We start from the raw sequence: 57,671 nt of genomic DNA, 5'->3' as shown, positions 1-57,671 counted from the left end.
TTTTTATAAACATGAACGATCTTATTCTAATTTAAATTTAATTAAATTAAATTAGAATAGTCGTATTTAATTCCTCTAAATTAAAGTTTTACAACATTCGCAGCTTGTGCTCCACGTGTGCCTTCAACGATGTCGAATTCGACCGCTTGGCCTTCTTCTAATGACTTGAAGCCTTCGTCTTGGATTGCACTGAAATGTACAAAGATATCGTCTTGACCTTCTGCTGAGATAAAGCCGAAACCTTTTTCATTGTTAAACCATTTTACTGTTCCTTTTTCCATGATGTTACTCCTTTTAAATACACAATTATTATCTAGCCACCAGAATCGGTCATCTAAACAAGTCAATTATACGCGATTTTGTAACCGCATGCAAGCGTAAAATAAATTAATTGAGTTTATATCGGGTCCGCCGTTGATATTGTTCGCCAGGATGCAAAACAATATTACCAAACTCGGTATGATGGATGGCATCTGGCATCATTTGGGCTTCAATCGCCACTGCTTGGTGGGGTTGAATTGCCTGATTTGTTAAGTTTGGTTCGTCCCCGAAGCCATTGGCGGTATAAATAACGATTGCATTCCCTTCTGTATCAATTGTGATCGAGCGGCCACTTTCGGGATCGCGTAAAATCGCATCCGATTTACCCGGCGTTTGATTCAACAGGAATGGATGATCAAAACCACCGACCAATTTAGTTTGCGTATTTTCACTATCAAAAGCGGCTTGCAAAGCTCGCGGTTGACGTAAATCAAAGACAGAGCCCGCAACTGGGACTAATTCCCCGGTTGGTAAGCCGTCTGGTTGAATGGCACCAAAACGGTCACTATCGATTTGCAATGTGTGTTGGCCAACAAATTGATCAAAGTCCCCCGTCAAATTCAGATAGACATGGCATGTTGGGTTAAACAACGTGGTTTTATCAGTCGTTGCTTGATAGTCAATTAGCCATTCATTGGCCTCATTTAGCGTATACGTCGTGGTCACCGCTAAATTACCGGGGAATCCATTTTCACCATCTGGACTCGTTAACATGAAAACGACACTAATCGCATCATCTTTTTCAACCACTGATGATTGCCAGATTTGCGATTCAAAACTATTGGGGCCACCATGATTCGTGTTGGCGCCATTATTAATCGGTGCTTGATAATCATGACCATCGAGTGTAAAAGCACCTTGACCGATGCGGCCAGCTACGCGTCCCACTGTCGCACCAAAATAAGCTTGTTGCTTTACAAAATCCGCTAGGGTGTCATAGCCAATCACAACATTGGCCATCTGACCACTTTGATCCGGCATCACCAAGTGAGTAATCGTTGCGCCGTATTCTGTCACGGCTAATTGATACCCCTGACGATTCTCTAGCCAATACTGCCAAACCGTTTGACCATTTATTTCTCCAAATGCTTCTCGCCAATACTTCATGAATGTCCCTCCTTATAGGTTAAACATGTTGCGTAAATTTAATAAATGCTGCCTGACCTTGTTCGTTGCATTTGAAAACACCAGCGTCTTCTAGAACGCGCATGAACACTTTGCCGACTTCAGTCCGCACTAATTCCGTTACGTTATCTGATGTAATCGATGTGTTAGCGGCTTTAATCGTATCTGCCCATTCTTGATGGTAAGCGGCCATCTGGTTTGGTTGATCGCAGAGATAGTGTTCAACCTCAGCCATTTCATCTTTGAGTCGTGGTGGCAAAATTGCTAAGCCCATCACTTCGATTAAACCAATATTTTCTTTTTTAATATGTTGCACATCTGCATGTGGATGATAAATTCCATCTGGATGTTCTGCAGACGTTTGATTGTCGCGTAGTACCAAATCAATTTCGAATTGACCGTCTCGCATCCGCGCAATCGGCGTAATCGTATGATGTGGTGTGCCGTCTTCTGAGTGGGCTAAGATTTGGACACTTGGATCGCTGTAATTTTGCCAACTAGTTAAAATTTGTGCAGCGAGTGTTTCCAAATGCGTTGCATTCGCACTCGTCAAACGAATGACTGACATTGGCCACTTCACAATTCCCGCCTGAATATCATTATACCCGTTAAAATGTAGTGGTGTCTCGATTGGCGCCTTAGCCATTGGAAAATCGTGACGCCCCCCTTGATAATGTTCATGGGTTAAGATCGAACCACCGACAATCGGTAAATCAGCGTTACTCCCAGCGAAATAGCCGGGGAACTGCTTCACAATCTGTAATAAATTTTTGAAGGTCGTTTCATTAATCACCATTGGTTCGTGTTGACCATCAAGGAAAATCGAATGCTCATTAAAATAAGCATATGGTGAATATTGGAAGCCCCAAGTCTGACCTGCCAATTCAAAACGAATGATGCGATGATTACGCCGTGCTGGGAAATCTAAACGCCCCGTATACCCCTCATTTTCCAGACATAATTGACATTTGGGGTAGCCGGTTTGTTTCATCGTTTTGGCTAACGCAATTTGTTTCGGATCCTTTTCCGGCTTCGATAAATTAATCGTGATTTCTAAGTCGCCATAGTGCGTCGGCACTTGATAAGCGATATTTTTCGCGATTGCGGCCACTTTAACGTAGTCGTTGGCCCGACTTAATTCATAAAAGTCGGCAAGTGCTTGTTGGGGATCACTCTCGTATTGATGCCAAAAATGGCGGTTCACCGCACTTGGTAATGGCGTCACCAAATCCATCAACTTCGCCCCTAAAATATCTTGTTCTGCCGCTAAATTCTCAATCCGGCTATTCGCAACTGCAAGACGCAACAATGCGTCCTTTAATCCGATGAGACTTTGATCAGTCACCGCAACGTTACTGTCCTCTTCACCAACAAGGTCTAAGACGAGATTAAATAAGTACTGTTGGTCTTCTGCTTTATAAAGTGTGTCTTGAAAGATAATCACTTTTTCAATAAATGTTTGAATCAATTCTCTTGCTTGCATATGCTTTCCTCTACCGATCTGCGTATCCTGCTGGATGATTTAAATGCCAATTCCAGGCAGTTTCAATAATTGCTTCCATATTGTCATACTGTGGCGTCCAACCTAAGACTTCGCGTGCTTTGTCACTTGCGGCAATCAAAGTACTTGGATCACCAGCACGACGCGGTGCCATTGTCACAGGAATTGCCTTGCCAGTCACTTTGCGAGCGGCTTCGACAATTTCCATATTTGAAAAACCAGTTGATGAGCCTAAGTTAAAGGCGTTACTATCATGGCCTTCTTCGAGGTAACCGAGGGCCAAAATATGGGCGTCGGCTAAGTCTAACGCGTGGACATAGTCGCGGACGTTAGTGCCATCTGGTGTATCATAATCATCACCAAAGATGGAGAGTTGTTCACGTTTGCCAGCAGCCACTTGTAACACGATTGGTAACAAGTGGGTTTCTGGGTGATGATCTTCACCGATTGAACCATCTGGTTTGGCACCAGCGACATTGAAGTACCGTAATGCAACGAATTTAATACCGTAAGCTCTGTCAGCCCATTTCATCATCGTTTCCATCATTAATTTACTTTCACCATACGGGTTAGTTGGGACTTGTGGGTCGGATTCCTTAATTGGAATTGATTTCGGTTCCCCATAAGTGGCCGCTGTTGATGAAAAGACGATGTGTTTGACGTCGAATTCATTCATCACTTCGAGTAAGGCAGTCATGCCGTATGTGTTATTGTCGAAATATTTAAGTGGTGCTTGCATCGATTCGGGCACGATTGAGAAAGCGGCGAAATGAATCACACCGCTGACTTTTTCTTGTTGGAAGACGCTGCGCATGAAATCTTTGTCGCGAATATCGCCTTGGTAAAAGCGCGCTTGTGAATTAATGGCGGCTTGATGGCCGGTGACGAGACTGTCGACAACGGCCACATCCGTGCCGCGTTGAATTAATTGATCAACGGTGTGTGAGCCGATGTAGCCGGCGCCACCTAATACTAAAACTGTCATCTTATCATTCTCCTCTTCAGTTGACTGATTAACCTAATTTTTTAGCGCCATCGGCAATTTCTGCCACGTAGAAACTTGGCGCATACCCAATCTTGTCTGTATAAACTTTAGCAACATTCGTTTCAAAGTTGTCGACTTGGTCTTTAGCAACAATTGCAATCGCACAACCCCCAAAGCCCGCACCAGTCATCCGAGCGCCTAAGACCCCTGGTTGTTGCCAAGCGGTTTGAACGAGTGTGTCTAATTCGATCCCAGTCACTTCATAATCAAATTGCAATGACACGTGTGACGCATTAACTAATTTGCCGAAACGTTCAAGGTCGTTGTTCTTCAGGGCTTCGCGGGCCTTCATTGTCCGTTGGTTTTCAGAAACCGCATGGCGTGCACGTTTCAACAAGTTTTCATCTTGTAGCATGTATGTTTGTAAATCAAAGGTTTCGTTATCTAAATCGCCCAATGATTGAATATCATTCTTCGTTTGTAAAATGGCTAAGGCCTTTTCACATTCACTGCGACGTTCATTATATTTTGAATCGGCCAATTCACGGCGTTTATTAGTGTTCATGATAATAATCACGTTGTCTTGCAAATCAATTGGGACTAAATCGTAATCCAATGTGTTCGTGTCTAGTAAGATGGCATGGTTGGCTTTGCCCATTCCAACGGCAAATTGATCCATGATGCCTGAGTTAACGCCGATAAATTTATTTTCAACCATGACACCGGTTTTAACAAGGTCGACACGGTCAATTTCTAAATTGAATTGGTCTTCTAGAATCACACCCATTAATAATTCAATTGATGCGGATGATGATAAGCCAGCGCCGTTTGGAATATTGCCTTTTAAATAAATGTCCAAACCACTGTCGATTGTGTAACCTTGTTCTTGAAGGTAAACAATCATCCCTTTTGGATAGTTCGCCCAGTTGTGGGCCTTTTGATAAGATAAGTCGCTGAGGTCAAATGAAATGACACCCGCATCTTCAAAGTTCCCAGATAATAAATTGATTGTTTGGTCATCACGTTTAGCAACGACTGCATATGTGCCCAATGTAATCGCGGTTGGGAAAACATGCCCGCCGTTGTAATCAGTATGTTCACCAATCAAGTTAATCCGACCTGGTGCGAAGTAGCTCGCTTCCGGTGCTTTGTGGAATGCGTTTTCGAATGCGGTATTTAATTCTGTCATGTTCATAGTAAATTCCTCCTTTATTAATCGCTTTCATTTTACTAAACATTTACTAAAAAATCAATCTTTTTTGTTAACTATCGCTTTCTTTTCATTGGTTATGCTAAACTAAGTAATAGTAAACATTGAATTGAGAGGTGCACCTTGGCAACGATCAAAGATATTGCTCAACTCGCTAACGTTTCGAATGCAACCGTTTCGCGGGTCCTAAATTATGATCAAACACTTTCGGTTGGCGATGAGACCCGGCAACGGATTTTCGAAGCCGCCGAAAGTTTAAACTATCGTAAAAACACGCGCAAAATGAACCAGCAACGCGGACGCATTGCGATTGTTGAATGGTATACCGCTAAAGAAGAATTGGAAGATCTATACTACCTCTCCATCCGACTTGGCGTTGAAAAGAAACTCAAAGAACTTGGTTATGACGTAACACGCTTCTTTCAAAACGATCCATTTGATACGCTCCATGATGCTACGGGTGCTGTGGTAATTGGTAAGTACAGCCCTGCGCAGATTAAGCGCCTAAAAAAACTCAACCACAACCTCGTCTTCGTCGACATGAACACGCTCGATTGTGAAGTCAGCTGTGTGATGACCGACTTCAAAACACCAATTAAATCCGTAATCAATCATTTTACAACCGCCGGCTTAACTAAAATTGGTATGTTAACTGGTCAAGAGAGCACTGCTGATAATACTAAATTGGGACCGGATCCCCGTTTTATTCATTTTAAGACGTTACTCAAAGCTCAAAAAAACTATCACCCCGATTGGATTTTAACCGGTGACTTTACACCCGAATCAGGTTACCAACTCATGATACAATTATTACAAGACCAAAGTTCCGATTTACCAGAAGCCCTCTTCATCGCCAATGATGCAATGGCAGTCGGCGCTTTACGCGCCTTACATGAATCAGGCATCAAAGTCCCTGAACAACTCAGCCTGATTAGTTTCAACGATACCTCAATTTGCCAATACACGTTCCCTACTTTAAGTTCCGTTAAAGTTTACACTGAACAAATGGGCCAATCAGCTGCCGAGTTATTGGTTAAACAACTCGCCGCTAGCGAAATTATCCCCCAAGTCATTACGATTGGCACGACGCTGACACTACGCAATAGTTCAAAATAATACCTTCAGCCCACCGATGATCAATTCATCTCGTGGGTTTTTATCTTGTCTCAAATCAATTTTCATTAATAGGAGTATCTCTTTTGAAAACGAAAAAAATTAGACGAACCATCTTAACCATTGCTATCTTGGCAGTCGGTTATCTCGGTGGTCGCAACAATGTCTTACAAAATGTGTTCCCTGCTACAGTTGCTACTGAGCAACCAGCTAAACAAACACCCCCAGTCAGTCCTGATTATCAAGCCATTGCTGATCAAGATTTTAAAAGCGGATCTGCGGCCTATCTACCAATTAATAACGATCAAAGCCAATTAACAGCAACGGATTGGCAAGGTGAAAAAATCGTCTATGGGCAACTCGACCAGCTTAACCGAACAACTAGCGTCACAGCTTACTTATCAAAGCGGAATCTGGGCAAATCAGAAGGCCGGACGCGCCAAATTTGGAATCCAACGGGTTGGCATAATCAACCTCTGATTGTCAATGACCGCCGAATCACACCGCAAAATCGTGGCCACTTGATTGCTTATACACTCACTTTTAATTTTGATCAGAATGGTAACTTTCAAGCTGGTCAACCGGGCAGCTTAGATAATCCACTTAACCTCGCCACCCAAAGCGCGTACAGTAATCAAAAAACGATGCAGATTTTTGAAGAAAAAGTCCGCACTGCGCTCGAAGCAAACAAAAAAGTGATTTACAAAGTCACGACCGTTTTTCGGGGTAATGAACTGATGCCGCGCGGTTACTGGGTTCAGGCCATTTCCACAGATGGCACGCTGAATTTCAACGATTACGTCTGGAATGTTGAACCTGGCGTCGCATTCGATTACATGACTGGTCGTTCTCACTTAGATGCTAGCATGCAAGTCAAAGACGGTCAGAATATTGTTGACCGCACCAAACAACAAGTCAAACAACTTTTCTAAACAACAAAAAGAGAGGTAGCAACCAGAATAATTCTAGTTGCTACCTTTTTTGTTAGCTTATTTTTCCATTGCCTTACGCAATGCAGCGGCTAATGGACTTTCCGCCGGTTCATCTTCTTGGTTCACTTTTTGAATCAAGCTGCGTTCTTCATGTTTAGAAATTTTCTTCTTACGATCTTTCTTGTCGAGCATCTTTTCAGTTGTCCCATCATTAAGACACCGGAAGTATGCGCCGCCTTGGCCTTCAATAATCACCATTTTTTTGTGACATCGTGGGCAGCGATGGTTGGAAACCTTCGGATCTTTCCGACGCCGATAGTGACAGTTTGTGCAGACATAAATTTTACCGTCACGCGTATTGCGTTCTTTTAACGGATGATCACATTCCGGACATTTTTTATTCGTCACTGCAAAATCGCGGTATTCCGTCTCACTCTTTTTAATCTCACCGACCAAGGTCTTAGTGGCACCCTCGATTTCAGTGATGAACGCCTTCGGATTTTCTTCGCCTTTGGCAATCGCTTCAAGCGACTGTTCCCATTTTCCTGTCAGTTCTGGTGAAACCAAGGTCTGATTAACCAATTTTAAAAGTTGCTGACCTTTTGGCGTCACTGCTAAAGCATGACCTTGTCGTTCTAGGAGTTCACTACGGACTAATTTTTCGATGATTTCAGCACGAGTGGCTGGCGTCCCCAAACCGTAGTGTTCCATCTTCCCGAGCAACATCCCTTCAGTCAATGGCTTAGGGGGCGTCGTCAATTGTTCTTTAACCGCAAAATTAGCGCGAACTACCATCCCTTCTCGCCAGTCGACCGTCGCGGTTGGTTGCCCCTCTTTATCGGCAGCATGCCAACCTTGTTGCACGACTTTTGTTTGCTTAAACGTAAAGGTTTGATCACCAAATTTAACGGTGGCTTTCGTAACAGCTGTCACGTATGGATCAGCAAACAACCCTAAGAAGCGTTCCACAATCAAGCGATACATGCGCAGTTCATCCGTCGATAATTTTTCGGCACGAACGGGTTCTTCAGTTGGAATTAAAGCGTAGTGATCCGTTACTTTGCCATCATTAAAGACGGCTTTTTGTTTGACCTGACTGCCTTGCCCCAAGTATTGCTTAGCACGTGGATCAAATTTGACTAATGCCGACAACCGTTCCTTCAAAGTCCCTTCGATATCTGTTGAGAGATATTTCGAATCCGTCCGTGGATAACTGACAACTTTATGGATTTCATACAATGATTGAATCAAGGATAACGTCTTTTTCGCGGATAAGCCATACTTTGCATTGGCCACTTGTTGGAGTTCCGTTAAATCATATGGTAAAGGTGCTGATTGCGATTTCTGCGTTGTTTTGACGCTGACCACTTGGCCTTTGGCTTGTTGCAATTGTGCAACTAAGTCGTCTGCTGCTTGGCGCGTCTTAATACTTTGCGGGTTTGCTAATTGTAAGGCGGCTTGCTGTTGATCGACCGTCAAGTGAATTGTGTAATAGGTTTGCGGTTTGAAACGATTGATTTGTTGTGCCGTTTCGTTCACAAAGGCTAACGTTGGTGTCTGCACCCGACCAGCGGATAAATTATCTTCATACTTGGTCGTCAATGCCCGTGTCACGTTCAAGCCAATCAACCAATCCGCTTTGCCGCGTGCTAACGCTGATGCGTACAAATTATCGAATTGCTTGGCTGGTTTTAAGTTTGCAAACCCTGCTTTAATGGCCTTAGTCGTTTGCGATGAAATCCAGAGCCGTTCAACCGGCTTATCGAATTTAATCCATTCCAAAATATAGCGCGCAACGGCTTCCCCTTCACGCCCCGAATCAGTTGCAATCACCGCACCTGAAATATCTTTGCGGTTGGCGAGGTGACTGATAGCTTTTAATTGTCCACCCGTTTTAGGCAATGGCTTTAAACCGATATGCTTGGGAATAATCGGTAAGTCTTCCAAACGCCATTGTTGCCATTCTTTTTTGATATCCTCTGGTAATTGCAGCGATAACAAATGCCCAAACGCCCAAGTGATGACGTATTGATCGCCCTCAAAGTAGGTTTTAGTTTTCTGAGTTGTTCCTAGAACTTTAGCAAGCTCTTTGGCAACACTTGGTTTTTCCGTGATAACTAGTTTTTTTTGCATTTAAAATTCCTCTTACTTCAATTGATCAAAATAGTAACTGACTAATAGTATAACGCATGTTGAGAAGGAACAACCCAGAAATCGCGAAAGTATCATAAATAATAATATTTCAACAGCCAAAATAAAAGATTCTAAGAAACTGAATTCTTAGGTAGATTGCAAATTTAATCCGAATTTTTGGACAAATTTGTCAGCATAACCTGATACGGTGTTTGCCAGTCGAGTATTTTAAGCGGTCGCTGGTTAATTTGGAGTAACGTCGTCGTTAAATCTTGAGCACTAATGTGTTCAAAACGAGTCCCTTTAGGATAAAAATAACGTAAATTCCGATTAAAGCGTTCATTACTACCACGTTCAGCTGGCGTATAAGCATGGCAGTAATAGGTCTTAATACCATATTGTGATTCAAGTGATACTAGCCCACTAAACTCAGTGCCACGGTCCACAGTAAAGCTGTGCACCGGACCATTAAAAGTGGTTAGGAACTTAGTTAGTGCTTCATTAACAGTCGCTGTCGTCCGATCTTTTAACCGGTATGCCCAAAGGGACCGTGATTTGCGATCGATTAAAGTTAATAAAACTGCCTTACTATGCCCACGAGGACCAACGACTGTATCTAGTTCAAAATCGCCGATGCGCTTACGTTGATTAATCATCATGGGATGCTGTTCAATTGATCGCCCCAAAGATTGATTATATTTGGATCGTTGGTCAACGTTACGCCGTTGGCGTACGCCATGTTCAGGTAGATCATTCAAGGAGAAACCAATTCTCCCTTGATTTAGCCAATTATAAATAGATTTAGTAGCTAGTTTAAATTCGTGAGCAATCATTCCTGGTGACCAGCTTAGACGTAAATGGTTGAGAATTTTTTGCTTTAACTCATCGCTCAGCTTAGTTTTCCGACCACATCGTGATCGCTTGTATTCGGCATCTGTTTGTGCTAATTCAGCCTGATAAGGTTGACATCGAGATAATTCATAAGAAATTGTTGACGGTGATCGGTTCAGCCGAACGCCCATTTGGATATTGGACAGCCCTAGTTCACAAAAGGTTTCGATTTTAATTCGTTCGGAATAGGTTATACTAGACAAAAGATCAGCTCCTAAAAGATGGGTTTGTGGTAAACACCATTTTAAAGGAAGCTGATCTTTTTTGTCCGAACAGCGTTCGGATTAATTTTACAATCTACCATATAATTACATTTCGTCTCTCAACTGGCGAGAATGCGACATAATCTTTTTCGTGAGTTTGCTTCATTATTTGTAAATAATTCTGGTAATTTAACAAATAGCCTCTTCCATGCTCCGATTCTACTAAAGTCATTTTATAAGTCTCATTTATCGATTTAACCGACCTGTAAATCGTTTTTTGAGATACGGCAACTACATCGGCCAATTCATTTGCTGTCATGTAATCTCCATTCTTTAACAAAGCATTCAATATCTGATTCATATAACCAGTCATATTTTCCTCCTTATGTTTATGATAGCGCTATTTTTATTAAAAAAAGATAAACCTTTGCCCGTTGCTACGGTCATTCTTCTTGTTTTTCTTTATTCTAGTACATCTTGTGTAATGTATACAAAAAGCCCTACCGTATTCCGGTAGGGCTTTTCGTTGTGTGGAGTTGCTATTAATATTATTTTTTGGTACATCCTTAGTGTAGCAAAACCTGGGCAGCATTCCAGTTACAAGTTCAGCGAATTGTCCGGAAAGTGAACAATATCACTAAATTGTTTAGTCACTTTTAACGATTTTCTCAAGCTGCTTCAAATTAAAACATAACCGCTCATCAATCACCTCCGGTTCGGTCTGCAGATTATTTTCAAACCAACAATCTAATTGGCGAATGATTGCACCGCCGTAAAAGTCTTCCAAGTGATTTAACTGTTGTGGCGTGTATTGTGCTTTGTAATGGCGCAATGCCTTATGAATAATCTGTTTCATAACCTGTTCAAAAAAGCGGCGGCGTTCCGGATAATCCGCTAGATGATATAAATTCAAGCAAAACATGCGATACCGTGTAATAAATTGAATGGCTTCATGACAGCCGGATTCCCAATCGCCACTCACTATACTCTCATCAACTTTTTGAATAATTTGTTGTTCAAGTGTCCACCAAAATAAGCCGCACATGCCCGTTGGAAAATGATTATAAAAGGTCGTTCGTGACAAATTAGCCGTCTTCAAAAAAGTCGCGACCGTCAATTTCGTCGCTTTTTGATCCATTAATAATTCGATTAAAATCATTGCCATATAGCGCTTAGTCGCTTGTCGTCGTGTCATTTACCCACCCGTTCTAATTACTATTGTTATTTTACCAATAAACAATCATTAACGGTAATATTATTAACAAAGATTAATTTTATAGCAATGAAAACGTTATCTAATTATTATCGATTGCACAAAAAAAGCGGTGCGAATTTGATATTCGCACCGCCTTAACACATTAATTATTTTTCTAAACCTTCCGCAACTGCTTCTGGGTAGTTGGCTGTGACAGTTGCAGCACAACGCGCACAAAGCATTGGGAACTTATCATCTGAACCGATATCAGTCTTAATCATCCGACAACGATCACAAACATCCCCCTCAGCATGCGCAACACTAACCGAAATGCCATCAAATTGAGTAGCTTCTGTTGGAACATCGGCTGATTGATCCGCAATTGTTAATTGTGAGACAATCAATAATTGTTTAACATCAGCATCCAATGAAGCTAATAAAGCAGCATTGGCTTCGTTTGGATAAAGTGTTACGGCCGCTTCTAATGACTTACCGATGACCTTGTCCATCCGGGCTGTTTCAAGAGCTTTTAAGACATCGTCACGGATCCCCATGAAGGCATTCCAAGTTTCAACTAAGTCTTCTTCACCGGCAAAATGTTCAACTTCTGGCATTTCAGCTAATTGAACGAATTCTTCTGGTTCGTGTAAGTAGCTCCAGATTTCTTCAGCTGTGTGTGGCAAGATTGGTGTCAATAACTTCGTCAAGGCTACTGCTACTGCATAGAAAACAGTTTGTATGTTACGACGAGGTGCATCATTTTGACCATCGATATAAACAACGTCTTTGGCGAAGTCTAAGTAGAAGGCTGATAATTCGTTCGTCAAGAACATGTTAATTGTCTTATAAACTGTGGCAAAGTCGTAAGCATCATACGCCGCTTTACAGCTGGCGATGATTGCGTTTAAGCGCACCAACATGAACTTATCAACTGAACCTAATTCTGCGTAATCAACTGTATCTTTAGCAGGATCGAAATCAGTTGTGTTCGCAATCATGAACCGCATTGTGTTCCGGATCTTCCGGTAAGCTTCACTGACTTGTTGGAAGTTTTCCATTGTGACTTTCACGTCTGAGCTAGCATCAACTGAAGCGACCCAGAGGCGCACAATATCCGCCCCCATTTGTTTGATGATCTTTTCAGGCAAGATTGTGTTCCCAAGTGATTTACTCATCTTACGACCGTTACCATCTAAGACAAAGCCTTGTGAAATAACAGCTTTATAAGGGCTGACTTCGCCAACTGCAACACTGGTAATTAAACTTGAGTTAAACCAGCCACGATATTGATCTGAACCTTCTAAGATTAAGTCCGCTGGATAAGTTAAGTCATCGCGAGCCGCTAACACAGCTTGATGTGATGAACCTGAATCAAACCAGACATCCATGATATCTTTTTCTTTTGTAAATTCACCATTTGGACTCCCAGGATGTGTAAAGCCTGCTGGTAATAAGTCTTTAGCATCCCATTCAAACCAAACGTTTGAACCATGCTCTGCAAAGAGTTGCGCCACACGTTCGATTGTTTCTGGCATGACGATTTCTGTGCCGTCTTCAGCATAGAAGATTGGTAATGGCACACCCCATGCCCGTTGACGAGAGATAACCCAATCGCCACGATCACGAATCATGTTGTAAAGACGGGTCTTTCCCCATTCTGGCATGAATTCAACTTTTTCGATTTGTGCTAAGATTTGATCGCGGAACGCATCGATTGAAGCAAACCATTGGGCTGTTGCCCGGAAGATAACGGGTTTCTTTGTCCGCCAGTCATGTGGGTAACTATGCGTGAAGAAGTCGAGTTTCAATAATGAACCGTTCTTTTCAAGCGCTTCTGTCACCATTGGGTTGGCTTTATCGTAATAAACGCCTTCAAAACCAGGGGCATCTTCAGTCATAATCCCTTTGCTGTCAACGACTGAAAGGACTGGTAACTTATATTTAGTGCCAGCGTTATAATCATCTTCACCGTGACCTGGTGCCGTATGCACTAAACCAGTCCCAGTTTCTAATGTCACGTGGTTGCCTAAGATCACCAATGATTCACGGTCATATAATGGGTGGCGGGCTGTCATTAATTCCATGTCAGCACCCTTGAAAGTCTTCAAGATTTCAACTGATTCCCAACCAAGAAGATCAGTCATCTTGTTCAAACGTTCTGCTGCCACAACGTATTTTTGGCCGTCAGCTAACACTTGAACGTAATCGAAAGCTGGGTTAACCGCAATCCCTAAGTTAGCAGGAATTGTCCATGGGGTTGTTGTCCAGATGATGAATTTTGTATCCGCATCTAATAAGTCTTTCCCATCCACCACGTTAAACGCCACGTACATTGATGGTGACTTGATGTCTTTGTATTCAATTTCAGCTTCCGCTAAAGTTGATTCTGATGAAGGTGACCAGTAAACGGGCTTCTTACCTTTATAGATATAACCTTTTTTAGCCATTTCACCGAAGACCCGAATTTCTTCAGCTTCAAAATCAGCTGTTAAAGTGATGTATGGGTTATCCCAATCAGCAGAAATCCCAAGACGCTTGAAATCTTCGCGTTGCTTGTTGACTTGTTCCATGGCATAGTCGTAACAAAGTTTACGATAATCAACGAGGCTCATTTCTTTCCGCTTGATACCCTTTTTAGCCAAGGCTTGTTCGATTGGCAAACCATGTGTATCCCATCCAGGAACAAAAGGTGCGCGGAACCCGTTCATTGATTTGTAACGAACGATAATATCTTTACTTGTTTTATTTAAGGCGTGACCCATGTGGATGTTGCCGTTCGCAAATGGCGGGCCATCATGAAGAACGAATGAAGGTTTACCTTCATTTAATTTTTGCCGTTGTTGATAGAGGTTGTTATCGGCCCAACCTTTTTGCCAATCGATTTCACGATTCGGTAAACCTGCTCGCATTGGGAAAGCTGTCTTGCCCAGGTTTAATGTTTCTTTGATACGCATCAAATCACTCCTTTATTTTTAAAAACAAAAAAAGATCCCGCCCTGAATAGGACGAAATCTTCGTGGTACCACCTAAATTTGAAGGTCAATGACCTTCCTCAACATGCAATAACGCGCATTAAGCGTCCCAAATTACTCAATTCATCTGGAATGAAATAAGGTGATACACCGCTAAACAGAGCATTACCAACCTTCCACCGTCGTTGGCTCGCTTAAATGATGTTTTGCTTGCTAGTCCTTATTTAAATCTGTTGCTTGGTTTTCAATTGGGTTGTAAGAATCCGTAACAGCTTCAACCACTTCATCTGAATCGGTGTCTTCGACTACATCGGAGAGCACTTCATCATTGTCATCTTCTTCGACTGGTGTTTCTTCACCAGGGAAAATAATGGTTTGCGTTGTTGTCACATCATCTTCAGCAATTTGACCCCAAGGTTTAACTTCTGCATCCGAGTTTACTTGATTTGACCCATGGTTGTCAAGGTCTGTCATATCAATTTCAGCTGAAAGAGCTTGATGGTCCGCTAAATCATCTTTAGCTAATAAATCTGTCCATTCAGGACTCTTAACCACTTCTAATTGTGATTCAAGCATAACTTGTAATCTTTGACGGAAAATCCGTGTTTGTTTCTTCAAGTCATCGGTTTCGATTGCAATTTGTTTTGCACGTTCAGTTGCATCGTCAATGATGTGGTTTGATTTTTCAGTTGCATCATCCAACATTGATTTTGCATTCTTTTCTGATTCAGTTTGAATCATTTCAGCTTCTTTTTTAGCGTTATCTTTAACACGGTCAGCCGCTTCTTGTGCAACAATGATTGATTGGTTCAACGCATCTTTCAATTCATTAAAATACGTTACTTTTTCATCGCTTGATTTTAATTCCGCTTTTAAACTTTCATTTTCTGTTAAAACTGATTCGTAGTCTTTAATCACTTGATCTAAGAAATCATTGACTTGATCCGGATTGTAACCCCGCATTTTTGTGTTAAATTCTTTGTTATGAATATCTAAAGGTGTTAAAACCATTTTGAAATTCCTCCATCTTTTTCAGCAATTATTTTCTTAAAATCCCCAGTGTCACTCGATATTTTTCTTTACGAGTCTGACCATCAATCGATTGGAGTTGAATCCGGCCAAAACCACGAACAGAGACGATATCTAATAGTGCTAATTCAAAATCTGGTTTATCAAATGCTTGCCAATTCAGTTTAACTTTGTTGGCTTGAATTAATTCTTTAGCGCGTTGTCGCGACAGATTGTAAACAGTTGAAATGATCGTATCCAAGCGAAACGAGCTGACAGTCGTTTGTTCGAATTGCCAAGCGTCCTTAGGCGTCAACAACTGTGTATAGTCTTGTTCTTGCAAATGAACTGATACGCGACCAATCTTAGTGATTTGCTCTTCGACATAGCCTGCCATCTTCTTCGTCACAAAGAATTGCCAGCGTTCTTCATCGGTCATAATATCCCCAAAAACATCACGGTCAATGCCAGCATTCACAAGCGTACCAAGCACCTTCCCATGTGATAGGTTTGCAAATTTAATCGGGTACCGAATCTCAAATAATTGAATCTCAAAATCCGCATCCGTTGGTTCAAAGTAATCTGGAGCAATCATTGCCCGTTTCCGTTCAGCAGCGTTATATCCGCCATTAAAGTGATAACGGACGTCCCCTTTTTCACCGACCAAGGTTTGTAAAATAAACGCTTGACGCGGATCTAAAAACGCCGTTAAGATTGGTCGATATTCAACTTGTGCTTGCTCAATCCAATCCAAAACCTGCGCAACAAATGGCGCCTCGCTTTTTCTAAAATGTTGATAGACATCTGCTTGATTGACCATTGATTACATCCCCACTAATAATTGTGCGAGTAAGCCGATCCCACGTTCTACTAAATATAAAACGAAAAACGCAGCAATGGCTGAAATCCCAATACCACCGATTGCAGGAATGAAGCGGTCAAAGATTTCTAAGAAAGGTTCAACTAACTTAGCAACAAAGCGCCCTAATTTACTGCCCATCGCCTCTGGAATCCACGTTAATAAACAATAGATTACGACGATGCCACTATAAATCCGTACCACATACATGAGCATCAAGAGCACATAAAATAAAAATAGTTGCACCTAGTTCACCTCAATATCAAAATCATTTTGATCGACAATATCTGAAAGATTACCATCGATTTCATAGTTCGGTGGCGTACATAAGAAAATCTGATCACCAACCCGTTGAATTTCACCGTTGATGGCAAAAACTGCCCCTGTTAGGAAATCAACAATTCGAGTGGCTTGTGTCGCTTCAATTCGTGTGAAGTTAACAATCACTGCTTTATTTTCAAGTAAACTTTTGCCGACTTTTTTTGCGTCGGAATAAATCCGTGGTTCACATAAGACAATTTTATTCATTTTAGTAGCTCCCGCAGCTTGCATCGAGACGACGTTATTCGGGCGAACACTTGGTTCACCTTCATTAGTGACAGCCGCAGTTTCTTGCGTATTAGCATATTCATCTTCATCTGACATGCCGAAAAAATTGCTAAGACTAAACTTACCAGCCATGAGTCATCCTCCTTAGTTATTGCGACGGCGCTTGAAAAATGGCGGCACATCGTCCCCATTTTGGTTATCTTGCTTATTATCATCCGCTTGGGCTGTCCGTTTGAAGATATCGAAATCTTTCTTTTCAATTTCATCAAATTTTTCAGTTGCTTGCGCTTGCTCGCGGGCACTTGGTTCGCGACGCATATCCCAATCTACAAATGGATCATTATTTTGTTCTGATGGTGTTGAAGGCGCTGTTGTCTTTGGTGCTGAATTGTTTGTTGCTGGACGACGTTTGTTGTTATCTTCATCAATCCCAGTTGCAATAACCGTTACAACAACTTCATCACCAAGATTTTCGTTGATTGAAGTCCCGAAAATCAAGTTAACATCGTTAGTTGCAGCTTGTTGCACGATACCAGCAGCATCTTGCGCTTCAAACAATGACAAGTCTGGTCCACCCGTGATGTTTAAGAGGACTTGTTCTGCACCATCGATTGAAACTTCCAATAATGGTGATGAAATAGCCTTCTTCGTTGCTTCAGCTGTCCGGTTTTCACCCGTTGCTGAACCAATTCCCATCAAGGCAGAGCCTTGGTTAGCCATAACTGTTTTAACATCAGCAAAATCCAAGTTGACAAACCCTGGTGATGTAATTAAGTCAGAAATCCCTTGAACCCCTTGACGTAAAACATTATCGGCTTCTTTGAAGGCTTCCATCATTGGTGTCTTCTTGTCAACAATTTCGAGTAACCGGTTATTAGCAATGATGACCATTGTATCAACATGTTGCTTTAATTCAGCAATCCCTGAAGCGGCGTTTTTACCACGTTTAGGGCCTTCAAATGTAAATGGACGAGTAACAACCCCCACCGTTAGTGCGCCAAGATCTTTAGCAATTTTGGCAACAACAGGGGCAGCGCCAGTTCCGGTACCGCCACCCATGCCGGCTGTGACAAAGATCATGTCAGCGCCTTTTAAGGCTTCGTTGAGGACTTCTTCACTCTCTTCAGCAGCTTTTTGGCCGATTTCAGCAGTTGCGCCGGCACCGAGGCCGCGAGTCAACTTAGGTCCTAATTGGATCTTTGTTTCAGCTTTTGAATCTTCAAGTGCTTGAACGTCAGTGTTAGCCGCAATAAAATGAACACCTTTAACGCCTTCGTTGATCATTCTGTTGACAGCGTTACCACCAGCACCACCGACGCCGATTACTTTGATGATTGCGCCGCTATTTTCTTGTGCTGCATCTAATGAATATTCCATCTGTTTTTCCTCCTGTTACGACTAGCCCTTATTCAAAAAAGTTACTAAAGAAATTTTTCAGGCCTTCGAATGCATTTTTTGATTGATTTTTAGGTTTGGTTTTCTTACTTGGTACTTCTTTGGTTGTTGCTTGAGGTTTCATTGTTGATTTCGTCACTGTTTGGTCTAATTCAGTCTGTGCTACATTCCCAAGTGCGCCTTGGACCAACCAATCAACTTCCGACAAGTTAGCTATGTAGTTAATTAAACTCAACCCTTGGGCAAATGATGGGTGCCGCAAGCCCATTTGATCTGGAATGTATAACTTCACTGGGCAATTAAAGATTTCCTTAGCCAAGTCGACAATCCCAGGTAAAGCTGTCACGCCACCGGTCATAATCACCCCACCAGGCATATCAAAAGCGTGTACTTTATCCAATTCAGCTTTCAAACGATCAAAAATCTGCATCGTCCGTGCTTCAATAATCTCAGCTATTTTTTTCTCTGTCACTTGCACTGGTAAGGCTTGACCAACAACTTCAATTGGAATTTGTTCTTCTTCTGAAGCAGCCAATGAATCAGCATTACCATAATCTCGTTTAGCTTTTTCAGCATTTTCAATTGACGTGTTCAAGACCACGGAAATATCCTTGGTCATATGGTCGCCACCTTCTTGATCAATCGCCGTAAATTTTAATTGATGATCATGAATCACAGCAGCTGTACTTTGACCACCGCCAAGGTCGACAACGATTGCCCCAAAATCTTGTTCCCCGTCTGATAAGGCTAGCTTACCAAGTGCTAATGGGTTCACTACGAGTTGTGATAGTGTTAAACCCGCTTTTTCAATACATTTCTTTAAATTATGAATCATTGTCTTGGGTGCGGTGAACAAAATTCCGTTCATCTCAAGCCGAACCCCCATCATTCCGCGTGGATCTTTAATCCCATCAAACCCATCAACCGTAAACGATTGCGGTAAGATATTGAGGATTTCACGTTCAGGTGGTAAATTCCGAACCAATGCGGCACTAGCAACGTCTTGCACATCTTGACCAGTAATTTCCTTAGATTGATCAGAGACCGCAATCATCCCTTGGCATTCTTCGATTTGTAGTTGGTTGGCTGGAATTCCAGCAACAACCCGATTAATTTCAATATTTGCTTTTTGTTCTGCTTGTTGTACGGCTTGTTGGATAGCGGTAACCGCTTGATCAATGTCCACAATCGTCCCGCGACTTAATCCGTTTGATCTAGCTGATCCGACGCCAATCACGTTAAGTTGTTTATTAATTGATTCTGCAACAATTACCTTAATTGAAGTAGTTCCGACATCAAGACCGACATATATTTTTGAATTCTCCATTAAGTGTGTGGAACCTCCTTGCATTCAATTAGAATAAAATGATTCCTATGCTAAATAGTACCACATTTCGACTAGATTTAGAAAGCCAATCCAATCTTTTTAAACAGTGTTAACTAATTTTTTGTTGAATCGGCCTCAGAATTATCAAATAATTTGGCGTAAGCGCCAACTTCTAAGTCAATTCGTCCCTTACCGTCCATTTGTTTCGCCAGTGTGGGATAATATTTAATTTTCTTGGCAAGTGTCCGCAAATCCCCAACAACCTCATTACCATCATTCATATATAAGTGAACTTGATAAGGATTATTGTTCTTAGCTGTTAAACGAATTTCCGACACAGCACTTTGAATGCTGTTTGGAAAGGCTTGATATAGTTTTAACCCTTGCTTTAAGAAGGCGTCATTTTTAAATTGACTATAGACAGGGCTATTGCCCAGAGACTGCGTCATTTTCGTCTTTAAAATCGTGCCATTTTCTAAGATTGGATAATATTGTTTATGCCGCACTAGATAGCCCACCGTAGGATATTCCTTAATCGCCAATGTCAGTTGATTAAACTGATCAACTTTGACATTTACACTTTTCACCTTAGGTAGTTTCTGGTGAATCCGCTTCTCAATCGCTTTTTCCTGCCAGATTTGTGTCAGGACATTATCGCCAATCCGTACGCCACTCGCATTAATCACCTGTTGATCAGGCACTGATTTAGTCCCGTTGACCGTCATTTGTTGAACGTCGCTAATGGGCAACATAAAATAGATTGCCACACAAGCGCCCAATGTGAAGGTGCTCAATAACGCTGTCAACCGCCACTTTGTCTTTGCCGTTCGTTGCGCTTTTAAATGTGGTAGTTGACCACTAATCGTTGGTCTCCCCGGCGTTAACCGTTGCCGACGTTGTTTCTTCCAACGCTTTAGTTGATAAGCGCGCCAAACGTTTAGTAATTGGAGCGGATCGAGCGACCCATTTTTAGTTGTTTTTTTCTTCAAGTCATCCGCCCCCTTCTTAACTTAGATGATAGTATTAATCACTTCAATAATGCGATCTGAAGCGTCTGGAATCCCCATTTTCTTAGCTGCTTTAGCCATTGCTTGTTGACTATCAGGGGTTGCCAAAAGCGTATCTAATGATTGGACTAATTTGTCACCCGTTAATTGTGCTTCTGGAATTAAAATCGCTGCGTCTTCTTTAACCAAACTCTCGGCATTTTTTGTTTGATGATCATTTGTTACATAGGGGCTTGGAATCAAAATTGACGGAATCCCAAGTGCTGTGATTTCCGCCAAACTCGTCGCACCAGCACGACCAACAATGGCCTTTAAATCTGGTAAAATTTCGGGCATGTCGTTGATATATGGTACAACAGCCAAATTATCATTGAGCGTCATCGCCTTTAATTGCGCTTGAACGTCATCAAAATGAACCCGTCCAGAAACGAATAGCACCTGATACTCTTTTGTATTAAGTGCTGGTACTGCATCGATAAAAGCTTGGTTAATACTTGGTGCACCACGGCTCCCACCAAACACAAGCACTGTCGGACTGTCAGTCTTAAGCCCGAATTCACTTAAACGTTCGTTTGGTAACATTCCAGCAACTTGTTGGGCCCGCGGATTGCCTGTTAATACAATTTTGTGCATTGGGAATTGGTCGCTGACTGATTCAAAGGAAATGGCAACTTTATCGACAAAGCGCGCCAAAAAGCGGTTGGTAACCCCGGCTGCTGAGTTTTGTTCATGAATCAACGTTGGCACTTTTAAGCGACTTGCTGCATATAGCAATGCCCCAGAAACATAGCCACCCGTTCCAATCACAATATCAGGTTTGAATGTTTTAATCATTTCTTTTGCCTCTTTAACACTGCGCAAGAAAAGTTGAATTGTTTTAATATTTGTTTTAATGCCCTTCATATTCATCGAACGTTTAAATCCTTGGATTTCTAACGTCTTAAAATCGATGCCTTGATCTGGCACAATTTTACTTTCCAAACCGCGTTTAGTCCCAACATATAAAACGGCATCCAACAAGTCGCGTTGTTGCATTCTTTCAATTAGGGCTAACGCTGGATAGATGTGGCCACCAGTTCCGCCACCAGATATCATTACTCTCATTTTAGAATCTCCAATTTAATCTGTAATTTGTTCGACTGCCTTAATAAAGACGTCTCCACGTTCTTCAAACGTCTTGAACTGATCCCAGCTCGCACATGCAGGCGACAATAAAACCACGTCGCCGGCTTCACTAGCAGCATAAGCTTCAGGCACTGCTTTTGTTAAATTATCAACTATTTTGATGACGGGAATACCTGCTTCACGTGCTGTCTGTGCCAACAATTGTTTGGTTTCACCATATAAGATGATTGCTTTTACGTGTTCTTTTAGTAGTGGTAATAATGGTTCGAAAGTAAAGCCCCGGTCAAGACCACCCGCTAATAAAACAATTGGTTGTTTAAAACTCTTCAACGCGACTTCGGTAGCTTCCATATTGGTTGCTTTAGAGTCGTTATAGAAGCGGCGACCTTCATAGCTCGTCACAAACTGCATCCGGTGTTTAACACCGGTAAAGGTCGTTAAAACATCAATGATCGCATCGTTTGATTGGTCCATCAACTTAGCCGCCGCAATTGCGGCCAAAGCATTTTCAATATTATGGTTACCAGGGACGTTAATATCAGTCACTGGCATTATCACTTCACCCTTAAAACAAAGTTGGCCATCTTTGACATAGGCGCCAGCTTCAGAGTTGCCTAGCCGTGAAAATGGCACAACTTGCGCCTTAGTTTGGCGACTCAATTCACGTAGTTCAGGTAAGTCCCAGTTGACAACAAAAAAGTCGTCAGCCGTTTGGTTTTGAATAAGTCGCATTTTCGCAGCCACGTAATTCGCACGCGAGCCATGATAGTCCAAATGTGCTTCATAAATATTCGTTAAAACTGCAATCTTAGGTTTAACGGTTGTTGTACCGAGTAGTTGGAAACTTGATAATTCTGTGACCATCACATCGGCAGCCGTCACTTTTTGGGCGACCGCACTTAGTGGAATGCCGATATTGCCCGCAGCGTATGCGTGCCCCTGGGTGCGATTTTCATCTAACATCAACGTAATTAACGTTGTGGTAGTCGTCTTCCCGTTTGAACCAGTCACACTGACCCATTGGGCTTCAGACACTTCGTACGCAAGTTCTGGTTCCGTTAAAACTGGAATCTTACGCGCAATCGCTTCTGCCACCATTGGGTTATCGTAACGAATGCCCGGATTTTTGAAGAGGTATGCAAAGTTGCGCTCAAATAACGCCAATGGATGCGATCCAGTAATGACGGTTGCCCCTAATTCACGCAATTGTGCAACTTGAGGATTGTCTTCTTGTTCCTTTCCGTCATTGACGGTCACAATCGCCCCTAATTTTAATAACAATTTAGCAGCATTAAAGCCGCTCTTCCCTAATCCCAAAACTAAAACTGCCTGATCTTGATACGTCGTGCTGGCCTTCATTAAATTCGCCCTCTTCTAAAAAATTAACAGATAAATTGCTGAACAGATGATACTAAATAACCAAAAGCTGATATCAATCCGCCATTCACTCCACCCTGACATTTCGAAGTGATGATGAATGGGACTCATTTTAAAAATCCGCTTATGGAATAACTTAAATGAACCGACTTGTAACATCACACTTGCTGTTTCAATGACGTATACTAACCCGACCAATAGCAGTGAGAACTCTCGATGTAATAAAATTGACATGGCTGCTAGTGCGCCACCAAGTGCTAGTGAACCAACATCACCCATGAAAATTTGCGCTGGTTTTTTATTGTAGATTAAAAAGCCAAGCAATCCGCCAATAATGCTGAGGCCGAAAATGGCGACATCAATTTGGTTTTGATGAAAGGCGATAATTGTATAAGTTGCAAATGAGATGGTTGCCAAGCCAGCAACTAACCCATCAATGCCATCCGTTAAGTTCACCGCATTTGAGAAACCGACTAACCACACTAAGACGAATACACAAAAGAACCAGTTACTTGAAATAGTGCCAATTACTGGGATTTCAAGTGCAGTACTGAAGCCTTCATGGAAATAAACAGCGATGAAGACAATCCCACCAATAATTTGCCCTAACAATTTTTGCCAAGCGCGTAAGCCTAAGTTCTGTTTACGGAAAACTTTAATAAAATCATCTGAAAAACCGAGAATACCGTATAACACCAGAATAAACATGGCAATTAATAGACTATTCGTTAACTGTTTTAAGAATAATCCTACCCAAATACTTGAAACAACAGCGGCAATAATGAATAAGAGCCCGCCCATTGTTGGTGTCCCATTTTTCTTAGCGTGCCATTTGGGGCCTTCTTCACGGATTGTCTGCCCCTCTTTTTTAAAGCGTAAATACCCGATAAAAAGCGGCATAAAAATCACCGTAATTACAAACCCACTCATTAAGGGCACTAAAAATTGTCCTGCTGCCATTTCATAAACTCCTTTAATCCAACTATCTTATTTTAATTGTACTTTTATTTTTTTAACCCCATCTAGCAACCCATTAACCGCTAGGCTTTGATGATAAGCATATCCGCTACCTTTGATGTCAATCTCAACACCTGTTAATTGTGCGAGCTTCAAGAGGTCATTTTTCGACCAACCCGTGACATCTGGCATCGTCATTGCCCCATTGGTCATTAAAATGACTCGCTGTTTAGGTAAAATCACACTATTGGCCTTTGGTAATTGCTGGACGACTAAGTTCCCACTACCGACAGAAGCGGTTTGTAGGCCTAAATCCGTTAATTTCTTTTGTGCTTCATCCGTTGATTGACCAATCACAGATGGAACTGTTACTTGTTGTTGTGTGTCTTTTTCAGCCTTTTTGGTATACTCCAGTGCCCGTTTCATCATTGGATTGAAGACCTGTGCCAAAATACTTTCAGCACTATCTGTCATATTCTGCGGCTGTTTCATTGTGACATATAAAATATACTTAGGATCATCAGCTGGTGCAATCCCTGATACAGAGAAAATATAATTGCTTGCGCCGGTTAAATAGCCACCGTCTGGATCAGTAATTTGTGCGGTCCCGGTTTTAACGGCTACTTTATAATCTGGAATTTGGTAAACCTGACCTGTCCCATAATCTTGATAAACAACATCTTCCATATTTTGTAAGACAGATTTGGCCGTGCTAACCTTAATTGGCTTACCAGCTTTGATTGGTTTTACTTGATGATCCTGATTAATCCCAGATAAAATCTGTGGTTTAATCATTGTGCCATCGTTCGCAATCGCACTTGTCATCTGCAGCATCTGCATTACATTAACGTTAATCCCTTGACCAAACGAAGTTGTGGCCTGATCTAGTGGCCGAACATATTGCAATGTCCCCTCTGTTTCGCCGGGTAATTGAATACCAGTTGGTTTTAAGAAGCCAAACTTCTGAATGTAGTCTTTCCAAACCTTAGGACCCATGGCTTGTTCAAGCTTGACCATCCCAACGTTACTTGATCGTGCAAAGGCTTGACTCAGCGGAATCATCCCCCAGCCACTCGTTTGCCAATCACTAATCTTCTTGTCACCGACTTCAATTGAACCCGATTGATAATACTGATTAGGATTGTAATTACCAGAGTCGATGGCAGCTGCCAAGGTTGCAATTTTCAAAACAGAGCCTGGTTCATAGCCATCTTCAACTAATGTATCTCGCCAAATCTTGCCAATTCCCTTTTTAGTGCTAGCATTAAAGGTTGGTCGTTGTGAAGCCGCCAAAATTTCACCCGTCTTAGCATTCATCAAGACGGCATTCATACTCTTAGGCTTATATTTTTTATTGACGCTCGTTAATAAAGTTTCCATGTATGATTGTAACCGAGAATCTAAGGTCAAGTAAATATCTTGGCCGTTTTTAGCGGCTTTTACTTTGTTTTTCTTTTGATTGATCGTGTATCCATAGGAATCACGGGCAAAATTCTTGTAACCATCTTGGCCTGCTAATTGTTTGTTGAAGTATTTTTCAATCCCCATTACACCAACGAGGCTTTGATCAGCGCCGTCTTCGTCCTTTGGTGATTGAGCGATACCAATGACGTGAGATGCGAATGTTCCATTAGGGTACAGCCGCGTAGGGGACTCATTGAAGTAAATACCGGTTAGATGTTCTTTTTCAATCTTCCGTTTGATGCTCAGTGAAAGGTTTTGCCCGGCACTTCCGAATTCAACTTGATAAACTGAACGGTTAGCTGGCGTTAACTGTTTATAGATTTTTTCTTCACTCAATGGTAGATAGCGACTCAAAACTTTCGCTGTTTTTTTCTTATCAGTTACATATAACGGCTTCTTATTAGGACCAACGTAATCGTGACTTAATACCGCATACACTGAATAGGCGTTAATGTCTTGTGCCAAAACGTTCCCTAAAGAATCATAAATTGTACCGCGTTGTGCGCGAATCACGGAATCAGCTTTGTATTTTTTCTGTGATCGTTTCGTTAAATCCACCCCTGCAATATGCCCAGTAGCAGCAATGTAAGCAAAACGACCGGCGAAAACTAGAAAAATCGCCGCGATAATTAGCAATAAAAGCCTGCCAAAAACGCGTCGATTCCGCCGTGGACTCTTACGTGTCTTAACTGATTTCATTTAGACACGTTCCGAATATTATTTTCATTTAGTTTAAGATCATGTTTCTGGGCAAAAGCATTCAGACGGTCAGAGCTTGTTAATTCACCGATCTCCTGTTTTAAATCATTATTGTTAGCGCTGACTTGGGCCATCTTTTGAGTCGTACTTTCTAATCCTCGTTGTGCATTAACAACTGCAATTTTGGTGGTTAACAAACTAACCAACATCGCGAAAAAGATAATTCCAATAACTGACGTCGCTAATTTTTCAACAGCTGAAAAAGCCACTTTTTTAGACTGGCTTGCAACTGCTTGTTTATGTACAGTAGGCTGCGTTTTTAGCGGTGCTACTGGCGTTTCTAATTGGCGTGCCGTGTTAGTTGCCATCATCATCAATCCTTCTAGTCAATTTCTTTTTGTTTTTCTGCGACACGTAGCTTAGCGCTATGTGCACGATGGTTTTCTTCTAATTCATCATCTGTTGGTAGAATCGGCTTGCGGTTCACTAATTTTAGAACCGTTTTTTGTTCTTCTGGTAAAATTGGTAACCCTTTCGGTAAATCTGGGAGCGTTGCTTGTTCCTTAAACATCGTCTTCACCAAACGATCTTCTAATGATTGGAACGTAATGACACTGATCCGCCCGCCGACATTGACCAATGGAATAGCTTGTTCGAGTGAATCTTCAATTGCCCCTAATTCATCATTGACCGCAATCCGAATCGCTTGGAAAATCCGCTTCGCTGGATGTCCACCCTTTCGTCTTGCTGGTGCAGGAATTGCTTCTTTAATCAAATCAGCTAATTCGATTGTCGTTTCAATCGGCGCAACTGCTCTTTGTTGTTCAATCTTCCGCGCAACTTGTTTTGAGAACTTTTCTTCGCCGTAGCGGAAAAAGATCTTAATTAGTTGTTGATAGGTCCACTCATTAACGACATTGTAGGCACTGAGTTCCGCCCCTTGGTCCATTCGCATATCAAGTGGGGCTTCTTTCTTATAACTAAACCCGCGTTGGGCATCATCAAATTGTGGTGATGATACGCCTAAATCGTATAAAATACCATCAATCTTAGTCACACCGTGTTCTGCTAACGCTGCTTTTAAATAGCGGAAGTTACTCTTAATAAAAGTCACTTGGCCCGCTTCAGCATATTTGGCTAATCGTTGTTTACTACTTGCTAAGGCATGATCGTCTTGGTCAAACGAATAAAGATGACCGGTCGTCAGCTGAGATAACAAATATTCACTATGGCCGCCGCCCCCTAATGTTGCGTCTACATACACGCCATCGGGTTGCACATTCAAGGCATCAACCGTTTCTTTCAATAAAACACTTTGATGTTTAAATGTTTCTGTCATCTATTTACCATCCTTCTAAAAATCAAAATCTAACATATTTTCTGCAATATCATCAAAATTCTCTTCAGCTTCTTCGCTAAAGCTCGCCCATTTTTCCTGGCTCCAAATTTCAATGCGGTTTGAGACCCCGATTAACACACATTCTTTTTCAAGACCAGCATGTTTAGCAAGTGTGTCTGGGATATTCACCCGACCTTGCTTATCAGGGGAACATTCGACCGCCGCTGAGTAGAAAAAGCGGACGAACGCGCGGGCATCTTTTTTAGCGAGGGGCAGTTTTTTTAACTTCTCTTCCAACTGTTCCCATTCACTAAGGGGGTAACCAAAAATACAATTGTCCATGCCACGGGTGAGTACAAATTCCGCACCTAATGATTCACGAAATTTAGCCGGCATGATTAACCGACCTTTCGTATCAATCGTGTGATGAAATTCGCCCATGAACATAACCATTCACCCCTTTGCCCACCTTAACTGATTTTAGTCTACCACAATCCCCCACTTTCTACCACATTTTGCCAAAAAAAACCAAAATCTTATCATTTTGGAACCAATTGTGCACGATATTTATATTACTAGCCTTTTTGACCAAAAAAACAGCCATTTCGTTAACCGAAATGGCCGTTTCACTTGTTAATTAAGTAAGCTTATTTTGGGCTGTCGCACCACTTCTAAGCAACGCCGCAAAAAATTGCTCACTTTAATCTAATTTTTAGAAGTTTAAAATGCCAGTTGCAGCGAGTGAACCAAAAACGACTGAGCCCACTGTGGCGATTAACATTACCCAAACGAAAATTTTAGTAATGCGACTAAACGTGCTTGTTTGTTTCTTCAATTATTCCACCACCTAGACTTTTTTCTTATCAGCAGTTTACACCGAATCACTTGAAAGTGCAACTCAGTCCTTTTTATCTTTTCCAAAAGACGGTACAATGGGACTATTAACTTTCGAGGTGATTTAAATGCCATTTAGCACAACACTTTTCTTTGCAGGCTTACCGCCCGTCTGTGTCGCACTCGGCTACTGTATCGACCGGTTGACTCAGCGTCTATTTAAACATCGTTTTCATTATATTAATTGGCTACCAATTCCATTGCTAGTAAGTGCTATCTTTCTGAGTATGCCAATTTTCAGTAAAGCTGGCTGGTTCTTTTGCTTAGCTATCTGTCTGTGGGGAATCATCTGGAGCTTAACGCGCTTTTACTACGACCGTGCGCTGTACCTACGTAAGTTTCTACGGAGTTGGTGGCGCTTTGTCCTCGTGATGGCCACAGCATGGTACCTATCCTTTCTAATCATCACACTCCTTTAAACCAAAAAAGCGGTGTCGACTCTTTCAATTTGTCGACACCGCTTTTCTTAGTTTAAAAAATATTTTCCTAACGCGCTTAATTGCGTAATTGTGATTGTCGGTTGCACCATGATTGGTAATCGATCAACATCAAAATAGGCCGTCGCCACATGGGCGTTAATCCCTGCTTCAATATCTAATGCACGATCACCAATCATCACGGTTTTAGTTTTATCCAGCTGATAACGATCACATAAATTGTTCAAACTATCTGGCGCCGGTTTCCTGGCAAATCCGCTCTGACTCGTAACAATTTCAGTAAAATAATCCGCTAGTCCATGCGCTGCCAAAAATTTTTCTGCAGCATCATCACGATGGGTCAATAAGAAATTCTGACCATGTGCACTAATCTGTTTCAAAATCGCCGCTGCCCCCGGATAAGGTTGTGGCGTCTGTTGTAATTGGTGTTCTAATTCATGATATTCTCGATCCAATTGTTCAAATGAAACATTAGTTTGCTGAGCAAGCATCTGCAGTTCCCGTTTAATTGAAGTCTGCTTAATCGCTTGGTATAAGTGCGATTGATCGACTGCGACTTGATGATCACGGTAAACCTGACTGAGCGCCGTCATCATAACAGGATAAGTATCATACAATGTACCATCGAAATCCCAAATCGCATTTTGATAACTCATTAATTATCCATTCTCCTTTGTATCAAATAGGATAGTGACTGGACCGTCATTGACCAAAGCCACTTGCATATCGGCTCCAAATTCTCCAGTTGCGACGCGAATCCCAGTCGCTGCTAATTTTTGATTAAACTGTTCGTATAAGCGTTTAGCATAGTCCGGTTTCCCAGCCGCAGTAAAGCTTGGGCGATTGCCCTTCTTAGTGCTAGCAAAAAGGGTGAATTGTGACACCGATAAAATGGCACCGTCAACCTGGGCCAACGCCAAATTCATCTTGCCATCTGGGTCTTCAAAAACGCGCAATTGACTAATTTTCTTAACCAAGTAATCTAAATCAGCTTCAGTATCATCATCACAAATACCGACCAATAACAAAAAGCCTTGGTTAATCTTGCCAACAATCGTCTGATCAATCGTGACACTTGCTTGGCTCACTCGCTGTAATACTACTCGCATATTAAGTCGCTCCTATCCTTGAACCCGTTTGACTTCGTAAACATCTGGGATGTTCTTCACGGCTTCCATAATCGTTTCTAAATGATCTGTATTGCGAATGCCGACTGTCACATGAATATCCGCCATCTTATCGTGATCAATCCGCCCCATCACGTTATTTAGCTGTTTCGTATGTGCATTTAAGGACTGTAAGACATCGTTCAATAGTCCACCACGGTTATAGCCGTAGATTTCCAAATTCGCATCATAGAGTTGATCATTCTTAGCGTTGGTATTTTCCCAACTGACTTCAGTCAATCGACTGTTCATATCTGCCCGATCAACGATATTCGGACAATCGCGCCGATGAACAGAAACCCCACGTCCCTTTGTTACATAGCCAACGATATCATCACCAGGGACTGGATTACAGCATTTACTCAAGTGCACTAAGACATTGTCGACACCTTCAATAACAACACCGTCTTCATGTTTGATTGTGATATGGCTACCATTTGCTTTAGGCCCTGGTTGTTGTGAATCCTTCGCTGATAGAATCTCAGCTTCTAATGCTTTTTGTTCACTTTCTTCTTTTGCCCGTCGTTCTTTAATCGTTAAGCGATTGACGACTGACTGTGGTGAGATTTCACCGAACCCAATTGCTGCAAACAGTTCTTCTTCGGCATTAAAATTAAAATGCGGTAGGATGACAGCTATCTCGGCTTTAGTGAGGTGTTCTTTTGGTGTATAACCATCTTCTACCAACAGATGTTCAACAGCCGTCCGTCCTTTTTCGACGTTTTCATCCCGATCTTCTTTTTTAAAGTAGCGCTTAACCTTATTCCGAGCACGCGCGGTGAAAGCGAGCTTAATCCAATCACGACTTGGTGTCGCACTTGTTGACGTCAACATCTCGACAATATCACCATTACGTAATTGATAGTTCAACGGTACAATTTTGCCGTTAATCTTAGCTCCAACAGCGTGGTTCCCGACTTCAGTATGCACTAAATAAGCAAAATCCAGTGGCACTGAACCCTTTGGTAGTTCATAAACATCGCCTTTGGGTGTGAAAACATAAACGCGATCGCTAAAGATATCGCCTTTGACGCTTTCCATAAATTCTGCAGCATCATCGGAAGCATCTTGAATTTCAAGAATTTCACGGAATAAATCGAGTTTACGCCCTGATTCATCCAGCTTAATCTGTTCCTTAACGCCTTCTTTATACGCCCAATGTGCAGCGACCCCATATTCAGCAACATCGTGCATTTCTTGCGTCCGAATTTGCACTTCAAGCGGTTTGCCTTTGGGACCAATCACAGTTGTATGGATCGATTGATACATGTTGGCCTTTGGCATTGCAATGTAGTCTTTAAACCGACCGGGCATCGGTTTCCACTTAGTATGGATTGCTCCTAAAACAGCATAGCAGTCCTTGATTGAGTCAACAACAACCCGAATTGCGAGTAAATCATACAATTCTTCAAATTGTTTATGCTGGTCGCGCATCTTGCGATAAATCGAGTAAAGATGCTTTGGTCGTCCATAAATGTCGTAATTCATATCTAAATCAGCAATTGAGTCTTTAATGTCTTCAATTGCTTCTTGAATATAAGATTCGCGTTGTGTCCGCTTAGAATTCATCAGGTGCACAATCCGATAGTACTGTTGTGGGTTCAAATAACGGAGCGAGATATCTTCCAATTCCCACTTAATCTTACTAATCCCTAACCGGTCAGCCAATGGTGCATAGATTTCTAATGTTTCGTTAGCAATTCGGCGTTGTTTTTCGGGTTTCAAATGTTTCAACGTCCGCATATTATGCAAGCGATCGGCGAGTTTGACCATAATCACCCGCAAGTCTTTAGCCATTGCTAATAACATCTTCCGGTGATTTTCAGCCAGTTGTTCTTGGTGTGATTTATATTTAATTTTTCCTAATTTCGTGACACCATCAACGATTACCGCAACATCTTTGCCAAACATCTCTTCAACATCACCTAACGTGATATTCGTATCTTCGACAACATCGTGTAAGTAACCAGAAGCAACCGTAGCGGGATCCATCTTCAATTCAGCAAGAATCCCTGCAACTTGAATTGGATGAATAATATACGGTTCACCTGATTGGCGAACTTGTTCTTTATGCACATAAGCTGCAAAATCATACGCTTTTTGGACAAAAGCAAGATGCTCAGTATTCATGTACTTCTGACATAACTGTAGCACTTCCTGCTGTGAAATTACTTTTTCTTCTGGCATCCTGCCTCACTCCAATTCCTCTTACTCGATTAAAAATGTACTGAATACAACAAAACTGACTCAACTAATTAACTGTCGAGTCAGTTTGCTTAACGGCGTTCATACGCAGTATTAATTCCTAAGTAACTTAATAAACAATAAATAGGAACGAACCAATAGTTATAATCTGCGTAGCGCACAACCACCATCAATCCAAATAAAATCGGCAGGTACAAAATGTGATACCAAGCTGCATGGGTCTTTTGAACACGATACCCAATCATAAAGGCTGCGCAACCATTGACAGCCATGAATAGCAGTCCAATCCGCCACGTTTTATCGATGTGCAAGACACCAAACACTAGCGGTAAAACGACCGCCAAGAGAATGGCCACTAATAAATAGCGTACCCAATCCATTTTTAAATAACGATTATTCATAAATTTAGTCATGTTGTGCCCCTCTGTAAAAAGATTACATCTATCATACTATAAAGTAGCCAATTCTGTCACATACGAAATCGCACTTAACAGATATAACGGCGCGGTCTCGGCCCGTAAAATCCGTGGTCCTAAACCAGCCATCTTAAAGCCAGCCGCCGCAAGCATCTCAATTTCCTTGGGCGCAACGCCGCCTTCTGGACCAAAAACACAAAGTAATCGATCCCCAGGTTGGGCTGTTTGTAAGCTCTGAACTAATTGGGCATGCTCACCGTCTTTAGCTGACTCTTCGTAAGCCACTAATTTAATCGTCGCTGATTCTTGTGCGACCGCCGTTAAACTGTTGCGCCATTCAATAGTTGGTACATGCGTCCGGTGAGCTTGTTCGGCTGCTTCTTGCGCAATTTTTTGAAGCCGCGCAACTTTCTTAGCTTGTTTTTTATCATCCCAGCGTGCGACTGAGAATTGGCTATTACAGAAAATAAACCGGTGTGCACCCAACTGCGTGCCTTTTTGAACAATCCAGTCTGTTTTGTCACCCTTTGACAAGCCGCATACAATCGTCGTCTCAATCGGTAATTCAACTGATTTTGTAATTGGCGATTGCACCGTAACGGTGACTGTTTTGTCAGTTGCATCCAGTTCAGTTAATTCACCGATGAATGCTTGTTCATCCGGCGTTACCAATTCAACACGATGACCAGGCTGCATCCGCATCACTTTTAGCATATGATGTGCAGTTTCACCCGTTAAGGTCACTTGTTGTTCTACTTGAATTGCTTCATCAATAAAATAACGTTGCATGCCATACTCCTCTTAATCGTCGTCCGTCTTTTGGCGTGTAATCAATGCCACCCAGTCACCCATATGAAGGGCTTCTTGAACAACAAAATCATTCGCCGCTAACGTTTCACGGACAAGTGCTTCTTTATCTGCAATAATGCCGGCCAGTAATAGGTGTCCATTGTCATTCAATAAAGCCTTGGCTTGGGGAATCAAGGGCACGATAATCTCTGCTAAAATATTGGCCACAATCACATCCGCTTTCGTTGTAATCCCGTTCAACAAATCGTTGGGATGGGCATCAATGCCAGCGGTCACTGGGTTGAGGGCAAAATTTTCCTTAGCGGCATCAACCGCAACTTGATCCACATCATAGGCGCGAATATCATTGACTCCTAAATGCGCAGCCGCAATACTCAAAACCCCAGAACCAGTCCCGACGTCAATTAAAGATTCACCGCCGCGTAAAACCATTTCTAACATTTGTACGGATAGATGGGTTGTTGGATGCGTTCCTGTTCCAAAAGCCATCCCCGGATCCATCCGAATCAGTGCTTCGCGTTCATCAGTCGGTTGATAGTCGGTCCAACTTGGCACAACCGTTAAAAAGCGAGTTAGCCGCGTTGGTTGATAATATTTCTTCCAAGCTGTCGCCCAATCATCATCGGCGACTTGTGCCAATGTCACCTTACCAGAACCAATCGCTAACCCAAAGTCAGTCAATTGGGCAACGCGTTGTTCAATCAACGGTAATTTTTCCGGCACAAAAACTGTTTCTGGGAAAAAGGCACTCACTGCAGCACCCGTTTCAAGGTGGGGAATACTGTCTAGATCAATAATTTGATCTGGCTTTGCCTTTAAATGTTCATAATCGGCTGCGTCTTCGATTTGGATTCCTTCCGCACCATTTTCCGTTAAAATATTGGCGATTGCTTCCACTGCTTCGTTAACAGTAGCGACCGTTACTTTTGTCCATTCCATGTAGCATGTCTCCTTCTTAATGCGGGTTGCTTAGTATTTAGGGTAAGCGTAGTATTTTTTCGCTAATTGATCATCTGCTTGAGCGACAGTTGCTTGGAAAACAGTGTCATCCCAGTTTAAGATAAAGGTTTCTTCGTCTGATTCATCATTCACAAAAGCGGCTAATTGATCTTCGCCTTCATCTAATAAGTCTTGTAAATAGTTGAAAAAGCCCCGACCGACTTGTGCGTTTAACCCCTTGCGACCAGCAAATGGAATCACTGCTAAATAATTGTCTGCATATTCAAAGCTGTCCATCTTACTTTCATCGAAGAATAAAATCGCATCTTCATAACTGATTTCATCCGATTCGTTCAATTCACCATTTTGATCTTCAACGGCAATTGCTTGTTCCTTAGTCACGTTTAATGTGAATTCCAATTCAATCGCCCGAGCTTGTTTGTCCCAGTTGATATTCATATCCCCACTAAATTGTAAATCATCTAATTCTGCATCGAAAAATGCTAACATATCCATTTCAGCCATTATATTCACCATATCCTTTTAATTAGTCGTTATTTAAGTCAATTTTAAAGTTGAACGTATTAACATCATACCTGATTATGACTTGAATCTAAAGCAATCATTCAAAAAAGCCCAGAACAAAATGTCCCAGACTTTCAATCGTAATTCTACTTAATGTGCTGCTTGGTTCTGACCCCAATAAATAACGTCCATACTCTGATCGTCATAACGTTGGAACTCAATTCCGAGTGCTGCATCAGATTCTGCCATCACACGACCATATAGCCGCATATCAGCTTCTGGCGTGTTGCCATCTGGGCGAATGGCATGCATCAACATAAACTTAGCCATTTCTGATTGTAGATGGGCTTCAATCGGGGCCAACGGATCAAAAACCATCGTGACAAACCGAATATCACTACTATCGCCATCACCAATTAATTCAACAATCGGAAACCCACCAAAATTTTGTTGTTGTTTTAAATAAGCCAATAACTGGTCAATCTGTTCTTTTGTGAAGGCTGATTTATAAAAGAGGAAATGCCAAGTTTGTCGTTTCATCGTGTCACCCACCCGTTATTTATTACATATAGTATGCCATACTGTCACCAACAACGCGAACTTAGTCTTTTTTTGGTAATTGATTCGATTTTGGTTGGTGATATGCCTTTTTCAAGCCAGCAAATGTCGCTTGAATCTTTTGGTAATGCATTTCATCGTTACGCGCATGCTTCACCAACTGGGTAAAATCGTGGGACTGTAAGTCCTTTTCTGTTTGTTTTTTAAACCACAACATATCATCACTCCTTATGTAATTTTATTATACAACGAAACGTTATCATTGCAGTCTTAAATTTACTTTTAAACCAAATTGCCGTAAACTAACACTATTCATTAAAGGAGTCTATTATGGGAAAGAAGAAAAAGCAAAACGCATTATCCAAAACATTAGTTGAAAAAATTCTAGATAAACAAAAAGTGGCCTACACCCAACTTGAATTCCCAACAGAGGAAGTCCACAACGTTGCCCAAATGAAGGTCGATCATCTCGATATCGATGAACATCTTATTTATAAAACATTGGTGCTCTCTGGTAAGAGTACCGGCCCAATCGTCGGTGTCGTCCCGATTGATTGTCATTTAGACGAAAAAAAATTAAGCCAAATTTCTGGCAACAAAAAAATTGCGATGGTCCCATTAAGGGAGCTCGTGGCCACTACTGGCTACGAACATGGCGCTAACACGCCCGTTGGAATCTGGGAACAATCCCACTATCCGATTTACATTGACCAACAGGCTGAAAAGGAACCATTCATCTATGTCTCATCCGGTAAAATTGGCCGCTCAATTCAGATTAATCCGCAAGACTTACAGCGGGTCACTGAAGCCACCTTTGCTGACATCAGTGAAGCCTAAAAATATGATAAGAGGGGCTAGAACAATTCACTTGTTCTAGCCCCTCTTATTTTTGAGTTTAATCTAAGTATTGGGCCAAATTAGCACCAGAAATGATGACTTGTTCCTTCAGCAAATTTGGTTCTTTAATAATATTATGAACCACCGTTTCGGGTAAAACATCATTTTGTGCGAGCATTTGCAGAGCATCATCTTGCATCACGACTTTTTTAACCATATTATGTATTTTAATCGTTGCAACATATTTTTGCGATTCCCGTTCTTCAACCACTTCGTAGTTGCCGTAATAATGTTTATCTGTCATTAACTCATCCCCTTAAGGTTAATAATATCATATTTCAACAAATAAAACTAAGTAACTTATCCTATAATAAGGGGAAACTGTTAAAAAATACCAAAAAAAAAGCAAAACAATAACTGTTTTGCTTTTTCCATTATAGTAAGGAGAGTACAGGATTTGAACCTGCGCGCCGGTATAAGCCGGTTCGACGGATTTCGAGTCCGTTGCATTACCACTCTGCCAACTCTCCAGAACGTTATTCATTATAACAGACTTCTAAAGAACTGAACAGCGTAAAACGCAAAAAAACCTACGTGCGCCCACATTCTATTCGATCACCACCATCCCATCTTGATCAAATTGCCAGTCCTTTGAGTAAGCGACTTCCCAATAGTAACCATCGGGATCACTGAAATAACCACTATAGCCACCCCACTCGCCCCATTCTGGCGCTTTGATGAGCGTGGCCCCGTTAGCGAGAGCTGTTTTAAATGTTGCATCGACTTCCGCTTGACTATGCGTATTAAAGGCATGGGTCACGCCGTTGAACGTCTTTGGAAATGGATGATTATCTGCGGATAAGCCAATATCGGCTAATAGTGCAGTGTACGGAAACAATTCTAACTTGGTCCCAGTATTATTGAAAAAGACGATTGTCTCAGCATTTTCTAAATTCGGCGCTTGAAAGCCGAGTGCTTGGTAAAACTGCCGTGACACGGTTAAATCCTGAACACCTAAACAAATTAAATGGATACTATTCATCAAATCACCTACTCGTTTTAAATTAACCTGATTGTATCAATCCGAAGCTAATAACGCAATTCTCCCTGTTAATTGGCCAATTATTAAATTTATTGAATCATATTTCTTTTTATAAAAAAATTCGTTATACTTAAAGAATCTTAAATGATAGAGGTTTATTAATATGAAGATTTCTTATCGCAAACTACCGTTTTTATTCAACTTAATTTTCTTAGTTGTAACGGTTTTACAATCTTTGATCATTCTAGTGGTTAACCCCCACGTTACGAAATTCATCCCCACTTATATGGATGCCATGGCGAAAGTATGGTGGTTGTGCATTATTGCTATTATTTTGCATATTGTTGCTTATTTATTATCACTCGATCAGAATTTGATTTTACTGGCATACTTATGTGCAATCGTCGCTTACATCATCTTAATTTTAGTCCCTAATCTATTACTAGTTGCCCTTTTCTTGTTGGTGGTTAGCTTGATCATTTCATTTAAAGTCTATCATTTCCATTATCGAACACCTGCTTAGTCCTCGTCGGAGGGCTATTTTTATGCGCCAACCCACTTAATTTATGGTATAATTAGTTTGAAATTAAAACAAAAGAGGTTCTAGTAATGAAACGATTAACTGCGATTCTATCTTTATTGGTACTTTGTTTACTGCCTTTTGTAAGCCCTTACTTTTTCGATAAAGGCATGCGTTTTTCTAGCAATCATCAAAGAAATCCAATCCGCTTTGAAGTTTGTCGGCATCCAAAGGTCCATCACGCAGTCGATCGTGATGGCAGTGAACAGAAATTAAACGCCTTCAACCACCGCTGCGAACGGTTCTTTAATCAACTCACACTTGCGCCTGAAGCATTCTACGCCGTAGCTGGATTTCTTGGATTTACCGTCTTTATTCTATTATTAGAACCACTACTTGCACTCCTAATGACCCTCAAGAAAGTGCCGCAACCCCAAAAGGCACAATCCCATACTCCGCAGAAGCATCAGATTGCGCCTTATAAGTGGCATTTATTAGATTAGTTTAAGTTCAACTTTTGATAAGTATAATGGCCCTCTTTTAGTGATTGATTCGCATATGGCGTTTCATTGAGCAACGCCACATATTCTTGGGCCCGTTGTTCCGAACTAAATGCCCGGATCATTTTACTTTTATCATAATAAAGTGGGTTTGCTTGATATAAAACAACGTAGATCCATTGATTCATCTGTCATCACCTAACTTTGTAATCCACATAAAGAAAGACCAACTCGTAATGAGTCGGCCTTTTTTAATGTCATCTTAACGACGAGCTTCTTTGATACGAGCTGCCTTACCACGTAATGCGCGTAAGTAGTATAACTTAGCACGACGTACACGGCCATGACGAGTAACTTCGATTTGAGCAACACGTGGTGAGTGTAATGGGAAAGTTCTTTCCACACCCACACCGCTACTAATTTTACGAACTGTGTAAGTTTCACTCACGCCAACACCATGACGTTTGATAACAACACCTTCGAATAATTGGATACGTTCGCGAGTACCTTCGACAACACGCACGTGAACACGTACGTTGTCCCCAGGACGGAAGTCAGGAATATCTGAACGTAATTGAGACTTAGTAATTTCTTGAATTAATGGATTCATTTTGAATCTCTCCTTTTTCCACAGATATTCATTAACGTCTTGCGCCAGCGGAATACCGTTGTTTTATGACTAATCATCACAATTTTTAATTTTAGCATAATTCAACTGAGAATAAAAGCCTTATTTTTCAGCCGCTTCTTGCTTAATTTCTTGTAACCAGTGCAACTGATCCTTGGTCAACGTCATCTTCTCTAGTAAATCTGGACGCCGTTCATATGTCCGTTTCAAGGACATCTTCTCGCGCCACTCGTTAATGAGCTTATGATTTCCGTTCATCAAGACTTCAGGTACCTTTAAACCGCGGTATTCTGGTGGTCGCGTATATTGTGGATGTTCCAATAAGCCGGTCGAAAAAGAATCCGTAACCGCTGATTGTTCATTCCCCAAGACGCCAGGTACAAGCCGCGAAATGGCATCAATCATCACCATTGCGCCCAATTCGCCTCCAGTGACGACGAAATCGCCCAATGAGACTTCATCAGTGACTAGCGTGCGAATCCGTTCATCATAGCCCTCGTAATGCCCACAGATAAAAACCAAGTGGTCTTCTTGAGCAAATTCTTCGGCAACTTTTTGGTTAAACGTTACCCCAGCTGGATCGAGCAAAATAACCCGTTTGTGCCCCGGATTCTTGGCATTCACTTGATCCATCGCCTCAAAAATCGGTTGTGGTCGGAGCAACATCCCCGCACCTCCACCATACGGCGCATCATCAACCGAATTGTGTTTATTGACTGAAAAATCACGGAAATCCGTCACTTCTAAATCAATTAAGTCACGATCAATTGCCTTACCGATAATTGATTGGGATAACCCATTTTGAACCATATCTGGAAATAAACTTAAGACATCAATCTTCATTATCAATCAATCCTTCTGGTACTTCAACGTAGGCTTTACCCGCTTCAATATCAATTTTCTTAACGACTGACTTCAAAAATGGTAAGAGTAAGTCTGAACGGCCGCGGCGCTTGATCACCCAGACATCGTTGGGACCTGGATCGATGATTTCTGAGACTTTCCCATAGCTGGTCCCATCGGCTTCTTCAACCACTTCTAAGCCGATAATATCACCGTAGTAAAACTCATCATCTTCCAGATCATCTTCGCGTTGACTTGCAGCAATCTTTAAATTATGGCCCTTGAACTGTTCAACATCGTTGATATTGCCCATTCCTTCGAACTGTAATAGATAGAATTGCTTGTGTTGGCGCATTGCCGCCACTTTAACATCAACAAGGCCATTGGGCATTTCGACGGCCAGTTGCACGCCTTTTTTAAATCGTGAATCCGTAAAGTCAGTCGTCGCAATGACCCGCACTTCACCACGGATGCCGTGGGTATTGACAATTTTACCAACTTGATAGTATTTTTCTGGCATTTAATTTCTCCTTAATCGACAAAAAACGCCTAAATAAAACATCTCTGCTTCATTTAAACGTTTTTGTTAGGCATCTACAATATTTAAACGGACCCGTTTTTGGTATGGTGCTTTCACACTATAGACAATGGTACGGATGGACTGTGCAACCCGTCCCTGCTTGCCAATGACGCGACCGATATCACTTGGATTAACCTGTAAGTCAAATTCCATAAAACGTTCTGTCTCATGTTCAGTCAATTTGACGTCTTCCGGATGTTCGACAAGTGGCTGAACAATTGCAATAATTAGTTCCTTCACGTCTGTCATAACGAATCCCTACTTTTTAGCGAAGCGTGCTTCGTGATATTTTTGCATAATCCCTTGTTTTGATAAAAGATTACGAACAGTATCAGAAGGTTGTGCGCCTTTTTGTAACCAATCCATGATAACTTCTTCTTCTAACTTCAAGTCAACTGGTTCTGTTAATGGATTGTAGTAACCTACTTGTTGGATAAAGCGACCATCACGTGGTGAACGTGAATCTGCAACAACGATACGGTAGAATGGGCGTTTCTTTGAACCCATACGTTTCATACGAATTTTAACTGACATTAATGCCACCTCCTATTAATTCTTTAACATGTCATAATATACCAAATTTCAAACGCCGTGTAAAGTGTTTTTTCTTTACAGGACAAATTTTTTTAAGATTTAAAACGACGCGCGTTCTTGAGACGTTTCTTCTTGTTTTTCTTTTGTTTTTTCATCATTGAATTCATGGCCATCTTACCCATTTTACCCTTGATACCGTTGCCCATTAAACCTTCCATGCCGTTAAAGTTGCCCTTTGACATTTGGTTCATCATCTTTTTCGATTGATTGAATTGTTTGATCATCCGGTTAACTTCAACGATTGGGCGACCAGCACCAGCCGCTAAACGACGACGGCGACTAGGATTCAATAAGTCAGGATTTTCCCGTTCTTGTGGCGTCATTGATTGAACGATGGCCTTCATATGCGCCATGTCTTTCGGATCCATCTTGATGTTCTTGAGTTGTGGGTTATTGGCCATCCCTGGAATCATCTTCATGATATCTTCCAAAGGTCCCATGCTCTGCAATTGATCCATCTGATCCAAGAAATCGTTAAAATCAAAGCTATTTTCTTTGATCTTTTCAGCCATATCAGCTGCTTTTTGCTCGTCATAATCTTGTTGCGCTTTTTCAATCAAGCTCAACATGTCACCCATCCCAAGGATTCGGCTACTCATCCGATCTGGATAGAAAATGTCGAGTTGATCAAGTTTTTCACCTTGACCAGTGAACTTAATTGGTTTGCCGGTGACTGCACGAATTGAGAGGGCTGCCCCACCACGTGTGTCGCCATCTAACTTGGTTAGAACGACCCCGGTGACATCTAAACGACTGTTAAAGCCTTCAGCAACATCGACAGCGGCTTGCCCAGTCATGGCATCGATCGTTAAGAGGATTTCATTTGGATGGGCTAGCTCATTAATATCAGCCAATTCTTGCATCAAGGCTTCGTCAATTTGTAAACGACCAGCCGTATCAATTAAGACGTAATCGTTCTTTTGTAAGGCCGCTTGTGCTAACCCTTGACGGACGATTTCAACTGGGTTGACATCCGTCCCCATTTCAAAGACTTGTGCGTCAACTTGCTTGCCGACGGTCTTCAATTGTTCAATCGCAGCTGGCCGATAAACATCGGCGGCAATCATCAATGGCCGTGCTTTTTCGTTTTGGATTAAATATTTTGCTAATTTCCCGGCCGTGGTTGTTTTCCCGGCCCCTTGTAACCCAACCATCATAATGATTGTTGGAATATGTGGTGATTTATTCAACGGCACAGCCGTTTCACCCATCATCTTCGTTAATTCTTCATCAACGATTTTTACAATTTGTTGTGCAGGTGATAAGCTATCAAGGACTTCTGCCCCGATGGCGCGTTCCTTGACGACTTTAATAAAGTCTTTAACCACTTTAAAGTTAACGTCGGCTTCTAATAATGCCAGCCGAATTTCGCGCATCGCTTGATTGACGTCTGTTTCGGTAATCTTCCCTTTACGCCGAAGCTTACTCAATGCGCCTTGTAGTCGTTCTGTTAGCCCTTCAAATGCCATTTTTTATCAGTCCTTTAAGTTAATTATTGTTCGGTTAAATTCAGTAAGTCAGCCAACAAGCGCATCAGTTCTTGATCGTCTGGATAGTGCGCTTGAATATACTTTTGTAGCGTATCTGCACTGGCATTTTGCTGTTCATAATTACGGTAAAGATGTAGCTTTTCTTCGTAACCCTCTAAGATTTTTTCAGTCCGGCGAATGTTGTCATAGACCGCTTGCCGACTAACATTGTATTCAGCAGCAATTTCACCGAGGGAAAAATCATCCCCATAATATAAAGAGATATAACTATGTTGTTTTGCCGTTAAAAGTGCGCCATAAAATTCGAACAACGAATTCATGCGTGCGTTTTGTGCGAGTTCCATTTGACGCCTCCTAGACTTAGTTTGACCTAAGTATTAGAGTACCGATTTTAACGGGCTTAGTCAACGTTTTATTGCACGATTTAACTAAAAGTTTGTGCATTAATTATCTTTTCACTGGTATAAACGAAAAATCATGCTAAAATAGAACTGTAAGCTTTTTCATAACTTAAATTGGAATTTCTATGGAGGTTGTATGATGGCAGCAACAATTATCTATTGGGGCGTTATATTCGCATTAATCGGTTGGGGGATTTGGAACTTAATCTTCTCAGTCGTCTATTTAAAGAACAAGGAAAATGGTAATCTTTGGTTCTTCGCCATTTTAAACATCTTAACCTTATTATTCGGGCTATTATTCTGGTGGGTCTTCAACAATCACGCTTGGCAAGAATACTGGTTGGTTAAAGCAACCGCAACCAACAGTCTACTAGGTGGCGTTTTAATCGCCTATATCGTCTTAATTATCGCCCAAGTGATTTTGGGACGCGAACCAAAAGCCAAAACAGCTTAATGCTAAAAAAGAGGATCGACACGTTTGTCGGTCCTCTTTTCTAATGTTGTTTAGCGATTAATCGCGCGATATTTTCACTGACTTGCGTTAAATTAACTTCAGTAGCTTCAATTGCTTTTGCTAATGACATTGCGCCAGGTGTTGTGCAGAAAATACTGTCAATTCCTAATTCATAAAGCACATCAATCCCCGCTCCAATATATCCGGCAATCGCAATCACCGTCGCCTGTGGATTAACTTGTTTAACCGCTTTGGCGACTCCAATTGGCGTCTTACCATATTGTGTCTGAAAATCGATTCCGCCCTCCCCAGTGACGACGATATCCGCATCTCGGACAATCTCAGTTAACCCAGTTTGCGCCACGACCATCTCAACACCAGGTTGAACCTGCGCATCCGTAAACGCCAATAAACCAGCCCCTAAGCCACCAGCAGCACCCGCACCTGGTATTTGCGCAACAGATTTCCCTAAATCACGTTCAATCACCGCAGCAAAGTGCGTTAAATTCCGATCAAGTTGCGCGACCATTGCTGGGGTTGCTCCTTTTTGTGGACCAAACACGGCTGATGCGCCATTCGGGCCGAAAAGCGGATTTGTGACATCTGATGCAATCACAACCTTAACCCTTGATAGTGCCGGTATCATATGCGTCGTATCTATCCGTGCTAAACGCGCAAGCGCCCCACCGCCCAGTGGTAACACCTGTCCGTCAACATCTAACAAACGCACCCCAAGTGCTTGTGCCATTCCAGCACCGCCATCATTGGTCGCACTGCCGCCCAAACCAATCACAATTGTTTGCACACCTTGTGCTAGTGCGGCTGCCATTAACTGACCGGTGCCATAAGTCGTTGTTATCAACGGATTTTGCGTTTGCGCATCAACATACTGAATCCCGCTAGCAGCTGCCATCTCGATCACCGCCGTTTTGCCATCACCCAAGATGCCATATTGTGCTGATACCGTTTGGTCCAATGGATTTTGCACTTGTGCGGTTAAGAACCGGCCATTGGTCGCATCGACAAGCGCTTGGACAGTCCCTTCGCCGCCATCTGCCATTGGCACTTCGACATAGGACGCGCTTGGTAGGCTTTTTTCGAATCCTTTCCGCATTGCACGAGCCGCTTCTTTTGCGGTAACAGCATTTTTAAATGAATCTGGTGCTAACACAATTTTCATCTGTTAATCTCTCTTTCTTCTAAAAAAAGGCTAGAACAAATTATTTGTCCTAGCCTTTTTGCTATTTAATCGCTTGACTGACGTCTGTATCAGTTGTTTTTTGTGGCCCATCACCGACAATAATATCCTTGAATAAGCCATAAACAAAGCGGTTTGGATCAAAGAGTTGTAAGTCGTTCATTTGTTCACCTAGACCAACCATCTTCACTGGTAAGTGTAATTCTGTGCGAACGGCTAACACAATCCCACCCTTGGCCGAACCATCTAGCTTGGTTAAGATAATCCCAGTCACATCGGTCGTTTGCTTGAATTGTTTAGCTTGGACTAAAGCATTTTGTCCGGTTGTTGCATCTAAGACCAACAATACTTCTTGCGGTGCAGCTGGTACTTCACGCGTGATGATGCGTTTCACTTTTTCCAATTCCTTCATCAAGTTGACGTTGTTTTGCAAACGACCGGCCGTATCAACTAATAAAATATCGAATTGTTCTTCTTTAGCGCGCTTAACCGCGTCATAGACAACTGACGCTGGATCACTCCCTGCTGCACTAGCAACCACGGGGACATTATCCCGGCGACCCCATTCTTGTAATTGTTCGATGGCGCCCGCTCTAAAGGTATCACCAGCCGCTAATAAGACCTTCTTACCCGCTTTTTCTAATTGGTGGGCAAACTTCCCGATTGAGGTTGTTTTCCCTGCACCATTGACACCAACGAATAAGAAGACAGTTAATTCGCCTTGTGGAGCGAAATGCAATTGATTATCTTCTGCTTGGCCTTCTTGACCGTACAAATCAACTAGCTTTTCAACAATCGCTTGTGAAACCGCTTCTGGTTTCTTAACGTTACGCAACTTCACTTCGTCACGTAATTCGTCAGCAATCTTCATCGCTGTTTCGTAGCCAACATCGGCTTCAATTAACATTTCTTCAACATCATCGAAAAAGGCTTCATCAACACTTCTAAAGTTAGCGAACAACGCATTTAAGCGTTGCCCAAATGTGAGCCGGGATTTTTCTAATCCATCATCATACTTCTTCGTTTCAGCAGCTTGCATGTCGCCAGTTACTGCTTCTGTTTCCGGCACTTCTTCAATCGCATCGGATTCTTCAGTTACTGCCGACGCTTCAACTGGTTCTGGTTCTGGTTCTGGTTCTGGTTCTGGTTCTGGTTCTGGTTCTGGTTCTGGTTCTGGTTCTGGTTCTGGTTCTGAGTTTACGGGTGCCGCCGTTGGTGTGTCAAGCGGTGATACCGTTTCTGAATCATCTTCAGTTGCTAAACTGGCTGGTTCATCGGTTTCAGTTTTCTCAGCCGCCGCAGTTTCTGCAGGGGCTTGCGATTCAACCGGTGTTTCCGGTGTCGCTTGGTCTTGTTCAACCGGTGTTTCTTTTTCTGGTTCGGCTGAGAATGCTTTTTTAATACGATCAAATAATCCCATGGTTTTCCTCCTAGGCTGTTGCGTGTTCTTCTAATGAAACGGAAACAATCTTCGAGATTCCAGATTCCGCCATTGTCACCCCGTATAAGCGATTGGCTTGGGTCATTGTCCCTTTTCGATGGGTAATCACAATGAATTGTGTGTCACTTTCGTAACGTTTCATGAAGCGACCGAAGCGATCGACATTGGCTTCATCCAATGAAGCTTCGACCTCATCCAAAATACAAAACGGTACTGGACGCACTTTTAAGATGGCAAATAATAACGTAATCGCCGTCAATGCACGTTCACCACCAGATAAAAGACTCAAGCGTTGTAATTTCTTGCCAGGTGGCTGTGCAATGATGTCAATCCCACTGGTTAATAGTGCGCTTGGATCCGTCAACGTTAAACTGGCATGGCCGCCACCAAACATGATTGGGAAGATGGTTTCAAAAGCGGCCGCGGTTTGTTCGAACGTTTCCTTAAATCGCTTTTCAACTTCCGTATCCATTTCAGCCATCGATGCTAATAATTGGCGCTTAGCGTCCATCAAATCGGCATCTTGTTGCATCAAGAAATCGTAACGTTCTTTAACGTGTTGATAATCATCAATGGCCGCCAAGTTGACCGTTCCTAAATCAGCTAAGCCGAGTTTCAATAATTTCAACTTAGACCGCAATTGATCGTCGGTTAAGTCTGATGCGGCCAAAGCGGCCTTGGCGGCTTCGTAAGTCAATTGGTAATCTTCGCTCAATGTATTTAAGCGTTGATCAATGTTAATTTTAACCCGGTTGAGCCCGACAGCATTTTGTTCTTGCTCAGCTAAACTATTTTTTTGTAATTGGTAGACGCGTGTGGCCTTGGCTTGAAGCGTTTGTTGTTCCGCCTTCAGCGTTTCTTTTTGCGCGCGTTCAGTGGCTAACTTCGCTTGGACTTTCTCAATCAAAGCATTGGTTGCCTTTAGCAGTGCTCGTCGTTCTTTTTGACTCGAAGCGTCTTCTTGATCCGCTTGTTTTAGCGCAGCTAGTTTATCCTGACTGGCCTTCAACTGGGCTGCCAGGTCGTTGCTATTGCGAGTAGCAACCGTTAATTTCTCCTGAACATTCTTTTGTTCAGCTTGAGCGACAGCCAACTTGGTTTCGAGGGCTGTTTGTTGTTGCGCAATTTGTTTTTGACTCTCATCAAAATGTTGTAATTGCTCATTAGCTGTTTCGAGATCTGCTTGCAGCTGTGCAATCGACGCAACAATTTCAGCTTCGGCTGCCACTAATTCTGCCTGGCGTTTTAAATCTGCCTCATAAGCTTGTTGTTGTTGTTGCACTTGATAATCGGTTGCTTGTTGTTGCCGTTCAAACTGACTCAAACGTTCGTCAGTCAAGGCTAACGTATTTTGGGCAGCTTGATATTGATTCTTAGCGGTTTCCAATGCCGCTTGTTTCGTATTTAATTCTGCTTGGCGTGCCGTTAATTGAGCTTTTGCGGCTTGGACACTGGCTTGCTTTTGATCCAAAGCGACCTGCATCTTGGCAATTTGACCTTCTAAATCAGTCAAGGTTTGCTTACGCGCAAGTAGCCCACCATTGTTTTGTCGGTTATTATGGCCCCCAGTCATCGAACCACCCGGGCTTAAAATATCCCCTGCTAACGTAATGATTCGGTAACGATGCCCCGTCAATTGACTCAATTTAATCGCCGGCTCCAACTCAGTCGCGACAATCAAATTGCCCATCAAATGGTTCATCACCGGTCGCACTTGTTCATCAAACTGCACAAGCTCACTGGCAATTCCGATAAATCCAGGCTGCTGTTGTAATTGGTGAACTAAGCTACTTGGTAGTAAACGTGGTTTGACAACGTTATTGGGTAAGAAAGTTGCCCGCCCAATCCGATTGGTTTTCAAATACTCAATCGCTTGTTTGGCCGTCTGTTCATCCCGTGTCACAACTTGTTGTAGCTGTGCGCCTAATGCTAATTCAATCGCTTGTTGATACTCACTGGGCACTTGCATCAATTCCGCTACAGCCCCTAATAAACCAGGGAACTGTTGTTTTTGCTTCAAGACAGCCTTAACCCCTTGATAAAAGCCGGCGTAGTCATCATTTAATTCCGCAAGACTAGCTTGTTTTGCTTTCGCTTTTTGTAAAATACCAGACGCTTGGAACCAACTATTTTGTTGATTTTGGTAAGCCGCTTGGTCCGTGTTAATTTGCGTTTGTAATTCGGCCAACTCATTGGACAACGTTTCGTATTGCGCTTTGAGTGTTTCAAGTTGGGCTTTTTGGGCCGCTTGTTCTGCCTTTTTTTGTGCCAATTGCGTCGATGTCTCATCGACTGCACTATCTTGCCGTGCAAGTTGCGTTTTAGTTTGTAACAAGTTCTTTTCTAAATATTGTTGTTCATTATGATTGGTCGTTTGGGCTTGCATCTGATCGATGTATTCTTGACGAATTTGTTCAATCTTCGCTTTCAGTTCCGCTTCACTACCAGACGCTTGGCGTTTAAGGGTGGTTAACTCCGTCTTCAACGCCCTCAATGCCGTCACTTTTTCTTCATAACTTGCCTTTAATTCAGATTGATTGGCTTGTTCCGCCGTTAATTGCTGTTTTAATGTGTCGATCTGTTCGACTAAACTTTGGCGGTTCGCATCCGTATAATTAGCGCGCTCTTTTGAAACGTTCTCTTGGCCTAATAGATTTTCAGCCAAGCGAGACTTTTCTAACAACGTCTGATTATCTTGTTCTATTTGTTGTTCCAACTGGGCTAAGGTTGCCTGATTCTCGGTTTGGGCAGCCGTCGTCTTAGCGATGTCCGCTTCAATCTCTTGCAACGCTTGCGCAAGGGTTTGCGCCTTTTCTTTGTACGTCTTTTGATCAGCCACTAATTGATCAATTTCAATCACCAATAATTGTTGGTGCAATGCATCATATTGCGCTTTTTGATCCAAGTAATCCTGCGCAATACTGCTTTGTTCCTTCAACGGTTCAACTTGTCCCCGTAGTTCATGAAGAATGTCGGTGACCCGACTCAAATTTTCATCTGTTTGATCTAATTCAGATTGAGCCTTTTTCTTTTGTTGTTTATATTTCAAAACACCGGCCGCTTCTTCAATAATATTCCGCCGATCTTCTGGTTTACTGTTGAAAATTGCTTCAACCCGACCTTGCGAAATAATCGAAAAAGATTCTCGCCCAAGGCCAGAATCCATAAATAAATTAACGATGTCTTTTAACCGACAACTCTTTTGATTCAAATAAAACTCACTATCGCCATTTCTAAATAAACGCCGCGTAATCGTGACGTTGGCTTGTTCTTGTTTCAAATATTGATCGCTGTTATCAAAAGCCAGCGTCACTTCTGCCTTATTCATCTGTGGTCGAATATCAGTCCCGGCAAAAATGATGTCGGGCATCTTTTCGCCCCGTAAGCTCTTGGCTGATTGTTCGCCCATCGCCCACCGAATTGCTTCTGTGACGTTACTTTTACCGCTCCCGTTTGGTCCAACGATGCCCGTTAAACCTTCTGAAAAATTGATTTCTGTTTTATCAGCAAATGATTTAAACCCTGATAAAACCAATGACTTTAACTGCATGCACTAAACTCCCTACACACGGCGGTTGGTTTCAACTGTCGTTTGCTTCTTTCTTTATTTCAGTTTGGCAAGCGCCACTTTAGCAGCTGCTTGTTCGGCTGCTTTTTTGTTCCGGCCAACACCTGAACCTAAGACGCGATCGCCCATCATCACATCCACTTCAAATTGACGGGCATGTGATGGTCCCACTTCTGCCAATAACTTATATTCAATCTCAACTTCACCATCTTGTTGCAAGAACTCTTGCAGATTGGTCTTATAATCCGTTTGGTCTGAAAATTCACCGGCTTCAATCTTGGGAAAGACAACTTGTTCGATGAATTTAACAACTGCGCCACGCCCTTGATCTAAGAACAAAGCGCCGTTAAAAGCTTCAAATAAATCTTCCAAAAGTGTTGCTCGTGCCCGCGCACCGTTTTTTTCTTCCCCTTTACCAAGGCGAATGTATCGATCAAAGTGCGCTTCTTTGGCAAAACTACTGAAACTCTTCGTGCAGACGATTGCCGCCCGTAAGCGTGTCAGTTTGCCTTCTGGCCAGTCCGGATATTTTTTATATAAGTATTCCGAAACCGTAATTTCCATCACCGCGTCACCCAAGAATTCGAGCCGTTCGTTATCACGAAGACCCAACTCCCGGTGTTCATTGACGTATGACGAATGTGTAAAGGCTTCGTCCAATAGTGCTAAATTCTGAAATTCAATGCCGTAGCGGGCTCGAAGCTCGCTCACTAGTGCTGCATCCAAAATTAAATTACCCCATTTCAACTGTTTAATCTTTCACTATTATACCGTTTATACGCTTAAAAAAACAGCGTCGTTCCTAGCAAACCGTTTCTTTTATTAATCACTAAAAAACGCCTGTTTTGAAGTATTCATTGTAACACGCAAACGAATATTTCAAAACAGGCGTTGCTTTATGCAGATGGCGTTGTCATTGCTGCTAAAGCGGTTTGATAACTCGCTAGTTCAGCTTCAGTTGCATAGACATAGTGTTCATCGGCCACTTCGCGCAATTGACGACCTTCATTATCTGCCTCAATTGAACTATCATAAGCAATTCGCCGACGTTGCCGCTCGACCTTTGGATCAGGTAACGGCACAGCAGACAATAGACTTTGCGTATATGGATGCAATGGTCGATCATAAATGTCATCGGCTGATGCCAATTCCATAATTTTACCGTTATGCATCACCGCAATCCGATCACTAATGTATTTCACCATCGATAAATCATGTGCGATGAATAAATACGTCAAGTTTTGCTGTTCTTGAATTTCTTTCATCAAGTTAACCACTTGTGCTTGAATCGATACGTCAAGCGCCGAAATCGGTTCATCCGCAATGATAAATTTAGGTTTTACCGCAAGCGCGCGGGCAATCCCAATACGTTGGCGTTGCCCACCGGAGAATTCATAAGGATAACGCGTTGCATGGTCTTTATTCAAACCAACTAATTCCAAAAGCTCGTTGACGCGTGCATCACATTCTGCATCATTTTTAACCAAATGATGGATATGCAAGCCCTCAGCGATGATGTCTTTGACTTTCATCCGTGGATTCAATGATGCGTAGGGATCTTGGAAAATCATCTGAATCTCTTTCCGGAACGCCTTCATTTCACGACTATGATTTTTAATCTTACTAATGTCACGGCCATCGAATAGAATTTCACCATCTGTCGGGTTGTATAGCCGGATGATACTCCGCCCAGTTGTACTCTTCCCAGAACCAGATTCACCCACCAAGCCAAACGTTTCGCCTTCATAGATTTCAAATGAGACATCATCAATGGCTTTGACTTCGGATTTTTTTCCTTGGCTAAAATATTGCTTTAAATGTTTAACCGACACTAATACTTTTTTATCCTTGTCCATCAATTGTCCCTACTTTCTCTTGAACTTGTGTCGCCTGGTACTTAGCCATCATTGCACGGACGGCTGCTGGTGGTTCCACAGCTGGTGCATCTGGATGCAACAACCAAGTTGCCGCAAAATGCGTTTTCGACACTTGGAAAAATGGCGGTTCCTGTTCCACATCAATTTGTAAAGCATATGGATTACGCGGTGCGAAGGCATCCCCTTTTGGTGGATCCAACAAGTCTGGTGGGGTCCCTGGAATGGCTTCAAGACGGCCAGAAGTATCAAGTGTTGGCATTGAGTTCAATAAGCCCCACGTATATGGATGCTTGGGTTGATAAAAAATTTCATCAACCAACCCATATTCGATAATCTTACCGGCATACATTACCGCTACGCGATCGGCAATCCCTGCCACAACACCTAAATCATGCGTAATGAAAATAATTGAGGTTTCAATCTTGCGTTGCAATTCCTTCATCAAATCGATAATTTGTGCTTGCACTGTCACATCAAGCGCCGTTGTCGGTTCGTCGGCAATCAGGATTTGTGGATAATCAACAATCGCAATCGCAATCACGATTCGTTGCCGTTGCCCACCAGAAAATTGATGCGGATAATCTTTCATCCGTGCTTTGGCATTCGGAATACCCACCAACTCTAAAACACTCTGTGCACGTTTCATTGCTTCTTCCTTATTCATTGTTTTATGAATCAACAAGGGTTCAGCAACTTGTTTACCAATCGGCATCGTTGGATCCAATGACGTCATCGGATCTTGGAAAATCATGGAAATATCGCTACCACGTAAGGCATTCATTTCCTGTTCTGGTTTTTGTAAGAGATCTTCATTGTGATACTTGATTGTACCACCCTTAATTTGAGCATTACCCGCTAACAAGCCCATAATACTACGGACCGTTACCGACTTACCTGAACCTGATTCACCAACAATCGCTAGTGTTTCGCCTTTTTTCAAGTTGAAACTGACATCGCGAATAGCATGGACGTCCCCTGCGTAGGTTTTAAAATCGATACTTAAATGTTTAACTTCTAAAATATTTGCCATTTGACGACCTCCAATGATGAAACCGCGTGGAAACGGCCTTGTATTGACATGCTTTTTGAAACTGACTCTGCTTCTAAACGTGCTTTCATTAACTGCTTTCTGTGGTTAGCTACGTCTAATAAATAATCAACAAGTTGATTATTCGTCAGACTATGCTAATCCGCGAAAGCTAACCGCCTACTTGCACACGCTATGATTTTGGATCGAATGCGTCTCTTAGTCCGTCTGCTAGTAAGTTGACGGCAATCATGATCACACAGAGGACTGCTGCTGGATACCACATTTGATATGGCAAGAAACGGAAAGCTTTTTGCCCATCTGATAATAACGTCCCTAATGAAGCATTCGGTGCTGGAATCCCAATCCCGATAAAGCTCAAGAACGCTTCGAAGAAAATCGCACTCGGAATTGTAAACATCGTTTGAATAATAATCGTTGAGGATAAATTCGGAATCAGGTGTTTCCAAGCAATCTTGGTGGAACTTTCACCCAACGTCCGTGCGGCGAGCACGAATTCTTGTTCCTTAAGTTGGAACGTTTGGGCCCGAATCAACCGGGCCATTGTAATCCAACCGGTAAAGCCAATCGCGATGACGATTGACAATAAACCTGGACGGAGTACCAACATCATCAAGACAACCACAATTAAGTTTGGAATTGATGAAATGATTTCAGTTACCCGCTGCATGAACATATCCAAACGGCCACCACGCCATCCGGAAACAATCCCGTATGGAATCCCGATTAATAAATCGACCAATGTCGCTAGAATCCCAATTAATAAGGATAAGCGTGTCCCGTATAAAATTCGTGATAATAAATCACGACCGAGATAATCCGTCCCTAAGATAAACGTTTTGCCTTTGGGAACGCCCGCTTGTTGATATTTATCAACTTTAACACCGGAAACGTCCATCTTACCGGTAAAACCAGGGATATTCCCCGATCCAATTTTAGGCGGTAAGTTAGCGTACGCCACATTTTGTGTATTTGGACTTTGTGGTGCAATCACTGGTGCCAATAAAGCAGCCAACATCACAATTAAGAGGACAACTAACGAAACCACCGCGACTTTATTTTGCTTTAAGCGCCGAATGGCATCTTGCGTAAACGTCAATGATGGTGCACTAATTTTTTCTTGTGCTTCATGCGTGTCTTGTGTAAGGGGCTTGAATGAGCCCGCTGGTATTTTAATATCTGCCATTTAGTGCGCCCCCTGACTGTCACTTAATCGAATTCGTGGATCAATAATCCCGTAAAGAATATCGACGACTAGAATAATCACTGTTAATAAGAATGAATAGAAAATGGTCAAGCCCATGATCGTTGGATAATCATTCGTCATAATTGACTTCACAAATTGCTCCCCAATTCCGGGAATCGAGAAAATATTTTCAACAACTAGTGACCCAGTCATCAAGTTGACTGCCATCGGCCCGATAATCGTAACAACCGGAATCATTGAATTTCGTAAGGCATGCTTTGCCACTGTTTGCCATTTTGAATTGCCTTTGGCTTTAGCAAGTTCGATGTAATCACTGTTTAAAACATCGACCATTTCAGTCCGCATGAACCGAGCCGTATTCGCCAATGGTGCAACCGCTAGTGCTAATGTTGGTAAGACACTAGATGACCAGCCGTCCCATAACGCAATTGGGAATAGTTGTAATTTAAAGGCAAGGAAAAATTGGAGTAAGACCGCCAACACAAAGTTCGGAATTGAAATCCCAACGATTGAAAAGAACGTTGCAACGCCATCGACCCATGTATTCTTGCGAATGGCCGCCACTGCCCCTAGTAAAATACCCAGTAATGAGCCGACAATCATCGCTTGTGCCCCGATTTGTAATGAAGGTCCTAAACGCGTCATGATTAGGCTCAAGACGGGCTGATTGTTGAACTGGAAGGATGTGCCAAAATCACCATGCAACAAGCCACCTAGATAGATGAAATATTGCTGAATTAATGGTTTGTTCAAACCGTACTGTTCATTCATGATCCGTAATTGATCAGCACTCATTTTTTCCTGATTCGTATATGGCGTCCCTGGCATCAACTTCATCATGAAGAAGGTCACAGAAGCGACAATGAATAGGGTTAGCACTAAATAGAATATTCGTTTAATAAGGTATTTACTCATAAGTTCGCTCCTAACAAAAACGGGCTTCATTGTTTTTCAACGCTGAAGCCCATCTTTATAAAGTCAGTTTATTTTTTTAAATAAAGTGAGACATTATTGTAGCTTCCTGAAGGGCCGTAGTCTAAACCTTTAAGGCTTGGGTTAGTTAAGTACGCCACACCTGATTGATACAGTGGAATGACACCTGACTCTGTATTCATAATATCTTGTGCTTTAACAAGGTTTTGCCATCTTGCTTTAGGATCATTGGCGTTGTCACCTTTACTTGCCTTGATCTGTGCATCGTATTCGGCATTGCTCCAATGGCCATCATTGTTATCGCCGCCTGTTACAAACAAGTCTAAGAATGTGATTGGATCTGGGAAATCAGCGTTCCAAGCACTAACCACCATGTCGAAATCACCGTTCGTTGAACGTGTTAAACGAGTCTTAAATGGCACGTTCGCTAATGTGACTTTCAAACCTGGTAAGTTCTTTTGTAAAGTATTTTGCAAATATTCGGATTGTTTCTTGGCAGTATCCGTATCATCGCCAAGTAATGTGTAATTGAATGTTTTGCCTGTTTGCCCAGTTTCAGCAAGGCCTTCGTTCCAAAGTTTTGTTGCTTCTTTAGGGTTGTAACTTGCATTTTTCTTACCCGCTGCGTCTAAATCATCAACAAAATCCTTCTTAGTTGTTGGGTCAAATGACATATTCTTTGGTGTCACAGAAGCAATTGGACTTGAACCATCACCTAGAACCTGTGCGACTAATTCTTTACGATTAATTGTCATTGAAATTGCTCGGCGAATCTTCGCATTTTTAAAGATTGGATTCTTTTCTTGGTTGACTTGCATGTAGAATGTTGCTGATTTTTGTAAGGTTGAGTAATGTGGATCGTTTTTCATTTGTTTAGCTGTGTCACCACTGATCGCCGTCCGATCTAATTTATTACTTTGGAAGAGGTTTAAAGCTGTTGATGGATCTTTAACCACTTGATACTTCAACGTCTTAACCTTAACTGCTTTCGTATTCCAGTAATTGGTGTTTTTAACTTCTTTCCATGAGCTATCTGGGCCATTCCAATTTTCTAACTTATAAGGGCCGTTGAAAACTAATGTTTTAGAATTTGTCCCGTAACTCTTGCCAGCTTTCTTGACCGCTTCTGGATATTGGGGGAAGAAAGTTGAGCTGGTCATCAATTGACTGAAGTATGGAATTGGTTTTTCAAGGGTGACTTCTAAGGTGTGTTTATCCTTAGCGACTACACCCAATGAATCAACCGGTTCCTTACCAGTCGTGATGTCTGCTGCATTTTTAATGCCTTCATAGATATAAGCATATTGTGAGCCGACCTTTGGATCAACGACTCTGCGCCAAGCATAAACGAAATCTTCTGCCGTGACCGGTTGACCATTGCTCCACTTCGCGTCTTTTCTTAATGGGAATGTATATGTTAAACCGTTATTAGTTGGTTTGACTACTTTAGTCGCAATCGCCGGTTTGATTTCTTTACCCTCGTAGCGGTAAAGACCTTCCATCGTATCGGTTAAAGCCTGCGCACCGATCACATCCGTATTTAACGCTGAATCCATTGTCGCAATGACGTCACTCGTTGCAAAACTGGCTGTGTCAGTCTTAACGGCTTCCTTGCTACCTGAGTTACCACAAGCTGCTAATAATAATGTGACCGCCACTGTTGTTATACCTAATACCAAACTCTTTTCTCGTTTCATATGGACACTCCCTTCAGTTATTAAAAATAATAATACATGATTAAAAATGAAAAGTAAATAATAAAGATTAAAATATTCTAATTTATTTTCATTGATGCAGAGCTATTATAAGAATCATTCTAATATTATAACGCATCCGCAAATGATTATTATGTGAATAATCTCATTTTCACAAACTGTTTAAAATGCAAAAAAATAAGCCTGTCGGTCGCGAATACTCACAACCAACAGGCTCGTTTTCAAGGTTATTATTTGATTTTTGTTTTAATGTAAGCAACGGCATCAGCTACCGTACCGATCTTTTCAGCTTCTTCATCCGGAATTTCGGCACCAAAAGTGTCTTCTAATTCCAAAACAAATTCCACAATATCAATTGAATCAGCATCCAAGTCTTCCTTGAAGTTCAATTCGTCTGTTACCTGATCCTTATTTAACTCAAATCGATCGCCAATAATAGCCGCAATCTTATCAAAGATTTCTTGTTCATTCATAATTAAAAACCTCCAAATTGAAACCCTTACCTACGTACTTAACACTTTGGGTATCCAGTGATTATACATAACTTCGCAACTCAATTCAAGTAAATCAAATCAGACTTGCGAAGTATATTGTAGCGCCTTTGGAACACATTGTCCACCTATTTTAATCGGTTTCTTTTGGGCTATTTTGTTGGTCAAAATAATCGATTACTTTTTGAATCGTTTGGTTCGCCAGCATTGCATGAATCTGGCGAACAGTGTAGTAAACCGTGCGGCCATCTGCAGCACCGTGCGCCTTAACAACAGGGGCTTTTAAGCCTAATAAAACAGCCCCGCCATAAACAGATGTGTCGAATTTATCACGAATCCCACCAACACTCTTTTTCAAGAGTAAACCACCGATTTTTTCTTTGACACCAGCATCCATAATCGCATGTTTGACTTGCGACATCACGATTGTGGCAGTCCCTTCAATTGCTTTAAGCGTCGCATTGCCGGTAAACCCATCTGTGACCACGACATCCGCAACCCCTTTTAAGAGTTCACTTGCTTCAACGTTACCAATGAAGTTTAACGTTAGATCATCTGCCAGTAGTTGATGTGCTGCCTTATGCAACTCATCACCCTTGCCAGCTTCAGTCCCATTATTCAACAAACCAATTCGCGGCTTTTGAATGCCACGGACGTCTTGTGCGTA

Annotated in this window: 62 protein-coding genes, 1 tRNA gene and 1 other annotated feature (1 of these 64 running past the window's edge); of the genes, 7 read left to right on the top strand and 56 right to left on the bottom strand. The window is 42.0% G+C overall.

Going from position 1 to position 57,671, the window contains the following annotated elements; genetic code table 11:
• Positions 1-80: 80 nt before the first annotated feature.
• The 5 genes from LCU_RS01600 to LCU_RS01580 form a co-directional block, all read right to left on the bottom strand.
• A complete protein-coding gene (locus LCU_RS01600) occupies positions 81-281 on the bottom strand; it encodes a cold-shock protein (RefSeq protein WP_054644722.1) in 201 nt (66 codons plus the stop codon).
• Positions 282-387: 106 nt separating this feature from the next.
• Positions 388-1,428, bottom strand: coding sequence for an aldose epimerase family protein (locus LCU_RS01595; RefSeq protein WP_004270983.1), 1,041 nt, complete (start codon positions 1,426-1,428; stop codon positions 388-390).
• Positions 1,429-1,447: 19 nt separating this feature from the next.
• A complete protein-coding gene (galT, locus tag LCU_RS01590; RefSeq protein WP_056967120.1) occupies positions 1,448-2,929 on the bottom strand; it encodes a UDP-glucose--hexose-1-phosphate uridylyltransferase in 1,482 nt (493 codons plus the stop codon).
• A gap of 10 nt (positions 2,930-2,939) precedes the next feature.
• Entirely contained in the window at positions 2,940-3,932 is a 993-nt protein-coding gene (gene galE, locus LCU_RS01585; RefSeq protein WP_128486079.1) for a UDP-glucose 4-epimerase GalE, read from the bottom strand.
• Between the two features lie 28 nt (positions 3,933-3,960).
• Complete coding sequence (locus LCU_RS01580) at positions 3,961-5,127, bottom strand: galactokinase (protein ID WP_039099501.1); 1,167 nt, start codon at positions 5,125-5,127, stop codon at positions 3,961-3,963.
• Positions 5,128-5,265: 138 nt separating this feature from the next.
• Here LCU_RS01580 and LCU_RS01575 point away from each other — a divergent pair, with 138 nt between their 5' ends.
• The gene (locus tag LCU_RS01575; RefSeq protein ID WP_056966967.1) at positions 5,266-6,258 is read left to right on the top strand and encodes a LacI family DNA-binding transcriptional regulator; all 993 of its coding nucleotides are present in this window, start codon (positions 5,266-5,268) and stop codon (positions 6,256-6,258) included.
• Between the two features lie 83 nt (positions 6,259-6,341).
• Positions 6,342-7,187, top strand: coding sequence for a DNA/RNA non-specific endonuclease (locus tag LCU_RS01570; RefSeq protein ID WP_004270973.1), 846 nt, complete (start codon positions 6,342-6,344; stop codon positions 7,185-7,187).
• 57 nt (positions 7,188-7,244) lie between these two features.
• On the opposite strand, the gene LCU_RS01565 is transcribed toward LCU_RS01570, so the two are convergent.
• The 20 genes from LCU_RS01565 to LCU_RS01465 all read right to left on the bottom strand — a co-directional run bounded on the left by LCU_RS01565 (position 7,245) and on the right by LCU_RS01465 (position 28,522).
• Positions 7,245-9,320 (bottom strand): DNA topoisomerase 3, encoded by a 2,076-nt coding sequence (locus tag LCU_RS01565; protein WP_056966969.1) that lies wholly within the window; start codon positions 9,318-9,320, stop codon positions 7,245-7,247.
• Positions 9,321-9,484: 164 nt separating this feature from the next.
• Positions 9,485-10,414 carry an IS30-like element ISLpl1 family transposase gene (locus tag LCU_RS01560; protein WP_128486078.1) on the bottom strand — a complete coding sequence of 310 codons (930 nt, stop codon included), beginning with the start codon at positions 10,412-10,414 and terminating at the stop codon, positions 9,485-9,487.
• Between the two features lie 94 nt (positions 10,415-10,508).
• A complete protein-coding gene (locus tag LCU_RS01550) occupies positions 10,509-10,787 on the bottom strand; it encodes an HTH domain-containing protein (RefSeq protein ID WP_056967140.1) in 279 nt (92 codons plus the stop codon).
• Between the two features lie 273 nt (positions 10,788-11,060).
• Entirely contained in the window at positions 11,061-11,609 is a 549-nt protein-coding gene (locus LCU_RS01545; RefSeq protein ID WP_056967138.1) for a TetR/AcrR family transcriptional regulator, read from the bottom strand.
• Between the two features lie 167 nt (positions 11,610-11,776).
• Positions 11,777-14,563, bottom strand: a complete 2,787-nt coding sequence (ileS, locus tag LCU_RS01540) for an isoleucine--tRNA ligase (protein WP_004270701.1) — start codon at positions 14,561-14,563, stop codon at positions 11,777-11,779.
• 44 nt (positions 14,564-14,607) lie between these two features.
• Positions 14,608-14,818, bottom strand: a binding site (T-box leader).
• On the bottom strand, positions 14,795-15,592 hold the full coding sequence (locus LCU_RS01535; RefSeq protein ID WP_004270697.1) for a DivIVA domain-containing protein: 798 nt from the start codon (positions 15,590-15,592) through the stop codon (positions 14,795-14,797). (Overlaps the previous feature by 24 nt.)
• A gap of 28 nt (positions 15,593-15,620) precedes the next feature.
• Positions 15,621-16,409, bottom strand: a complete 789-nt coding sequence (locus LCU_RS01530; RefSeq protein WP_004270696.1) for a YlmH family RNA-binding protein — start codon at positions 16,407-16,409, stop codon at positions 15,621-15,623.
• Positions 16,410-16,412: 3 nt separating this feature from the next.
• A complete protein-coding gene (locus LCU_RS01525) occupies positions 16,413-16,694 on the bottom strand; it encodes a YggT family protein (protein ID WP_223315962.1) in 282 nt (93 codons plus the stop codon).
• A complete protein-coding gene (locus tag LCU_RS01520) occupies positions 16,695-17,129 on the bottom strand; it encodes a cell division protein SepF (protein ID WP_004270705.1) in 435 nt (144 codons plus the stop codon).
• A 12-nt stretch (positions 17,130-17,141) separates the two neighbouring features.
• Positions 17,142-18,374, bottom strand: coding sequence for a cell division protein FtsZ (gene ftsZ, locus LCU_RS01515; RefSeq protein ID WP_004270698.1), 1,233 nt, complete (start codon positions 18,372-18,374; stop codon positions 17,142-17,144).
• A gap of 28 nt (positions 18,375-18,402) precedes the next feature.
• Positions 18,403-19,719 carry a cell division protein FtsA gene (gene ftsA / locus LCU_RS01510; RefSeq protein ID WP_056965897.1) on the bottom strand — a complete coding sequence of 439 codons (1,317 nt, stop codon included), beginning with the start codon at positions 19,717-19,719 and terminating at the stop codon, positions 18,403-18,405.
• Positions 19,720-19,832: 113 nt separating this feature from the next.
• Entirely contained in the window at positions 19,833-20,708 is an 876-nt protein-coding gene (locus tag LCU_RS01505; RefSeq protein ID WP_056965899.1) for a cell division protein FtsQ/DivIB, read from the bottom strand.
• Positions 20,709-20,729: 21 nt separating this feature from the next.
• Positions 20,730-21,830, bottom strand: coding sequence for an undecaprenyldiphospho-muramoylpentapeptide beta-N-acetylglucosaminyltransferase (murG, locus tag LCU_RS01500; RefSeq protein WP_056965901.1), 1,101 nt, complete (start codon positions 21,828-21,830; stop codon positions 20,730-20,732).
• A 15-nt stretch (positions 21,831-21,845) separates the two neighbouring features.
• Complete coding sequence (murD, locus tag LCU_RS01495) at positions 21,846-23,210, bottom strand: UDP-N-acetylmuramoyl-L-alanine--D-glutamate ligase (RefSeq protein ID WP_056965903.1); 1,365 nt, start codon at positions 23,208-23,210, stop codon at positions 21,846-21,848.
• 15 nt (positions 23,211-23,225) lie between these two features.
• A complete protein-coding gene (gene mraY / locus LCU_RS01490) occupies positions 23,226-24,188 on the bottom strand; it encodes a phospho-N-acetylmuramoyl-pentapeptide-transferase (protein ID WP_056965906.1) in 963 nt (320 codons plus the stop codon).
• Positions 24,189-24,215: 27 nt separating this feature from the next.
• Positions 24,216-26,348, bottom strand: a complete 2,133-nt coding sequence (locus LCU_RS01485) for a penicillin-binding transpeptidase domain-containing protein (RefSeq protein ID WP_056965908.1) — start codon at positions 26,346-26,348, stop codon at positions 24,216-24,218.
• Positions 26,345-26,716: a cell division protein FtsL gene (ftsL, locus tag LCU_RS01480; protein ID WP_239494175.1), complete on the bottom strand. Its 372-nt coding sequence runs from the start codon at positions 26,714-26,716 to the stop codon at positions 26,345-26,347. Before ftsL ends, LCU_RS01485 begins: the two co-directional genes overlap by 4 nt.
• A gap of 14 nt (positions 26,717-26,730) precedes the next feature.
• Complete coding sequence (rsmH, locus tag LCU_RS01475) at positions 26,731-27,687, bottom strand: 16S rRNA (cytosine(1402)-N(4))-methyltransferase RsmH (protein ID WP_004270706.1); 957 nt, start codon at positions 27,685-27,687, stop codon at positions 26,731-26,733.
• A gap of 15 nt (positions 27,688-27,702) precedes the next feature.
• Positions 27,703-28,134 carry a division/cell wall cluster transcriptional repressor MraZ gene (gene mraZ, locus LCU_RS01470; protein ID WP_004270711.1) on the bottom strand — a complete coding sequence of 144 codons (432 nt, stop codon included), beginning with the start codon at positions 28,132-28,134 and terminating at the stop codon, positions 27,703-27,705.
• Positions 28,135-28,399: 265 nt separating this feature from the next.
• On the bottom strand, positions 28,400-28,522 hold the full coding sequence (locus LCU_RS01465; protein ID WP_004270707.1) for a DUF4044 domain-containing protein: 123 nt from the start codon (positions 28,520-28,522) through the stop codon (positions 28,400-28,402).
• A gap of 127 nt (positions 28,523-28,649) precedes the next feature.
• Here LCU_RS01465 and LCU_RS01460 point away from each other — a divergent pair, with 127 nt between their 5' ends.
• A complete protein-coding gene (locus LCU_RS01460) occupies positions 28,650-29,000 on the top strand; it encodes a DUF3397 family protein (protein WP_076787715.1) in 351 nt (116 codons plus the stop codon).
• Between the two features lie 47 nt (positions 29,001-29,047).
• On the opposite strand, the gene LCU_RS01455 is transcribed toward LCU_RS01460, so the two are convergent.
• From LCU_RS01455 to LCU_RS09865, 9 genes are all read right to left on the bottom strand, one after another.
• Positions 29,048-29,674, bottom strand: coding sequence for an HAD-IA family hydrolase (locus tag LCU_RS01455; RefSeq protein ID WP_056965911.1), 627 nt, complete (start codon positions 29,672-29,674; stop codon positions 29,048-29,050).
• A 3-nt stretch (positions 29,675-29,677) separates the two neighbouring features.
• Positions 29,678-30,127, bottom strand: coding sequence for a D-aminoacyl-tRNA deacylase (gene dtd, locus LCU_RS01450; protein WP_039099315.1), 450 nt, complete (start codon positions 30,125-30,127; stop codon positions 29,678-29,680).
• 12 nt (positions 30,128-30,139) lie between these two features.
• Entirely contained in the window at positions 30,140-32,371 is a 2,232-nt protein-coding gene (locus LCU_RS01445) for a RelA/SpoT family protein (protein ID WP_039099314.1), read from the bottom strand.
• 89 nt (positions 32,372-32,460) lie between these two features.
• Positions 32,461-32,802 (bottom strand): hypothetical protein, encoded by a 342-nt coding sequence (locus tag LCU_RS01440; RefSeq protein WP_004271163.1) that lies wholly within the window; start codon positions 32,800-32,802, stop codon positions 32,461-32,463.
• A 36-nt stretch (positions 32,803-32,838) separates the two neighbouring features.
• Complete coding sequence (locus LCU_RS01435; RefSeq protein ID WP_004271153.1) at positions 32,839-33,594, bottom strand: 16S rRNA (uracil(1498)-N(3))-methyltransferase; 756 nt, start codon at positions 33,592-33,594, stop codon at positions 32,839-32,841.
• A 12-nt stretch (positions 33,595-33,606) separates the two neighbouring features.
• The gene (gene prmA / locus LCU_RS01430) at positions 33,607-34,554 is read right to left on the bottom strand and encodes a 50S ribosomal protein L11 methyltransferase (protein ID WP_004271158.1); all 948 of its coding nucleotides are present in this window, start codon (positions 34,552-34,554) and stop codon (positions 33,607-33,609) included.
• Positions 34,555-34,584: 30 nt separating this feature from the next.
• A complete protein-coding gene (locus tag LCU_RS01425; protein ID WP_235805384.1) occupies positions 34,585-35,079 on the bottom strand; it encodes a DUF3013 family protein in 495 nt (164 codons plus the stop codon).
• 150 nt (positions 35,080-35,229) lie between these two features.
• Positions 35,230-35,619 carry a hypothetical protein gene (locus tag LCU_RS01420; protein WP_035186983.1) on the bottom strand — a complete coding sequence of 130 codons (390 nt, stop codon included), beginning with the start codon at positions 35,617-35,619 and terminating at the stop codon, positions 35,230-35,232.
• A 61-nt stretch (positions 35,620-35,680) separates the two neighbouring features.
• The gene (locus tag LCU_RS09865) at positions 35,681-35,854 is read right to left on the bottom strand and encodes a hypothetical protein (protein WP_004271151.1); all 174 of its coding nucleotides are present in this window, start codon (positions 35,852-35,854) and stop codon (positions 35,681-35,683) included.
• 113 nt (positions 35,855-35,967) lie between these two features.
• Here LCU_RS09865 and ybaK point away from each other — a divergent pair, with 113 nt between their 5' ends.
• Positions 35,968-36,474: a Cys-tRNA(Pro) deacylase gene (gene ybaK, locus LCU_RS01415; RefSeq protein WP_039099310.1), complete on the top strand. Its 507-nt coding sequence runs from the start codon at positions 35,968-35,970 to the stop codon at positions 36,472-36,474.
• A gap of 58 nt (positions 36,475-36,532) precedes the next feature.
• Here ybaK and LCU_RS01410 read toward each other — a convergent pair whose 3' ends face one another.
• The 3 genes from LCU_RS01410 to LCU_RS01400 all read right to left on the bottom strand — a co-directional run bounded on the left by LCU_RS01410 (position 36,533) and on the right by LCU_RS01400 (position 37,516).
• The gene (locus LCU_RS01410) at positions 36,533-36,778 is read right to left on the bottom strand and encodes a hypothetical protein (protein WP_004271157.1); all 246 of its coding nucleotides are present in this window, start codon (positions 36,776-36,778) and stop codon (positions 36,533-36,535) included.
• A gap of 138 nt (positions 36,779-36,916) precedes the next feature.
• Positions 36,917-37,004: transfer RNA gene (locus LCU_RS01405), tRNA-Ser, on the bottom strand.
• Positions 37,005-37,081: 77 nt separating this feature from the next.
• The gene (locus LCU_RS01400; protein ID WP_054644080.1) at positions 37,082-37,516 is read right to left on the bottom strand and encodes a VOC family protein; all 435 of its coding nucleotides are present in this window, start codon (positions 37,514-37,516) and stop codon (positions 37,082-37,084) included.
• A 163-nt stretch (positions 37,517-37,679) separates the two neighbouring features.
• On the opposite strand from LCU_RS01400, the gene LCU_RS01395 reads away from it, so the two are divergent.
• Positions 37,680-38,039 carry a hypothetical protein gene (locus tag LCU_RS01395; RefSeq protein ID WP_039099308.1) on the top strand — a complete coding sequence of 120 codons (360 nt, stop codon included), beginning with the start codon at positions 37,680-37,682 and terminating at the stop codon, positions 38,037-38,039.
• An 86-nt stretch (positions 38,040-38,125) separates the two neighbouring features.
• Positions 38,126-38,539: a hypothetical protein gene (locus LCU_RS01390; protein ID WP_054644079.1), complete on the top strand. Its 414-nt coding sequence runs from the start codon at positions 38,126-38,128 to the stop codon at positions 38,537-38,539.
• On the opposite strand, the gene LCU_RS01385 is transcribed toward LCU_RS01390, so the two are convergent.
• From LCU_RS01385 to LCU_RS01350, 8 genes are all read right to left on the bottom strand, one after another.
• Positions 38,536-38,724, bottom strand: coding sequence for a hypothetical protein (locus LCU_RS01385; RefSeq protein ID WP_004265465.1), 189 nt, complete (start codon positions 38,722-38,724; stop codon positions 38,536-38,538). The genes LCU_RS01390 and LCU_RS01385 overlap by 4 nt on opposite strands.
• Positions 38,725-38,798: 74 nt before the next feature.
• Positions 38,799-39,146, bottom strand: coding sequence for a 50S ribosomal protein L19 (gene rplS, locus LCU_RS01380; protein WP_004265472.1), 348 nt, complete (start codon positions 39,144-39,146; stop codon positions 38,799-38,801).
• Positions 39,147-39,266: 120 nt separating this feature from the next.
• Positions 39,267-40,007 (bottom strand): tRNA (guanosine(37)-N1)-methyltransferase TrmD, encoded by a 741-nt coding sequence (gene trmD, locus LCU_RS01375; protein ID WP_039099307.1) that lies wholly within the window; start codon positions 40,005-40,007, stop codon positions 39,267-39,269.
• On the bottom strand, positions 39,997-40,527 hold the full coding sequence (rimM, locus tag LCU_RS01370) for a ribosome maturation factor RimM (protein WP_039099306.1): 531 nt from the start codon (positions 40,525-40,527) through the stop codon (positions 39,997-39,999). Before rimM ends, trmD begins: the two co-directional genes overlap by 11 nt.
• Before the next feature lie 66 nt (positions 40,528-40,593).
• The gene (locus LCU_RS01365) at positions 40,594-40,836 is read right to left on the bottom strand and encodes a KH domain-containing protein (protein WP_004265493.1); all 243 of its coding nucleotides are present in this window, start codon (positions 40,834-40,836) and stop codon (positions 40,594-40,596) included.
• A gap of 9 nt (positions 40,837-40,845) precedes the next feature.
• Entirely contained in the window at positions 40,846-41,121 is a 276-nt protein-coding gene (rpsP, locus tag LCU_RS01360) for a 30S ribosomal protein S16 (protein ID WP_011374423.1), read from the bottom strand.
• 92 nt (positions 41,122-41,213) lie between these two features.
• A complete protein-coding gene (gene ffh / locus LCU_RS01355; RefSeq protein ID WP_004265554.1) occupies positions 41,214-42,650 on the bottom strand; it encodes a signal recognition particle protein in 1,437 nt (478 codons plus the stop codon).
• Between the two features lie 23 nt (positions 42,651-42,673).
• On the bottom strand, positions 42,674-43,015 hold the full coding sequence (locus LCU_RS01350) for a putative DNA-binding protein (protein WP_004265612.1): 342 nt from the start codon (positions 43,013-43,015) through the stop codon (positions 42,674-42,676).
• 196 nt (positions 43,016-43,211) lie between these two features.
• On the opposite strand from LCU_RS01350, the gene LCU_RS01345 reads away from it, so the two are divergent.
• A complete protein-coding gene (locus LCU_RS01345; RefSeq protein ID WP_054644078.1) occupies positions 43,212-43,526 on the top strand; it encodes a hypothetical protein in 315 nt (104 codons plus the stop codon).
• A gap of 40 nt (positions 43,527-43,566) precedes the next feature.
• Here LCU_RS01345 and LCU_RS01340 read toward each other — a convergent pair whose 3' ends face one another.
• From LCU_RS01340 to plsX, 11 genes are all read right to left on the bottom strand, one after another.
• Positions 43,567-44,706: a glycerate kinase gene (locus LCU_RS01340; RefSeq protein ID WP_056965915.1), complete on the bottom strand. Its 1,140-nt coding sequence runs from the start codon at positions 44,704-44,706 to the stop codon at positions 43,567-43,569.
• A 61-nt stretch (positions 44,707-44,767) separates the two neighbouring features.
• Entirely contained in the window at positions 44,768-46,144 is a 1,377-nt protein-coding gene (ftsY, locus tag LCU_RS01335) for a signal recognition particle-docking protein FtsY (RefSeq protein WP_128486076.1), read from the bottom strand.
• Between the two features lie 10 nt (positions 46,145-46,154).
• Complete coding sequence (gene smc / locus LCU_RS01330; RefSeq protein ID WP_056965919.1) at positions 46,155-49,715, bottom strand: chromosome segregation protein SMC; 3,561 nt, start codon at positions 49,713-49,715, stop codon at positions 46,155-46,157.
• A 54-nt stretch (positions 49,716-49,769) separates the two neighbouring features.
• Positions 49,770-50,459: a ribonuclease III gene (gene rnc / locus LCU_RS01325; RefSeq protein ID WP_004265441.1), complete on the bottom strand. Its 690-nt coding sequence runs from the start codon at positions 50,457-50,459 to the stop codon at positions 49,770-49,772.
• A 170-nt stretch (positions 50,460-50,629) separates the two neighbouring features.
• Positions 50,630-51,589 carry an ABC transporter ATP-binding protein gene (locus LCU_RS01320; RefSeq protein WP_004265559.1) on the bottom strand — a complete coding sequence of 320 codons (960 nt, stop codon included), beginning with the start codon at positions 51,587-51,589 and terminating at the stop codon, positions 50,630-50,632.
• On the bottom strand, positions 51,576-52,640 hold the full coding sequence (locus tag LCU_RS01315) for an ABC transporter ATP-binding protein (protein WP_004265604.1): 1,065 nt from the start codon (positions 52,638-52,640) through the stop codon (positions 51,576-51,578). Before LCU_RS01315 ends, LCU_RS01320 begins: the two co-directional genes overlap by 14 nt.
• Before the next feature lie 190 nt (positions 52,641-52,830).
• Positions 52,831-53,844 (bottom strand): ABC transporter permease, encoded by a 1,014-nt coding sequence (locus LCU_RS01310; protein ID WP_004265582.1) that lies wholly within the window; start codon positions 53,842-53,844, stop codon positions 52,831-52,833.
• Positions 53,845-54,780, bottom strand: coding sequence for an oligopeptide ABC transporter permease (gene opp3b / locus LCU_RS01305; RefSeq protein WP_056966711.1), 936 nt, complete (start codon positions 54,778-54,780; stop codon positions 53,845-53,847). It lies immediately after the preceding gene.
• Positions 54,781-54,848: 68 nt separating this feature from the next.
• Positions 54,849-56,495 carry a peptide ABC transporter substrate-binding protein gene (locus LCU_RS01300; protein ID WP_056966708.1) on the bottom strand — a complete coding sequence of 549 codons (1,647 nt, stop codon included), beginning with the start codon at positions 56,493-56,495 and terminating at the stop codon, positions 54,849-54,851.
• 248 nt (positions 56,496-56,743) lie between these two features.
• A complete protein-coding gene (gene acpP / locus LCU_RS01295; protein ID WP_004265480.1) occupies positions 56,744-56,986 on the bottom strand; it encodes an acyl carrier protein in 243 nt (80 codons plus the stop codon).
• Between the two features lie 151 nt (positions 56,987-57,137).
• Positions 57,138-57,671 carry the 3' portion of a phosphate acyltransferase PlsX gene (gene plsX / locus LCU_RS01290; RefSeq protein WP_035186079.1) on the bottom strand. Its footprint extends 480 nt past the window's final position, so only the last 534 of its 1,014 coding nucleotides appear in the window; its start codon lies beyond the right edge, outside the window — the gene reads right to left on this strand; it ends in the stop codon at positions 57,138-57,140.

The sequence above is a fragment of the Latilactobacillus curvatus JCM 1096 = DSM 20019 genome (assembly GCF_004101845.1).
Lineage (GTDB): Bacteria > Bacillota > Bacilli > Lactobacillales > Lactobacillaceae > Latilactobacillus > Latilactobacillus curvatus.
The sequence above is the reverse complement of the archived record's forward strand: the minus strand, read 5'-3'. Positions and strand labels throughout refer to the sequence as shown.

Bases quoted from the DNA above. Each gene is read 5' to 3' on its own strand.
- LCU_RS01600 (WP_054644722.1), bottom strand. From the start codon at position 281: ATGGAAAAAGGAACAGTAAAATGGTTTAACAATGAAAAAGGTTTCGGC.
- LCU_RS01595 (WP_004270983.1), bottom strand. From the start codon at position 1,428: ATGAAGTATTGGCGAGAAGCATTTGGAGAAATAAATGGTCAAACGGTT.
- galT (WP_056967120.1), bottom strand. From the start codon at position 2,929: ATGCAAGCAAGAGAATTGATTCAAACATTTATTGAAAAAGTGATTATC.
- galE (WP_128486079.1), bottom strand. From the start codon at position 3,932: ATGACAGTTTTAGTATTAGGTGGCGCCGGCTACATCGGCTCACACACC.
- LCU_RS01580 (WP_039099501.1), bottom strand. From the start codon at position 5,127: ATGAACATGACAGAATTAAATACCGCATTCGAAAACGCATTCCACAAA.
- LCU_RS01565 (WP_056966969.1), bottom strand. From the start codon at position 9,320: ATGCAAAAAAAACTAGTTATCACGGAAAAACCAAGTGTTGCCAAAGAG.
- LCU_RS01550 (WP_056967140.1), bottom strand. From the start codon at position 10,787: ATGACTGGTTATATGAATCAGATATTGAATGCTTTGTTAAAGAATGGA.
- LCU_RS01545 (WP_056967138.1), bottom strand. From the start codon at position 11,609: ATGACACGACGACAAGCGACTAAGCGCTATATGGCAATGATTTTAATC.
- ileS (WP_004270701.1), bottom strand. From the start codon at position 14,563: ATGCGTATCAAAGAAACATTAAACCTGGGCAAGACAGCTTTCCCAATG.
- LCU_RS01535 (WP_004270697.1), bottom strand. From the start codon at position 15,592: ATGGTTTTAACACCTTTAGATATTCATAACAAAGAATTTAACACAAAA.
- LCU_RS01530 (WP_004270696.1), bottom strand. From the start codon at position 16,409: ATGGTCAATCAAGCAGATGTCTATCAACATTTTAGAAAAAGCGAGGCG.
- LCU_RS01520 (WP_004270705.1), bottom strand. From the start codon at position 17,129: ATGGCTGGTAAGTTTAGTCTTAGCAATTTTTTCGGCATGTCAGATGAA.
- ftsZ (WP_004270698.1), bottom strand. From the start codon at position 18,374: ATGGAATATTCATTAGATGCAGCACAAGAAAATAGCGGCGCAATCATC.
- ftsA (WP_056965897.1), bottom strand. From the start codon at position 19,719: ATGGAGAATTCAAAAATATATGTCGGTCTTGATGTCGGAACTACTTCA.
- murG (WP_056965901.1), bottom strand. From the start codon at position 21,830: ATGAGAGTAATGATATCTGGTGGCGGAACTGGTGGCCACATCTATCCA.
- murD (WP_056965903.1), bottom strand. From the start codon at position 23,210: ATGAAGGCCAGCACGACGTATCAAGATCAGGCAGTTTTAGTTTTGGGA.
- mraY (WP_056965906.1), bottom strand. From the start codon at position 24,188: ATGGCAGCAGGACAATTTTTAGTGCCCTTAATGAGTGGGTTTGTAATT.
- LCU_RS01485 (WP_056965908.1), bottom strand. From the start codon at position 26,348: ATGAAATCAGTTAAGACACGTAAGAGTCCACGGCGGAATCGACGCGTT.
- ftsL (WP_239494175.1), bottom strand. From the start codon at position 26,716: ATGGCAACTAACACGGCACGCCAATTAGAAACGCCAGTAGCACCGCTA.
- rsmH (WP_004270706.1), bottom strand. From the start codon at position 27,687: ATGACAGAAACATTTAAACATCAAAGTGTTTTATTGAAAGAAACGGTT.
- mraZ (WP_004270711.1), bottom strand. From the start codon at position 28,134: ATGTTCATGGGCGAATTTCATCACACGATTGATACGAAAGGTCGGTTA.
- LCU_RS01460 (WP_076787715.1), top strand. From the start codon at position 28,650: ATGCCATTTAGCACAACACTTTTCTTTGCAGGCTTACCGCCCGTCTGT.
- LCU_RS01455 (WP_056965911.1), bottom strand. From the start codon at position 29,674: ATGAGTTATCAAAATGCGATTTGGGATTTCGATGGTACATTGTATGAT.
- dtd (WP_039099315.1), bottom strand. From the start codon at position 30,127: ATGCGAGTAGTATTACAGCGAGTGAGCCAAGCAAGTGTCACGATTGAT.
- LCU_RS01445 (WP_039099314.1), bottom strand. From the start codon at position 32,371: ATGCCAGAAGAAAAAGTAATTTCACAGCAGGAAGTGCTACAGTTATGT.
- LCU_RS01440 (WP_004271163.1), bottom strand. From the start codon at position 32,802: ATGACTAAATTTATGAATAATCGTTATTTAAAAATGGATTGGGTACGC.
- LCU_RS01435 (WP_004271153.1), bottom strand. From the start codon at position 33,594: ATGCAACGTTATTTTATTGATGAAGCAATTCAAGTAGAACAACAAGTG.
- prmA (WP_004271158.1), bottom strand. From the start codon at position 34,554: ATGGAATGGACAAAAGTAACGGTCGCTACTGTTAACGAAGCAGTGGAA.
- LCU_RS01425 (WP_235805384.1), bottom strand. From the start codon at position 35,079: ATGGCTGAAATGGATATGTTAGCATTTTTCGATGCAGAATTAGATGAT.
- LCU_RS01420 (WP_035186983.1), bottom strand. From the start codon at position 35,619: ATGAAACGACAAACTTGGCATTTCCTCTTTTATAAATCAGCCTTCACA.
- LCU_RS09865 (WP_004271151.1), bottom strand. From the start codon at position 35,854: ATGTTGTGGTTTAAAAAACAAACAGAAAAGGACTTACAGTCCCACGAT.
- ybaK (WP_039099310.1), top strand. From the start codon at position 35,968: ATGGGAAAGAAGAAAAAGCAAAACGCATTATCCAAAACATTAGTTGAA.
- LCU_RS01410 (WP_004271157.1), bottom strand. From the start codon at position 36,778: ATGACAGATAAACATTATTACGGCAACTACGAAGTGGTTGAAGAACGG.
- LCU_RS01400 (WP_054644080.1), bottom strand. From the start codon at position 37,516: ATGAATAGTATCCATTTAATTTGTTTAGGTGTTCAGGATTTAACCGTG.
- LCU_RS01395 (WP_039099308.1), top strand. From the start codon at position 37,680: ATGAAGATTTCTTATCGCAAACTACCGTTTTTATTCAACTTAATTTTC.
- LCU_RS01390 (WP_054644079.1), top strand. From the start codon at position 38,126: ATGAAACGATTAACTGCGATTCTATCTTTATTGGTACTTTGTTTACTG.
- LCU_RS01385 (WP_004265465.1), bottom strand. From the start codon at position 38,724: ATGAATCAATGGATCTACGTTGTTTTATATCAAGCAAACCCACTTTAT.
- rplS (WP_004265472.1), bottom strand. From the start codon at position 39,146: ATGAATCCATTAATTCAAGAAATTACTAAGTCTCAATTACGTTCAGAT.
- trmD (WP_039099307.1), bottom strand. From the start codon at position 40,007: ATGAAGATTGATGTCTTAAGTTTATTTCCAGATATGGTTCAAAATGGG.
- rimM (WP_039099306.1), bottom strand. From the start codon at position 40,527: ATGCCAGAAAAATACTATCAAGTTGGTAAAATTGTCAATACCCACGGC.
- LCU_RS01365 (WP_004265493.1), bottom strand. From the start codon at position 40,836: ATGACAGACGTGAAGGAACTAATTATTGCAATTGTTCAGCCACTTGTC.
- rpsP (WP_011374423.1), bottom strand. From the start codon at position 41,121: ATGTCAGTTAAAATTCGTATGAAACGTATGGGTTCAAAGAAACGCCCA.
- ffh (WP_004265554.1), bottom strand. From the start codon at position 42,650: ATGGCATTTGAAGGGCTAACAGAACGACTACAAGGCGCATTGAGTAAG.
- LCU_RS01350 (WP_004265612.1), bottom strand. From the start codon at position 43,015: ATGGAACTCGCACAAAACGCACGCATGAATTCGTTGTTCGAATTTTAT.
- LCU_RS01345 (WP_054644078.1), top strand. From the start codon at position 43,212: ATGGCAGCAACAATTATCTATTGGGGCGTTATATTCGCATTAATCGGT.
- LCU_RS01340 (WP_056965915.1), bottom strand. From the start codon at position 44,706: ATGAAAATTGTGTTAGCACCAGATTCATTTAAAAATGCTGTTACCGCA.
- ftsY (WP_128486076.1), bottom strand. From the start codon at position 46,144: ATGGGATTATTTGATCGTATTAAAAAAGCATTCTCAGCCGAACCAGAA.
- smc (WP_056965919.1), bottom strand. From the start codon at position 49,715: ATGCAGTTAAAGTCATTGGTTTTATCAGGGTTTAAATCATTTGCTGAT.
- LCU_RS01320 (WP_004265559.1), bottom strand. From the start codon at position 51,589: ATGGACAAGGATAAAAAAGTATTAGTGTCGGTTAAACATTTAAAGCAA.
- LCU_RS01315 (WP_004265604.1), bottom strand. From the start codon at position 52,640: ATGGCAAATATTTTAGAAGTTAAACATTTAAGTATCGATTTTAAAACC.
- LCU_RS01310 (WP_004265582.1), bottom strand. From the start codon at position 53,844: ATGGCAGATATTAAAATACCAGCGGGCTCATTCAAGCCCCTTACACAA.
- opp3b (WP_056966711.1), bottom strand. From the start codon at position 54,780: ATGAGTAAATACCTTATTAAACGAATATTCTATTTAGTGCTAACCCTA.
- LCU_RS01300 (WP_056966708.1), bottom strand. From the start codon at position 56,495: ATGAAACGAGAAAAGAGTTTGGTATTAGGTATAACAACAGTGGCGGTC.
- acpP (WP_004265480.1), bottom strand. From the start codon at position 56,986: ATGAATGAACAAGAAATCTTTGATAAGATTGCGGCTATTATTGGCGAT.